Below are 56,885 nucleotides of genomic sequence, written 5' to 3'. Positions count from 1 at the left end.
AGCGGTACGCCTACGTGCGCACCGACCACCCGGCCGAGATCGTGAACTGCCGGCTGACCGCCTTCGGGCCGAGCCCCGTGGTGCGTTTCGCCGCCCCCTCCGGCGGCGAGGCCCAGCCGGAGCGGACCCGGCTGTACGGGCCGGACGGCTGGGTGGACGCCGCCGTGTGGCGGCGCAGCGAGCTGGGGCCGGGCATCCGGGTGACCGGCCCGGCCGTGGTGCGGGAGAACGGCAGCACCACAGTCGTCGGGGCCGGCTGGAGCGGCGCGGCCGACGAGCACGGCAACCTGCTGCTCACCCGGGACTGACAATGGCGCCACTCGCCCTCGACGCCGTGCTGCTCGACGCGGCGGCGCGGCACCCGGACCGGCCGCTGTACGCCTTCGCGGAGCTGGACCGCCCGGTCACGTACGCCGAGTTCGCCGAGCTGGCGGGCCGGGGGGCCGCCGTGCTGGCCGCCCACGGCATCGGCCGCGGTGACCGGATCGCGGTGTGGTCGGAGAACAGCCTCGCCTGGCTGACGCTGCTCGCCGCGGCAGCCTGGCGCGGCGCGGCGCTGGTCACCCTGCACCCCGGTCTGACCGGGGCGGAGTTGGCCGAGGCGGTGGCCCGCGCCCGTCCGCGCCGGCTGTTCGTGGCCGGTCGGATCCGCGACCGGGACGCGGTCGCCGAGGCGAACGCCGCACTGACCGGTGCGCCGTACGCGCCGGACGGCATCCACCTGCTCGGTGACGACGGCGGCCGCCAGGCGCTGGCGGGCCTGCCCGGCTGGGCCGACCCGACGCCGGAACCGGTAGGTGACGCCGACGCGGTGCTGAACATCCAGTTCACCTCGGGCTCCACCGGCCCGGCGAAGATGGTGACGTTGAGCGGCCGCAACCTGGTGCGCAATGCGCAGTGGACGGCTCAGGCGGCCGGGCTGCACGCCGGCGACGTCCTCGCCTCGCCGCTGCCGTTGGCGCACGCCGCCGGGCTGAGCAGCGGCGCGGTGCTCGCACTTGTCACCGGGGCGCTGTGGGTGTCGACCCGCCGGTTCCGTTCCGAGACGGTGCTGGACCTGATCGAGCGGCACCGCTGCACCGTGCTGCAGGCCGTCCCGACGATGGCCACGATGATCGCCGATCGGGTGCAGGCCGAGCCGCGGCGGTGGGACATCTCCTCGCTGCGCGTCGGTTTCCTCGGCGGCGCGCCGTGCCCGCCCGCACTGCGGGAGCGGACCGTACGCGTGCTGGGCCTGGACCGGGCGGCCGTCATCTACGGCCAGACCGAGGCAGGTCCCACGATCAGCGTCGACCCGGGCGACGGCAGCTGTGCCCCGGTCGGGCTGACCGTCGGGCGGATCGTGCCCGACCTCGACGCGGTCGTGGTGCAACCCGGCACCCGGCACCCGGTGCCGTCGGGTGAGGCCGGGGAGCTGCTGGTGCGCGGCGAGTCGGTCACCTCCGGCTACCTGGACGACCCCGCCGCCACCGCCGCCGCCCTGACCGACGACGGTTGGCTGCGCACCGGCGACCTCGGCGCGCTCAGCTCCGAGCGGGTGTTCACGCTCACCGGCCGGGTCAAGGAACTCATCATCCGTGGCGGCGAGAACGTCAGTCCGGCCGAGGTGGAGGCCGTGCTCTGCGAACACGACACCGTCGGTCAGGCCTGCGTGCTCGGTGTGCCGTCGGCGCGCTGGGGTGAGGAGGTCGGTGCGCTGCTGATCGCCGCGCCCGGCGCACGGCTCGACATCGACGACGTGCTCGCCGCGGTGGCCGGGCGACTGGCCCGGCACAAGCTGCCCACCCGGGTACGCGTGGTCGCCGACCTGCCGCTGCTGCCGTCCGGCAAGGTCGACCGACGCGCCGCGCTGACACTGTTCGAGGGGGAGAACTGATGCAGCTGGGGTCGTGCTTTCTCGATTCGCTGACGGTCACCAGCTTCTTCGGCAACGCCGAGATGCGCGGGGTGTTCAACGACCGGCAGCTGATGCAGTCCTGGCTGGACGTGGAGGCCGCGCTGGCCCGTGGGCAGGCGTCGCTGGGGATCATTCCGCAGGCCGCCGCGGATGCCATCTCGGCGACGGCCCGGCTGGAGAAGCTGGACGCGGCGGCCCTGGCCGCCGATGCCGAGGACACCGTGCACCCGCTGGTGCCGCTGGTGCGTGCCCTGACCGCGGCCTGTCCGGGTGACGCGGGGCGTTACGTGCACCTGGGCGCCACCACGCAGGACGTGATGGACACCGGCTTCGTCCTGCGGGCGCGGGCCGGCCTGGACATCGTCGGCCGACAGCTCGACGAGTTGGTACGGCTGTTGCGGCGGTTGGCGCTGCGGCACCGCAGCACCCCGATGCCGGCACGCACGCACGGCCAGCAGGCGTTGCCGACGACGTTCGGGCTGCGGCTGGCGGCGTGGCAGAGCGAGTTGCAGCGTCACCGTGCCCGGCTGCGGGAGATGCGCGCCCGGCTGCTGGTGACGAGCATGGGTGGGGCGGCGGGCACCATGGCCGGGTACGGGCCGCAGGCGTTCGCGCTGGAGCGGGCTGTCGCCGAGGAGTTGGGTCTGGGGGTGGCGGACACCCCCTGGCATGCCACCTCCGACCGGTTCGCCGAGTGTCTGATGGTGCTGGGCCTGGTGGCGTCCAGCGGCGAGAAGCTGGCTCGGGAGGTCTACTTCCTGGGTCGTACCGAGGTCGGCGAGGCGTACGAGCCGCAGCGGGCGACCCAGGTGGGCAGCAGCACCATGCCGCACAAACGCAACCCGATCCGCTGCGAGGCGGTGATCGCGGCGGCCAGCACGCTGCGGGCGCAGGTGCCGTTGGCGCTGCAGACGATGGTCGCGCAGGACGACCGGGACATGGGCGTCGGCATGACGCTGTGGAAGCTGCTGCCGGAGTGTTTCATCCTCATCGGTGGTGTCCTGGAACGCCTGGTGGAGGTCTTCGGTGACCTGGGCGTGAATCCGGACCGGATGCGCGCCAACCTCGACATCACCGGTGGGCTGGTGCTGTCGGAGGCGGTGATGTTGCGGCTGGCCGGCCCGTTGGGTCGTGAGCAGGCGCACCACCTGGTGATGCGGGTGGTGCGCGACAGCCTGGAACAGGGTCGCCCGTTCGCCGAGGTGCTGCGCGGTGACCCGGAGGTCGCCGCCGCCCTGTCCGGCGGGGACATCGCCGAACTGCTCGATCCGCTGTCGTACGTCGGTCACGCGGCCGCCCTGGTGGACCGCGCCCTGCTCACCTCGGAGTCGCCCTGATGAACGAACCGTCCGTGTTGCTGGAGCGGGCCGGTCGGCTGGCCCGGATCACGCTGAACCGCCCGCACCGGCGCAACAGCTTCGACCTGGCGATGCTGGCCCGGTTCGAGGACGTGCTGCACGAGGTGGGCCGCGACTCCGAGGTGGAGGTGCTGGTGCTCACCGGCGCCGGGTCGGCGTTCTGCGCCGGCACCGACCTCGACGAGCTGGCCACCCTGGACGCGACGACGACCATGCACGTGCAGCGCCGTACGGCCGAAGTGGTGGAGCGCTGGTACCGGATGGAGCAGACCACGGTGACCGCGTTCAACGGCCCGGCGATCGGCTCCGGGGCGGTGCTCGGTCTCGCCGCCGACCTGCGGGTGGCCGCCGACAGCTGCTTCTTCACCTTCCCCGAGGTCACCTTCGGTATCCCGCTGACCTGGAGCGGCATGGCGATCCTGGCCGATCTGGTCGGCGCGGACCGGGCGAAGCGCTGGCTGCTGCTGGGCGATCGGATCACCCCGGCCGAGATGCTGCGGCACGACCTGGTCACCGCGGCGGTGCCGGCGGACGAGCTGGGCGCGGCGTGTGACGCGGTCATCGAGCGGCTGCTGGCCGTCTCGCCGGTGGGCCGGTCGATGACGAAGCGTGCCGCCCGGCTGGCCGGGCCGAGGTTCGAGGCCGCCGCCAACGACTCCTATCTGGGGGCGTTGAGCGTCGCGTTGCGGCCGGCGGGCGCCTATCCGAAGGGCGGGAAGTCGTGAAGGTGTACCAGTTGCTGGCGGACACGCTTGTCGCCCAAGGCGTCGACACGGTGTTCGGCCTGCTCGGCGACGCGAACATGTTCCTCGTCAGCGACCTGGTGGCCCGGCACGGGGTGCGGTTCGTGGCGGCCCGCAACGAGAACGCCGCGGTGATGATGGCCGACGGGTACGCCCGCGCGACCGGCCGCTGCCCGGTGGCCACGGTGACGCAGGGTCCGGGGCTGGCCGTGGCCGGTGCCGCGCTGACCATCGCCCGCCAGGCGCGTACGCCGCTGGTGCTGGTGGCGGGTGACACCCCGCCCGGCGACCCGGGGCACGTGCAGAGCTTCCCGCAGCAGCCGTTCGCGTTGGCCACGGCGGGTGAGATGGTGCCGGTGGTGGCTGCGGCGAACGTGGCCCGTGACGTCGCCACGGCGTTCCGGCTGGCCCGCTCGGCTCCTGGGCCGGTGGTGTTGAACGTGCCGATCGACCTGCAGAACGACGACGTCGCGGACGACGTGCCGGCGCCGGTCGCCGTGGCGGCTACCCGCCGGCCGGGGCCGCCGGCGGCGCACCCGGACGACGTGGCGATGCTCGCCGCGCTGCTGCAGCAGGCCGAACGGCCGGTGGTGCTGGCCGGGCGGGGCGCGGAGGCGGCTGCGGCGGCGGTACGGGAGTTGGCGGATCGCAGCGGGGCGGTGCTGGCCACCACGCTGATGGCCGGAGGTCTCTTCGCCGACCATCCGTACTGTCTGGGGGTGGCGGGTGGTCTGGCCCGGCCGCTGGCCCGGCGGGTTTTGGGTGAGGCGGACCTGGTGGTGGCGTTCGGTGCCGGGCTCAACCGGTGGACCGCGGACCACGGCCGGCTGTTCGGCCAGGCCACTGTGGTGTGCGTCGACATCGACCCGGCGGCGTTGGGTGACCGTTGGCCGGTGGACGTGCCGGTGGTGGGCGACGCGGAGACGGTCGCTTCGGCGGTGTCGGCGGTGTCGGCGGTGCTACCGGTGATCCCACGGCCGCAGTGGCGGTCGGCGGAGCTGGCGCGGGAGGTGGCGGCGGCCGACGCGTTCGCCGGGCTGCAACCGTTGCAGGCGGCGGACCGGATCGACCCGAGGGCGTTCATCCGGGTCTGCGCCCGCAGACTGCCGCCACAACGCACCACGGTGGTGGGGGTGGGGCACTTCGGCGGCTGGCCGAACCTGTTGCTGGATTCACCGGCGACGGACCGGGCGCTGATCGCCCCGTGGGAGTTCGGCAGCATCGGCGTGGGGCTGCCGTTCGCGGTGGGTGCCGCGGTGGGCCGCCCGGACCGGCCGGTGGTGGCGTTCGAGGGTGACGGCAGTCTGTTCACCGGGCTCGGTGAGCTGGACACCCTGGCCCGTACGGGCGCGGCGGTGCTGTTGATCGTCCTGGACGACTCGGCGTACGGGGCGGAGGTGCGCAAGCTGCGTCCGCGTGGGGTGGATCCGGCGCTGGCCCGCTTCCCCGACCGTGACCTCGCTGCGGTGGCTCGGGCGCTGGGTGTGCCGGCGTGGACGGTGACGGACGAGGCCAGTGCCGACGCCGCGTTCGACGCGGTGCTGCCGGTCACCGGCCCCGCCCTGCTGCACGTGCGGGTGCACCCGGACGCCGTGCAGGAACACTTCTGAGCCGGTCAGTCCCCCCAGACCGCACCCACGCCATGACCCAGCTGACGCGACAGCTCGTTCGCCGTGCGGACGGCGGCGGCGGCCAGTTCGGCGACGCGGGTCTCGTCGAGGCGGAAGATCGGCCCGGAGATGCTGATCGCGGCGGTGACCTGGCCGAGCCGGTCGCGTACCGGCGCGGCGACGACCCGCAGGCCCTCTTCGCTCTCCTCGTCGTTGAGCGCCCATCCCTGCTCGCGGACCTGGTGCATCCGCTTGGCGAAGGTGTCCAGGTCGGTGATGGTGTTCGGGGTCAGCGGTGTGAACTGGGTGTCGGCGAACATGGCGCGGATCTGCTCGTCGTCGAGGTCGAGCAGCAGCGCCTTGCCGGCTGCGCTGCACCACAGCGGGATGCGCCGGCCGAGGCGGGAGACGAGCTGCACGTTGCGGGTGCCGCGCTCGATGTAGATCGACAGGGCATCCAGCTCGTCGCGGATGGACAGGTTGACCGACTCGCCCTCGTCCTGGGCGAGCTGGTGCAGCAGTGGCCGGGCCAGGGCGTGCATGTCGAGCCCTTCGAGGAAGCAGGCGCCCAACTCGAAGACGGTGACCCCGAGCCGGTACGCGCCGGTCTCCTCGTTGCGTTGCAGGAAGCCGGTGTCGGCGAGCGCCCGGAACAACCGGCTGGCCGTCGACTTGTGCAGTCCCAGCTCGCGACTGACGTCGCTGACCTTGCGTTCGACGCCGCCACTGCGGAAGGCCAGCAGCACGCTGAGCGCGCGGTCGAGCGCCTGGGTGCCCGATTCCCGGGCGGCCGGTCCCTCCGCAGCTGGGGACGGTCCTGCGACCTGCGACATCTTGCTTCCCACCTTCTCGGTTGCTAGTGTTTCACAATATAAACCACGGACCACATTATGGTCCATGCACGGGACCACATGGTCCGTGTGAGGTCAAAGCCAAACCACTCGTCATCACGAGTCGGAACCCATGAGGCGTCGCATGACCAAGACGTTGAACCCGATCGACCTCGAGATCGTGACCGAAGGTCTCATCTCGATCGTGCGCGAGATGCGCCAGACGATCTTCCGCACCGCGCACTCCCCCGTCATCGCCGATGCGCAGGACTTCTCCTGCGCGTTGTTCGACCCGCAGGGTCAGATGGTGGCCCAGGGCCGGGACATGCCAGGGCACGTCATCGCCATGCCGGCTTCCGTCGCCGAGATCTTCGCCGACTTCGCCGACGAGATGCGCCCCGGCGACCTGTACATCGTCAACGATCCGTACCGGGGCGGCAGTCACCTCAACGACGTCACACTGATCACCCCGGTCTTCGTCGACGGCGAGTTGTTCCTCTTCCCCTGCGTGCGCATGCACTGGGCCGACATCGGCGGGATGACTCCCGGCAGCGTCTCCGGGCAGGCCACCGAGATCCTTCAGGAGGGGTTGCGCATCCCGCCGATCAAGCTGATCGAGCAGGGCCGCCCCAACGCCGCCGCGTACGCCATCCTCTTCGCCAACGTGCGGATGGCCGACGAGCGCCGCGGTGACCTGGAGAGCTGCATCGCCGCCTGCTTCACCGCCGAGCGGCGACTGCGCGAACTCGTCGGCCGCTACGGCGCGCCACTGCTGCTCGACAGCGTGGCCGCCAACATGGACCGCACCGAGCAGCGGCTGCGCGACCGCATCCGGCAACTGCCCGACGGTGTCTACCGCTACGAGGACTACCTCGACCTCTACACCGACGGGCGGTACGACCCCGCGCTGGTGCGCTGCGTGCTCACCATCGACGGCGACGAGATCGACGCCGACTTCCGGGGCTCGTCCACGCAGGTCGCCGCCGTGGTCAACTCCTCGCGGGCGATGACCGTCGCCGGCGTCTTCATCGCCGTCAAGAGCGCGCTGGACCCCGGCGGCCTGGTCAACCACGGCGCCTTCCGGCCGCTGCGGGTGCACACCGAGCCGGGCACCGTCGTGCACGTCGCCTACCCCGCGCCCGCCAACGCGCACAGCGAGGTACGCAAGCGGGTCATCTCCGCGGTCATGGCCACGCTGAGTCAGGTCGCGCCCGACCTCATCGCAGCCGACCAATTCGGAACCACCTTCCAGAACCTCATCGGCGGCGTGGACCAACGCACCGGCCGGTCCTACCTGTACTACGACTACCCCGCAGGTGGCAACGGCGGCTTCCTCGAATCCGACGGTCCGAGCGCGATGAACCCCGTCGACCTCGGCGACATCTCCACCATCCAGTCCGTCGAACGGCTGGAGACGGAGATCCCGATCGTCGTCGACGCCTCCGAGCTGCGACTCGGCTCATGCGGCGACGGGGCACGCCGGGGCGGGCTGGGCAGCCGACGCGAAACCCGGCTGCTCGCCAGCAACGGGGCGTACTCGGTGCAGACCGACCGCACCACCGTGCCGCCGTACGGTCTGCACCGTGGTGGCCCCGGTGCCCCCACCGTGACGTTCGTGCGCCGCGCCGACGGCGAACGGGTCGACTTCGACACCCCCGGCAAGGTCGCCGGCTTCGCGATGCGCAGCGGCGACGTGCTCGTCATGGAGTCCGCAGGTGGCGGCGGCTGGGGCGATCCGCTCGAGCGTGAACCCGCCGCCGTCGCCGACGACGTGACGCAGGGCTACCTGGACGCCGACGACGCGCAGCACCGCTACGGCCTGCGGTTCGACGCCGACGGCCGGGTCGACGCCGCCGCGACCGCAGCAGCCCGGCAGGAACTGCGCCGCCGGCGCACCTGGCTGCGGGTCGGCACCACCGACCGGCAGCCGTACACCGGGGAGCGTGGCCGGCGACGGCTCGCCTACGTGGGTCCGGGCACCGGCCTGGCCGACGGCGCCCTCGTGGAGATCCACGGCCCGCACCCCGCGCCCCTGCGGGCCTGGGTCCGGCACGACCCGGACCTGACCGACGACCAACTGGCCCTCGACGACGACGGGCTGCAGATCCTCGGCGCCGAACCCGACGAGCGCACGTTCGTGCGGGTGCTGGCCGACCGGGGCACGACCGGGGAGGGACCGGCATGAGCAGAGTCTTCCGCGTGCCCGTGGCACCCGCCCGTTCGGGCGGTGCCCGCCGCTACGACACCACCGAACGACCTTCGGCGGAGCCGACGCCCGCCCGCGCCGGCATCGTCGCCGGGGTGCTGAGCCCGCACCCGCCGCACCTGATCTACGCGGAGAACCCGCCGCAGAACGAGCCGCGGTCCACCGGCGGCTGGGAGGTGCTGCGCTGGGCGTACGAGCGGCTGCGCAAGCGCATCCGCGAGGTGCACCGCCCCGATGTGCTGATCGTGCACGCTCCGCACTGGATCACGATGGTCGGTCACCACGTCAACTGCGTGCCCAACCCGCGCGGTGTCTCCGTCGAGCCGATCTTCCCGCACCTGTTCCGGTACTCCTACGACTTCCGTACCGATGTGGAGCTGGGCGAGGCCATCGCCGACGAGGCCACCGACCTGGGCCTGGTCACCCGCAAGCTGCACGACCCCCGGGTGCGGGTGGACTACGCCACCATCGGCGCGTTGCACCTGGTCAACCCGGCCTGGGACATCCCGGTGGTGTCGTTGTCGGCAAACAACAACCCGTACTTCTACTCCGAGGCGTCGCTGGAGGAGATGGAGGTGCTGGGCGAGGCGACCCGACGGGCCGTCGAGCGGACCGGCCGCCGGGCCGTGCTGCTGGCCTCCAACTCCCTGTCCCACCTGCACTGGCACGAGGAGCCGGAGCTGCCGGAGGACATGGAACGCGAGCACCCGTACAACAACCACCAGTACCGCTGGGACATGAAGCTGCTGGAGGCGATCCGCCGGGGGCCGACCGCGCCGCTGCGCGAGCTGATCACCGAGCACATCGAGGCGACCGCGTCGGAGACCAAGGCGGGCAGCCTGACCTGGATGTTGGCCGCGATGGGCTGGCCGCAGGTGCCCGGCGACGTCATGGGCTACGGAACGATCATCGGCACCGGCAACGCGGTCGTCGAGTGGACGCCCGAAGGAGGACACCGTGGCTGACACCGGCATCGTCGCCGGGGCGCTGCTGCCCGGCATGCCGCACCTGCTGGCCGAGAAGCCCGCGCAGTGCTGGGCCGACCTGGCTGCCGCCGCCCGGGAGGTGGGCGATCGGTTGCGTCGCCTCAAGCCCGACGTGGTGCTGCTGCTGTCCACCCAGTGGTTCACCGTCCTGGGCCACCAGTTCCAGTGCGACCCGAACCCGCGCGGCGAGCACGTCGACGAGAACTGGTACGCCTACGACTACGGCGAGCTCCGCTACGACCTGCGCTTCGACGTGCCGTTCACCGAGCGGTGGACCGATCACGTGAACAAGGCCGGCATGCAGGCCCGGCGTACCCGCTACGACGGCTTTCCGATCGACACCGGCACCATCGTCACCTCGGCGCTGCTCGACCCGGACCGCGAGCTGCGCTGGGCGCAGGTGTCCTGCAACCTGTACGCCGACGCGCAGACCCTCGCCGACGTCGGTGCGGCCGGTGCCGCCGCGGCCCGCGAGGCCGGCGTCCGTGCCGCCGTCGTCGTGGTCACCGGCATGTCGTCCGGCCTGATCCAGCAGTGGATCGAGCCGCACGACGATCACGTCAGCGACCCCGGGCACGACCGCTGGAACCGGCGGGTGCTGGACCTGCTGACCGCCGGCAAGGTCGACGAGGTGTTGAAGATCCGCGAGGACTTCGCCCGGCAGGCGCAGGCCGACAGCCAGTTCCGCGCGCTGGCGTTCGCCGCCGGCGCCGGAGCGACGGCCGGTCCGGCGCAGCTGCACGCATACGGACCGCTCTGGGGCACCGGCGGTGCCGTCCTGTCCTGGAACCTGCCCTGAACATCGGAAAAGGAGAACCCATGCGGAACATGGCTGCCGGCTTCGTCGAGGCCGAGGGCTACACCGCCATCTTCGACGCGGTCGACGCGATGGTGAAGGCCACCGAGGTCGAGGTGACCCGCGTCGTGCGCCTCGGCGGCGGCATCGTCGCCGTCGCCCTGCGCGGCGACCTGGCCACCGTCGAGGAGGCCGTCGACATCGGCGAGGAAACCGCCAAGGCCAAGAGCCGGAAGGTGCGTTCCATCGTCTTCGCCAGCCCCTGTGACGCGGTGTCGGCGCTCGCCGTCGACCCTCGCCTCGTCGGCAACTGACCCGGTAAGGAGAACAACACATGCCTTCTGACATCGCCATCGGCATCGTCGAGACCCGGGGCGTGGTGGCCCTGTCCGCCGGGATCGAAGCCATGATCAAGACTGCGGACGTACGCTGCATCGCCGTGGAGCGGGTGACCAGCGGTTACCTTGCCGCCGCCGTGCAGGGCACCCTCGCCGCCGTCCGGCAGGCCGTGGCCGCCGGCGAGGCCGCCATCCGGCAGCACGGCGAGCTGCGCAGCTCGCAGGTGTACCCCAAGCCGCATCCCACCACGGCGGCGCTGCTGGAGGACCCGGAGGCCGCCCGCATCCGCGAGGTCATGGCAAGCCTGCGGGGAGACGGCTGATGATTCTCGGTGAGGTCGTCGCCAAGGTCTGGCCGGACAAGATCCTGCCCACGTTGCAGGGCCGCCGGCTGGTGCTGGTCCGGCCCCGCAGCGAGGGGCCCGACCTGGTCGCGATCGACCCGCTCAACGTCGGCGTCGGCACCGTCGTGCTGATCGCCACCGACGAGGCGGCAGCCGCGGCCACGGGCGAGCCGACGGCCGACGCGGCCGTCGTGGCGCTCGTCGCTGACTCCACCACCGAACGATAGGGAACCAAGCCCATGACATCCGGGCGTACCACCCGTTGGCCGAGCGGCCTGATCGACGGGCGCCGCAGCGGCGACCTGCTGCTACCGAACTACGTCGGCGGTGAGTTCGTCACCGGCGGCACCTCGTTCGCCAAGGTGTCGCCGGTGACCGGTGAGACGCTGCTGCACGTCGCCGAGGCCGACCAGGCCACCGTGGACGCCGCGGTGACCGCCGCACGGGCCGCGCTGCGCGGCCCGTGGGGTGCCATGGGCGAGGGCGAGCGGGCCGCGGTGCTGCGCCGGGTCGCCGACGAGTTGGAACGCCGTTTCGACGACCTCGTCGCCGCCGAGGTCGCCGACACCGGCAAGTCGGTGGCCCAGGCCCGCACCCTGGACATCCCACGCGGTGCGGCGAACTTCCGGACGTTCGCCGACATCATCACGGCCACCCCGACGGAGTCGTTCACCACCGTCACCGCGAGCGGTGGGCGGGCGCTGAACTACGCGGTCCGCAAGCCGGTCGGCGTGGTGGCGATCATCGTGCCGTGGAACCTGCCGCTGCTGCTGCTGACCTGGAAGGTGGCACCGGCCCTGGCCTGCGGCAACGCGGTGGTCGTCAAGCCCAGCGAGGAGACGCCGTCGTCGGCGACCGTGCTGGCCGAGGTGATGGCCGCCGCCGGCGTACCCGACGGGGTGTTCAACCTGGTGCACGGCTTCGGTCCCGGCTCGGCGGGTGAGGCGCTCACCCGCCATCCGGGGGTGGACGCGATCACCTTCACCGGCGAGTCCGCCACCGGCTCGGCCATCATGCGTGCCGCGGCCGACGGGGTGAAGGCGGTGTCGTTCGAGCTGGGCGGCAAGAACGCCGGGCTGGTCTTCGCCGACGCCGATCTGGACGCGGCCGTCGAAGGCTCGGTGCGGTCCAGCTTCACCAACGGTGGTCAGGTCTGCCTGTGCACCGAACGGATCTACGTGCAGCGGCCGGTCTTCGAGGAGTTCGCGGCCCGGTTGGCGAAGCGGGCCGAGGAGCTGGCGTTCGGTTGGCCGTCCGAGCCGGCGACGATGACGATGCCGCTGATCTCGGCCAAGCACCGGGAGAAGGTGCTCGGCCACTACGAGCTGGCCCGCGCCGAGGGGGCCACCGTGCTGGCCGGCGGTGGCGTGCCGGTGTTCGGCGACGACCGCGACAGCGGCTCGTACGTGCAGCCCACCGTTCTGACCGGGTTGGGGCGGCACGCCCGCACCATGCGGGAGGAGATCTTCGGTCCGGTCTGCCACATCGCGCCGTTCGACGACGAGGACGAGGCGTTCGCGCTGGCCAACGACAGCGAGTACGGCCTGGCCGCCACGGTGTGGACCCGCGACGTGGGTCGGGCGCACCGGGCCGGGGCACGGCTGGACGCCGGGCTGGTCTGGGTGAACACGTGGTTCCTGCGGGATCTGCGCACCCCGTTCGGTGGGGTGAAGGCGTCCGGCGTGGGACGCGAGGGCGGCACCCATTCGCTGCACTTCTACTCCGAACTCACAAACGTCTGCGTGGACCTCGGATGAGCGCCGACATCAAGGGCGCGGCCGCGGCGCTGCGCCAGGCGTACGCCAGCGGAGTGGCCTGTGAGCCGTTGCGCGACGACCTGCTGCCGGCCGGTGACCTGACCGCCGCGTACGCCGTGCAGCAGGCCCAGGTCAGTGACTGGCTGGCCGAGGGTCGCCGGCTGGTCGGGGCGAAGGTGGGCCTGACCTCGCGGGCGGTGCAGGAGGCGTTCGGGGTCTTCCAACCCGACTTCGGTGTCCTCTTCGCCGACATGGCCGTCCCCGACGGCGCCGAGATCGACCCGCGGACCCTGTTGCAGCCGCGCGTCGAGGCGGAGGTCGCCTTCGTCCTCGGCCGCGACCTGCCCTACGACCAGGTCACCGTCGCCGACGTGGTGCGGGCCACCGATCACCTGCTGCCCGCCATCGAGATCGTCGACTCGCGGATCGCGAACTGGGACATCTCCATCGTGGACACGGTGGCCGACAACGCCTCCAGCGGCAGGTACGTGCTCGGCACCAGTCCGCGCCGGCTGGGCGAGGTCGACCTGCGGCTCTGCGGTGCCGTGCTGGAGCAGGGTGGCGAGCCCGTCTCCGTCGGGGCCGGGGCGGCGTGCCTGGGCAACCCGTTGCACGCCGTCGCCTGGCTGGCCGGGACTCTGGCCGCGAACGGTCGGCCGCTGCGGGCCGGGGACACCGTGTTGTCCGGCGCGCTCGGCCCGATGGTGGCGGTGACTCCGGGCGCGGCGTACGAGGCCCGTATCTCCGGCCTGGGCAGCGTCCGGGCCTGCTTCTCGAAAGGTGGCTCGTGAGCGCGAGGAGTGAGCCGGTCTTGCGAGCCCCGCAGTCGAGAACGAAAGGTGGCTCCGTGAGCGCGAGGAGTGAGCCGGTTTTGCGAGCCCCGCAGTCGAGAACGAAAGGTGGCGCGTCATGAGCACCGGCGTGGCGGTGATCGGTTCCGGCAACATCGGCACCGACCTGATGATCAAGGTGTTGCGGCTGTCGGAGTCGCTGCGGATGGTGGCGATGGTCGGCATCGACCCGGACTCCGACGGTCTGGCCCGGGCCCGTCGGCTCGGTGTGGCCACCACCGCCGCAGGTGTCGACGGGCTCGTCGCGATGCCGGAGTTCGCCGACGTCGGGATCGTCTTCGACGCCACAAGCGCGGGCGCGCACCGGCACAACGACGCGGTGCTGCGCGCCCACGGCCGCCGGGTCGTCGACCTGACCCCGGCCGCCATCGGCCCGTACGTGGTGCCGCCGGTGAACCTCGACGCCCACCTGGGCGAGCGCAACGTCAACATGGTCACCTGCGGCGGGCAGGCGACCGTGCCGATCGTCGCCGCGGTACGCCGGGTCACGCCGGTGGCGTACGGCGAGATCGTCGCCTCGATCTCCTCCCGTTCGGCCGGTCCGGGCACCCGCGCCAACATCGACGAGTTCACCGAGACCACCGCCCGGGCCATCGAGGTGGTCGGCGGGGCGGGCCGCGGCAAGGCGGTGATCGTGCTGAATCCGGCGGAGCCACCGCTGCTGATGCGCGACACGGTCTACTGCCTGTGCCCCGATCCGGACGCCGACCGCGACGCGATCGCGGCGTCGGTGGAGGCGATGGTGGCGGCGGTGCAGCAGTACGTGCCCGGCTACCGGCTCAAGCAGCAGGTGCAGTTCACCGAGGTGGACACGTACGTGCCGGCGCTCGGCGGGCACTTCGTCGGCATTCAGGTCTCCGTGTTCCTGGAGGTCTCCGGTGCCGGCCACTACCTGCCCGCGTACGCGGGCAACCTGGACATCATGACAAGCGCCGCGCTGCGTACGGCCGAACGGATGGTCTCGTCGTGACCGATCTCTACATCCAGGACGTGACGCTGCGCGATGGCATGCACGCCATCGGGCACCGCTACACCGTGGACCAGGTGCGGACCATCGCTGCGGCGTTGGACGCCGCCGGGGTGGCCGCGATCGAGGTGGCGCACGGTGACGGGTTGGCCGGGTCGAGTGTCAACTACGGCCACGGTGCGGCAAGCGACGCCGAGTGGATCGCGGCGGCGGCCGAGGTGATGACGAACGCGAAGCTGACCACCCTGCTGCTGCCCGGTATCGGCACCATCGCCGACCTGAAGGCGGCCAAGGCCCTCGGGGTGACGAGTGTGCGGATCGCCACGCACTGCACCGAGGCGGACATCTCCGCGCAGCACATCTCCTGGGCGCGGGACAACGGCATGGACGTGTCCGGGTTCCTGATGATGTCGCACATGTTCGACCCGGCCGGACTGGCCGCGCAGGCCAAGTTGATGGAGTCGTACGGGGCGCACTGCGTCTACGTCACCGACTCCGGTGGCCGGCTGACCATGGCGGACGTGGCGCAGCGCGCGGACGCGTACCGGCAGGTGCTCGATCCGACGACGGAGATCGGCATCCACGCGCACCACAACCTGTCACTCGGGGTGGCCAACAGCCTCGTCGCGGTCGAGCACGGGGTGCGCCGGGTGGACGCCTCACTGGCCGGGATGGGTGCCGGGGCGGGCAACGCGCCGCTGGAGGTCTTCGTCGCGGTGGCCGAGCTGAACGGCTGGAAGCACGGTTGTGACGTGTTCGCGCTGATGGACGCCGCCGAGGATCTGGTGCGTCCGTTGCAGGACCGGCCGGTGCGGGTGGACCGGGAGACGTTGTCGCTCGGTTTCGCCGGGGTCTACTCGTCGTTCCTGCGGCACGCGGAGAGCGCCGCCGGGCGGTACGGGGTGGACGTGCGCACCATCCTGCTGGAGTTGGGTCGCCGCAAGATGGTCGGCGGCCAGGAGGACATGATCGTCGACGTGGCGCTGGACCTGGTCCGGGACGCCGGGAAGGACCCGCAGTGATCGACACTATCGCCGCCCGGCTGGACGAGGCCGCCGTGACGCGGACCGCGCTCGCCCAGTTCGGTGCCGACGCCGGCCTCGACGTGGCCACCGCGTACCAGGTGCAGGACGCCCTGGTGGCACGCCGGGTGGGCCGTGGTGAGGCGGTGGTCGGGGTGAAGCTGGGCCTGACCAGCCGGGCGAAGATGACCCAGATGGGCGTCGACGAGGTGATCTGGGGTCGGCTCACCGACGCGATGCACATCTGTGACGGCGGCACCGTCGACCTGTCCGGACACATCCATCCGAAGGTCGAGCCGGAGGTGGCGTTCCTCGTCGAGGGTGGCGCGATCGCCGCCGTCGCCCCCGCCGTCGAGCTCATCGACTCCCGGTACCGGGACTTCCGGTTCACCCTGGCCGAGGTGATCGCCGACAACACCTCCGCATCCGGCTTCGTCGTCGGGCCGTGGCAGCCGGTGCCCGACAACGTGGACAACCTCGGCGTGCTGCTGGAGGTCGACGGTCGGGTCGCGCAGGTCGGCTCGACCGCGGCGATCCTCGGCGACCCGCGCCGCGCCCTGCCCGAGGCGGCCCGCCTCGCCGGGGAACTGCGCGACGGTTGGGTGCTGCTGGCCGGCGCGGCGACCGCCGCGGTGCCCCTGACGCCGGGCGCGCACGTGCGGGTCACCGTCGAGCAGCTCGGCACCGTCTCGCTGCGGGCCTCGGCATGAGCGGGGCTCGGGTCGTCGCCGGCAAGGCCGTGCCGCGTGGCCGGTTCCCGCACGTCAAGGTCGCGGGCGGGTTCGCCTTCGTCTCCGGTACGAGCAGCCGCCGTCCCGACAACACGATCGCCGGTGCGACGGTGGACGCGCTGGGTACCACCTCGTTGGACATCGAGGTGCAGACCCGCGCGGTGATCGAGAACATGCGCGACATCCTGCGCGAGGTGGGCGCGGACCTGTCCGATCTGGTGCAGGTGACCACGTACCTGGTCAGCATGAACGACTTCGGCGGCTACAACCGGGTGTACGCCGAACTCTTCGACGAGACCGGGCCGACGCGTACCACCGTGGCGGTGCACCAGTTGCCGCACCCGCACCTGCTGATCGAGATGCAGGGGATCGCGCTGCTGCCGGTCGACTGAGGCCACGTCTGCTGGGAGCGATACCAGGCAGGGTGAGAATTCCGCCCAGTCGATGGCTACACTCACCGCAGCGCCGGAACCGCCCGCAGACTTCACCCGGCGTTGTTCCTCATTGAATGGAGACGCCTGTGACCCGCGACAAGGCGGCACCCCCTGGCATCGACACCAGCATTCCCAGCGTCGCCCGGGTCTACGACTTCTTTCTCGGCGGCAAGGACAACTTCGAGGTCGACCGAAAGGTCGCCGAACACGCCCTGCGGATCACCCCGGACGGGCCGGCAGCCGGCCAGGCGAACCGGGCCTTTCTGCGTCGGGTGATTCGCTTCCTTGTCACCGAGGCCGGCATCGACCAGTTCCTCGACATCGGATCAGGGCTGCCCACCCAGGGCAACGTGCACGAGGTCGCCACCGAGCACAACCCGAAGGCCCGGGTGGTGTATGTGGACAATGACCCGATCGTTCTGGCGCACGGGCGGGCCCTGCTCGCCGAGGAGGGCACGGCGACGGTGATCCAGGCGGATGTCCGGGCACCGCAGGAGATTCTCAACAATCCGGAGGTACGTCGGTTCCTCGATTTCGACCGGCCGATCGGGTTGTTGCTTTTCGCGATCCTGCACCACGTCGGCGACGACGAGCAGCCCCGAGCGTTGGCAGCCGAGTTGATCGACGCGCTGCCGTCCGGCAGCTACGTGGCGATTTCCCACTTCCGGGACCCGGGTGAGCGTGATCCGGAGGGCTCCCGCAAGGCGCGCGAGGTCGAACGGGTCTTCAACGAGTCGCTGGGCACCGGCCGTTGGCGCACCGACGAGGAGATCCTCGCCTTCGCCGATGGGCTGACGGTGCTGGAGCCGGGGCTGGTGCCGCTGGCCGAGTGGCGTCCGGAGTCAGGCACGCCAACTCCACAGCAGACCGACACCTATCACACCTTCGTCGGGCTCCTCGCCCGCAAACCATAGGCTTCGGCCACCCGAGTCCGTCGGCGGGACGTGTGTCCTGCCGACGGACTTCCCGCGCCGGTCACCGGCGGCGCAGAACGGATCCCGCGTGGTGCAGGACGTCCCCGTCGGGTGCCGAAAACCTGTCGCGGCGCGTGCTGGTGTCCACCTAGTCTCGGATTCGCCATGTCGACCACGGTAGGTTCGTCGTCGGTGGGCAGCCTGGTCCTGGTACTCCTAGGAAGGGCTCGGCCTGCGGCTCGTCCGGCGAATCGGATGCCGCCGGTGCTACCGTGGTCACGCAGGATCTGGCCCTGGATGGTCAGCGAATCAGGGAGACGAGACATGCAGGGAGACGACGACATCTCCGGGTGAGACCGGACATGTGATCGGCCGTCCGGCCCGCGCCCGTGAGTGCCGGTGCCGTGGACGGTTGTCGTTTCTTCCAGACCGTGTCCCCCCTGTCGGGCGGCTGAGGTCCGCCTGCCCTCACATCCGAGGTTCTGTCCCGATGTCCGATTCTTTCGTCGTCTGCTCGAACCTGAGCTTTTCCTGGCCGGATGACACCCCGGTCTTCCAGGACCTGTCCTTCACGATCGGTGCCGGCCGTACCGGGTTGGTCGCGCCGAACGGTGCCGGCAAGAGCACCCTGCTGCGGCTGCTCGCCGGCGAGTACCGACCCACCGCCGGGTCCGTCTCGACCCAGGGGGTACTGGGCTATCTCCCGCAGACCCTGCCGCTGGTCGGTGACCGCACCGTGGCCGAGGTGCTGGAGATCGCTCCGCTGATCGGGGCACTGCATGCCATCGAGTCCGGGGACGCCGACGAGGAGCACTTCACCACGATCGGCAACGACTGGGACATCGAGGAGCGGACCCGTGCGCAGTTGGACCGGCTCGGCCTCGGTGACCTGGCCTTCGATCGGCGTCTGGACACGCTCAGCGGCGGGCAGGTCGTCTCCCTCGGTCTGGCCGCGCAGTTGTTGAAGCGGCCCGACGTGCTGCTGTTGGACGAGCCGACGAACAATCTCGACATCGAGGCCCGGCACAAGCTCGCCGAGGTGCTGGAGCAGTGGACCGGCTGTCTGCTGCTGGTCAGCCACGACCGGGCGCTGCTGGACCGGATGGACCGGATCGCCGAACTGGACCGCGGCGATCTTCGGTTCTACGGCGGCAACTTCACCGCGTACGAGGCAGCGGTGCGCGCCGCGCAGGAGGTGGCGGAGAAGAACGTCCGCAACGCCGAGCAGGAACTCAAGCGGGAGAAGCGGGAGTTGCAGGAGGCCCGCGAGCGGGCGGCGCGGCGGGCCGGCAACGCCTCGCGCAACCTCAAGAACGCGGGCCTGCCGAAGATCTTCGCCGGCACGCTGAAACGCAACGCCCAGGAGTCGGCGGGCAGGGCGGACGAGCTGCATTCCGCGCGGGTCAGCGAGGCGAAGGCCCGGCTCGACGAGGCAGGGCAGGCGCTGCGCAACGAGCAGAAGCTCTCCTTGGAACTGCCCGGCACCCAGGTGCCGGCCGGCCGCACGTTGCTGGCCGCTGAACGGATGCAGGTCCGCTACGGTGGGCGGCCGGTCTTCGCCGACGACGGCGTCGACCTGACGATCCGGGGCCCGGAGCGGATCGCGTTGCTCGGTGCCAACGGTGCCGGCAAGTCCACGTTGCTACGCCTGGTCACCGGCACTCTGGAGCCCGAGGGTGGCCAGATCAGACGGGCGGACGGCCGGATCGCGTACCTGTCGCAGCGGCTGGACCTGCTGGATCCGGAGCGTACGGTGGCGGAGAACCTGGCGGTGTTCGCGCCGCAGGCGCCGGAGGCGCGGCGGATGCACCTGCTCGCCCGTTTCCTGTTCCGGGGCGCCCGAGCGCAGCTGCCGGTCGGGGTGCTCTCCGGTGGCGAGCGGCTGCGTGCCACTCTGGCCTGTGTCCTGGGCGCGGAGCCGGCACCGCAGCTCCTGCTGCTCGACGAGCCGACCAACAATCTCGACCTGGTCAGCGTCGGTCAGTTGGAGAGTGCGCTCAACGCCTATCGGGGTGCGCTGTTGGTGGTAAGCCACGACGAGCGGTTCCTCGCGGAGATCAAGGTCAGCCGCTGGCTGCGGCTCGCCGAGGGACGTCTGCTGGAGACCGGTCCCCCACCAGCCGACTGATGTCGTCGTCAGCGTCCTTTCCCCTGCCGGTGTCGGCAGCGCCAGCGCTGCCGTCGGCCACCGCCGTATCGGGACTTCTCCTCGGCCACGGTGACGACGGTGGCGAAGGCGGTCGTGAAGGGCTGTCCCAGGGCCGGTGGCAGGGGGGTCCTGCTGACGCAGCGTCGCAGCCGGGGCAGGGTCTGCCTGCCCCGCGCCGCGTCGAGCAGGGCCGCGTACATCGCCGAGGTGCCGTGGAAGACGGTGACCTCCTCGCGGAGCATGAGCTCCAGTGCCGCCGGGCCGGTGAATCGGCTCAGCAGCACCAGGGTCGCCCCGGCGGCGAAGGTGCCGGTCAGTGCGACGTCCTGGCCGAAGCGGCCACCCAGTGGCAGGCAGCTGAGCACCACGTCGCCGTCGTCCGGGTCGGTCGCGGTCCGGCCGGCCGGGTCGTCGTCGGTGTCCGGGTCCGCAGCGGCGCCGCCGGGTGCGGGGTCGCTGAGGTCTTCCAGCCGGGGTACGCCGGACGGGCCGCGGGTCGGTCCGACGGTGACCAGCGGTACGCCGGCCCGGGCGCTGACCCACTGCCCGGCGGCCAGTTGTGAGGTGTGGCAGACGAGCAGTCGCGCGCCGCGCAGCAGGTGAACCGTCTGCGGGCTGGTCGGCGCGCCGATCGGCACGGCGTGCGCACCGGCGGCGAGGGCGGCGTAGTAGACCCGGGGAAAGTCGACCACGTTCGGTGCGAGCAGGGCCACCGTGTCGCCGGCGCGTACCCCTGCGGCACGTAGCCCGGCGCCGTAGCAGCGGGCCTCCCACCACAGTTCGGCGTACGTGACGCGGACCCGTCCGTCGACGACGGCGACGGTGTCGGCGTGCCGGCGGGCGGAGCCGGCCAGCACGGTCGCCGGGGAGAGCGTGGTCATCGGGGCGGGTCGGTGTACAGCCGGCTCACCGTCTCGGCCACGCAGACCGGCTTGTCACCGCCGTCGTTGTGCACCGTCACCGTGGCGACCAGCTGCGCCCCGCCGTCGAACGGGGTGACCTGGTCGATGGTGGCGACGACCCGTACCGCGCTGCCGACGCGTACCGGTGCGGGAAAGCGGACCCGGTTGAGGCCGTAGTTGATGCCCATCCGCACCCCGTCGACCCGGTACAGCTGGCCGACCAGGGCCGGTATCAGGGAGAGCGTCAGGTAGCCGTGGGCGATGGTGCCGCCGTACGGTCCGGCTGCCGCCCGTTCCTGGTCGAGGTGGATCCACTGGTGGTCGTCGGTGGCGTCGGCGAACAGCTCGACCCGACGTTTGTCGACCGGGAACCACGGGCCGGGGCCGAGCGGCTCGCCGACCGCGCCGGCCAACTCGTCGATGCTGGCGAAGGTCCTCATCCCAGGTGTCCTCCGAGTTTCGTGTAGCCGCGCAGCAGGTCGCGGGAGATGATCAGTCGTTGCATCTCGTCGGTGCCCTCGAAGATCCGGTACAGCCGCACCTGCCGGTACCAGCGTTCGATCGGCAGTTCGCGGGTGTAGCCCATCCCGCCGTGGATCTGCATGACCCGGTCGACCACCCGGTTGACCATGCCGGCGCCGTAGAGCTTCGCCATGGAGGAGGCGTGCCGGGGGTCCATTCCGGCGTCGACCGTCCAGGCGGCCCGCAGGATGAGCCAGCGGGCGGCTTCCAGCTCGGTCTCCGAGTCGGCGATCATCCACTGGATGGCCTGGTTGGTGCCGATCTTGGTGCCGAAGGTCTCCCGGGTGTTGGCGTGATCGATGGCCATCCGCAGTGCCCGTTCGGCGATGCCGACGGCGTGTGAGGGGATGGTGTAGCGGCCCTTGCCGATCCACTGCATGGCCAGCGCGAACCCCTGGCCCTCCTCGCCGAGGATGTTGCGGTGCGGTACGCGTACGTCGTCGAAGAACAGCGACGCCGGGCCGCCCTCGCCCATGGTGGGGATGAACTCCGACCGCCAGCCCATCGACCGGTCCACCAGGAAGGCGGTCGCCCCGCCGTTGCGGGCGCCCCGCTCGGGGTCGGTGACGGCGATGACGATGGCGAAGTCGGCCTCGTTGCCGCCGGTGATGAAGGTCTTCTCGCCGTTGAGGATCCAGTCGTCGCCGTCGCGTCGGGCGCGGAAGCGGATGTTGGCGGCGTCCGAGCCGGCCCCCGGCTCGGTGATGGCGAAGCAGGAGTTGCGGTCACCGGCGATGGTGGGCAGCAGGAACTCCTGCCGCTGCTCCTCGGTGGCGTAGAAGAGGATGTTGTCGGCCTCGCCACCGAAGCGGAACGGCACGAAGGTGCGGCCGATCTCGGTCCAGATCAGCGACTGCATGACGGCGGGCAGGTCCATGCCGCCGTACTCCTGCGGCGTGGCCAGGCCCCAGAAGCCGAACTTCTTGGCCTTGAGCTGCAACTCGCGCAGCTCGGAGGGTTCCAGGCCGGGCTGGTGGGCCCGTTCCCGGCGCAGCAGTTCCTGCTCCAGCGGCATGACCTCGCGGGTGATGAAGTCGCGGGCGGTGTCGCGGATGGCCCGTTCCTCGTCGGACAGCCCGAAGTCCATGTGCTCACGGTTCCTTTCGTCAGAAGGCGTTGACGCCGGTGAGCGCCCGCCCGATGAGTAGCTGCTGGATCTGGCTGGTGCCCTCGTAGAGGGTGGTGACGCGAGCGTCGCGCAGGTATTTGCCGACCGGGTACTCGTCGATGTAGCCGTACCCGCCGAAGACCTGGATGGCGTCGTTGGCGGCACGCACGGCGGCCTCGCTGGCGAACAGCTTGGCCATCGACGCCTCGGTGGCGTACGGCTGGCCCCGGTCGATCAGGTCGGCGACCTGCCAGACCAGCAGCCGCGCCGCGGCGGTGTCGACGGCGATGCGGGCCAGCAGTTGCTGCACGAGTTGGTGTCCGGCGATGGGTTTGCCGAACTGGGTGCGGGCGCCGGCGTAGTCGACGGCGGCGTTCAGGCAGCCCTGGGCGATGCCGACGCATCCGGCGGCGACCGACATGCGTCCCTTGGCGAGGGTGCCCAACGCCAGCCGGAAGCCGGCGCCGCACTCGCCGAGGCGGGCGGTGTCGGGCACCCGTACGCCGTCGAGGACGAGTTCGGCGGTGGCCTGTCCGCGCAGGCCCAGCTTGCCCTTGATCTCGGATCGGGACAGGCCCGGGCTGTCGGTGGGCACCAGGAACGCGGTGATGCCCCGGTGGCCGGGGCCGCCGGTGCGGGCGAAGAGCAACGCGACGTCGGCGGTGGTGCCATTGGTGATGAACGTCTTGCGGCCGGTGAGCAGCCAGTCGTCGCCGTCGCGGACCGCGCGGGTGGTCAGCGCCGCGGCGTCCGAGCCGCTGTCCGGTTCGGTGAGTGCGAAGCAGCCGAGCGCGGTGCCCGAGCAGAGCGCGGGCAGCCACTGTTCGCGTTGCTCTCGCGTGCCGTGGGTGGCGATCGACTTGGCGACCAGGCCGAGGGAGACCGACACGATGCCGCGTACGGCGGAGTCGCCTCGGCCGAGTTCCTCAAGCACCAGGCAGTACGCGAGATGGTCGCCGCCGGAGCCGCCGTACTCCTCGTCGATGGTGAGGCCGAGGAAGCCGACGTCGCCGAGTTTGCCGACGATGCCGGGGTCGACCGCCTCGCGCCGGTCCCAGGTCGCCGCGTGTGGCACCACCTCGCGGTTGACGAAGTCGGCGGCGAGCTCCCGGACCGCGACCTGCTCGGCGGAGAGGTGAAGGTCCATACGATTAAACTAGCGCTGCAAGTTTTATGCTGTCCAGACCCCGGTGTGCGACAGTTCCCCGCGAGCCACCGATGCGAAGGAGGACGCCCATGCCCCGGCCTCGACAGGCACTGCTCAGCCGGGAGCGGATCGTCGAGACCGCCGCCGCGTTGATCGACGCCGACGGACTCGACGCGTTCTCCACCCGGCGGCTCGCCGCCGCGCTCGGCGTACGCGGGCCCTCGCTGTACAACCACTTCGCCACCAAGGACGAGATCCTCGACGCGGTCGCGGACAGCATCACCGGCCAGGTGGACGTGTCGTTCTTCGGCGAGGTCGACTGGCGTGAGGCACTGCGTCGCTGGGGGCACGGGTTCCGGGCCGCCCTGGCGGCGCATCCGAACATCGTGCCGCACCTGGCCCAGGGTCCCGGTCGACGTCCGGCGGCGCTGGCCATGGCCGACGCCGTCTACGGCGGGCTGGTCGCGGCGGGTTGGTCGCCGGCTCGGGCGACGCACATCGGCGCGCTGATGCGCTACTTCGTGACCGGTTCGGCGCTCGGCTCCTTCGCCCGGGGCTTCGTGGAGGATCCGGGGCTCTATGCCGAGCAGTACCCGCACCTGAGCCAGGCCCACCGCCTCGCCGAGCACCAGCAGCGCGTCGACGAGGGCGCGTTCGCCCTCGGCCTGGAGGCGCTCATCGACGGGCTGTCGCACACCTACGAGCGGCTCGTAGGTCCACTTGCCCCCCTCCCGCCGGAGGGCGGGACGCACTAGAGTCCAAACTTGCACCGCTAGTTTTAGTCGAGGTGGAGGCACATGGAATCCGTACGGACCGATTTCTACCTCGACGGAGCCTGGGTTCCCGCCGACGGCCGGCAGTCGCTGGAGGTGCACAACACCAGCACCGAGCAGGTCATCGGCACGGTCCCGGCCGGCACCGCCGACGACGTCGACCGGGCGGTGGCCGCCGCCCGGGCCGCCTTCGAGGGCTGGGCCGCGACCGACCCCGTCGACCGGGCCGCCCACCTCGACCGACTGCACGCCGAGCTGACCGCCCGCGCCGGGGACATCGCCCACACGGTCGCCACCGAACTCGGCACCCCGCTCAAGGTCGCCACCCGCGTCCAGGTCGGACTTCCGCTGACCGTCCTGCGCAGCTACGTCGACCTGGCCGCCCAGCCGCCGGCGCCGCAGACCGTGGGCAACTCCCTTGTGGTACGCGAACCCGTCGGCGTCATCGGGGCGATCACCCCGTGGAACTACCCGCTGCACCAGATCGTCGCCAAACTCGCTCCCGCCCTGGCGGCCGGGTGCACGCTGGTGCTCAAGCCGAGCGAGCTGACCCCGCTTACCGCGTACCTGCTCTTCGACGCCATCGACGCCGCCAGCCTGCCACCGGGCGTGGTCAACCTGGTCACCGGCACCGGGCCGATCGTCGGCGAGGCCCTCGCCGGCCACCCCGACGTGGACCTGGTCTCCTTCACCGGCTCCACCGCCACCGGCCGGCGCATCGCCCACCTGGCCGCCGACCGGATCGCCCGGGTCGCGTTGGAACTCGGCGGCAAGTCGGCGAACGTCATCCTCGACGATGCCGACCTGACCGCCGCGGTCAAGGTCGGCGTCGGCAACGCGATGCTCAACTCGGGGCAGACCTGCACCGCGTGGACCAGGATGCTTGTGCACCGCGACCGCTACGACGAAGCCCTCGACCTGGCCGCCACGGCGGTCGCCGGCTACCGGCTCGGCGACCCGTTCGACCCGGCCACCCGACTCGGCCCCCTGGTCTCCGCTGCGCAACGCGACCGGGTACGCGAGCACATCGCCCGTGGCCTGGCCGACGGCGGCCGACTCGTCGTCGGCGGACCCGACGCCCCCGTGCCGTCGCGCGGCTGGTTCGTCGCCCCGACGATCATCGCCGACGTCGACCCCGACAGCGCCCTGGCCCAGGAAGAGGTCTTCGGGCCGGTCCTGGCGGTCATCCCCGTCGACGACGACGACCACGCCGTACGGGTCGCCAACAACTCCCGCTACGGGCTGGCCGGCGCGGTCTGGTCCACCGACGAAGAACGCGCGGTGCAGGTGGCCCGCCGGCTGCGCACCGGGGCCGTCGATATCAACGGCGCACCCTTCAACCCCCTGGCACCGTTCGGCGGCTACAAGCAGTCCGGCCTCGGCCGCGAACTGGGCACCCACGGGCTGGCGGAGTTCTGCGAACTGAAGGCGATCCAGCGGTGAGGGGCCTCGTCGCCAGGGCCGCTGGCACTCCCCCACGCGTCGAGCAGGTCGACCTGCCCGACATCGACACCGGGCAGGTACGGGTGACGATCCGGGCCGCCGGCGTCTGCCACTCCGACCTGTCCATGGTCGACGGCACCATCGCCGCCCCGTACCCGCTGCTGCTCGGCCACGAAGCCGCCGGTGTGGTCGTCGAGATCGGCGACGGCGTCGACCGGGTCGCGGTCGGCGACCACGTGGTGCTCAACTGGGCGCCACCCTGCCGCGCCTGCTGGTCCTGCACCCACGGCGAACCCTGGCTGTGCGAACACACCGGCACCCCAGCCACAGAGGCCGGGCACACCCTCGACGGCGAGCCGCTGCACGTCACCCTCGGCCTCGGCGCGCTGGCCGAGCAGGTGGTGGTGCCGCAGCAGGCGATGGTCGTCGTACCGACGGACCTGCCCTTCCCCACTGCGGCGCTGCTCGGCTGCGCGGTGCTCACCGGCGTCGGCGCGATCCGGCGTACCGCCGCCGTGCGCCCCGGCGACTCGGTCGCCGTCATCGGCCTCGGCGGCGTCGGCCTGTCCGCGGTCGCCGCCGCCCGCGCCGCCGGTGCCGCCACCGTCATCGCCGTCGACGTCTCCCCCGCCAAAGCCGACCTGGCCCACGCCGCCGGTGCCACCGACTTCCTACTCGCCGACGACACCCTCAGCCGCGCGGTACGAACGTTGACCGGGGGTCGCGGCGTCGACCATGCGGTGGAGTGCGTCGGCCGGGCCGCCACCATCCGCACCGCCTGGCGGGCCACCCGTCGCGGCGGACAGGTCATCGTGGTCGGCATGGGCGGCAAGGACGACATCGTCGGTCTCAGCGCACTGGAGATCTTCCACTCCGCCCGGACCCTGCGCTCCTCGGTGTACGGCTCCTCCGACCCGGACCGGGACCTGCCGGAGCTGGCCCGCTCGGTGCTCGACGGCAGCTTCGACCTCGACTTCCTGGTCAGCGACCGGATCACCCTCGACGAGGCACCTGAGGCTCTGGCCCGGATGGCCCGTGGCGAGGGCGCCCGTACGGTGGTTCAGTTCGACTGACGCGCATCCGGCGGCGAGGGGATCGACGTGGCGTTGACCAGGAAGGGCTCTGGATCGGCGGCCCGCCGGTCCCTGTTCGTCCATCGATGGTCGCGGCAGTCATCCGCACGGCGCGGAGCGAGGGATGGCGGCCCAGCCAGCCGGTGCCGGCCCTTCCGCTCCGTCAGGTCCACACCGCTCGGTGTATCCAGACCACCGTGTCGTACGTTCGTCGCCTACAGTCGCTGCCATGCAGCGCCCAGTCAGCTTCTACCGCCGAACGCGCGACATCCTGAAACAGGTGGGCTGGTCCGCCGGTCGGGCTGTGGACACAGCACAGTGGGAGGCTGACCTAGAGGCAGACGGCTTCCTTCCCCTGCATCCGGTCGCGCGACGGTTCCTCACCGAGTTCGGCGGGCTCACCGTCCACAACAGCGAGCCTGGTGTCACCCGTGCTCGGGAACCCTTCACGCTGGTTCCAACCGAATGCTCCGGCGAAGCTGATCGATTCATTGGATGGGGAGAACGAATCAGCCGTGACATAGCGCCGATCGGTGAACTGGCGGGTGGAACCTGCGGATGCGCGCTGCTCGGCATCGACGAGCAGGAAGAGATATACCTCGTCACCGATGGGCTCGCCACCTTCGGCCGTCTGCCGAGGGCCATGGACCACCTTGCTCTCGGATACATGCCTCGCAAGATCGGCTAGCGCTGCTCCTCTCCCCGACCGAACTATCCGCTCAGAACCGCGCTCGCTGACCGGGCTCACGGTAGGCACGAGGACTCGCTCCTACATTTCCGGCACCTGCCTGGCCCAGCCGATGAACCGGCGATGCAGCGCCCCGGCCGGTGCCCACGGCATGTCCTCGGCGGCCTGCACGAGACAGACACCGAGATAGAGAGCCAGCGACACCGGCGCGCCCGCGTACTCCGCGCGCAACTCCCGCCGCCGCGTCGGACACGGCCAGGGCAGGTCACAGCCACCACAACTCCAGATCGGCATCACCGGGCCATGGGTGGTCACCGCGCACCGCCCAGAAACCGGGCCACGCTCGCGCGAGCCTGCCGGCTCGTCGCCCACTCCACCTGCCAACACGGGTACGGCACCAACCGCGCCCACCACACCCGACAACCCACACACATCCCATCAAGCCCACGAACGTGTACGGCGAGGATCGTCTGTTCCGGCCCGCCGGTCACTGCTCACCCTCCCCAGGCCAGTGACCACGATTGATCGGAATGCGATGTCGAGCACGGCAGGGCAGGTCAGCTCCGCACCGACAGACCCGCCGCCACCGCCGCCAACACCACACCGGCCGATGCCGCCGGGCAAAGGTCAACGCGGTAGCCGACAGGTACTCGTCGTACGAGACTCTCCGGTGGCCTGGGGCGGCATCGCAGGAGAACCTGCCCGCGCTGGGCTCACCGGTGGCTCCGTGTCGCGTCCCCGGTGCGCTGATCACGCGTCGTCGGCGCGTACGGCGTGGTCTGGATCGGTTCGCGGTGCCAGTGCGTGTCCCGTGACCTCTTCGCCTGGTCCAGCAGCCTCCGCTGCGCTGCGGCCTGCTCGGCGGCCTGGTGGCGTTGGCCCGTTCCGGGCGGCGGGGGTAAGTCTGCGCGTCGCAGCAGCCACCGCAGAATGTCGCGCAGCTCGGACCGGATTGCCACAGGTTCCGCCTCCCTTGTCATGGGTCGGCGGGTGGCGACGGCAGCGCGGCTGTCAGGTGTCGCGCTCGGGTTGGCGTCGCCACCCGGCGGACAGAGTCGGCGTAGCGGGTGCTTCCTGCCGTCGTGTCCTGATCGGAACGTTATGGACGGCACGGTGGGTGATGGAACACCTACGCACCACTACTGGGCGGAGACCCCCATGCGCTCGCACAGGCCCCGCAGTTCCGTAGAGACCAGCCCTCGACGCAGCAGCCCACGTGCGACTTCTCGCGCCGCCGTCGATGACCGGGTGTGCTGCGGGCCGACCCGTTCGGCCGCCAGCAGCATCCGCACCGCGTCTCGCTCCCGTTCAGCCGCCACCATCGCGCGGCTCATGTCCAGCCAGTAGTACACCTGCCGCACCGCCGGCAGTTCCCCGACCACCACCCCGGCAGCCGCCTGCAACGCCTCCTGCGGACGTCCGGTGTCGAGCAGGTAGGCCATCCGCCACAACGCCACGTTGCTCGGCCCCCACAACAGGTCCCAGCTCGTCGTCTCCCCGGTGTGCGCGGCGATCCGCGCCGCCTCATCGAGGTGCTCCTCGGCCGTGGTCTGATCCTTCATTCCGGCGAGGTGATGCGCGCGAGCCAGGTGCAGGAACCCGAGCACATCCAGCGCGGTGTCCGCACCGCTGCCCTCCAGGTCCGCTCCGGCCCGATCGCAGTACGCCCGCGCCGGGCCGTACGCGCCGGTGTACGCCGACACCCGAGCCCGATTCGCCGCCGCCACCCCCACCGCAACCGGGTCATCAAGCAGGTGCGCAGCCTCCGCACAACGCTCCGCCGCCAACCAGGCATGGGCCGAGTAACCCACGTTCAGCAACGAACCCATCGCCACCCCGTACACCGGCACCATCAACCGGTACGCCGCCCGCTGATCAGTCACACCATGCAGTGCCGGAAGGAGGTCCACCAGCCGGCGCAGGGCTCCGGCGTAGTCGCACCGGCCGTACAGATCGCGCACCAGCGACGACTCCCGATCCACCTGCTCCACAGTGGCTGCCCCGACGACCGGTGGCCCATCGAACGGATGCGCCATCATCGCCCGCCACACCCGCTCGGCGTCGATACGCGCACCATCAAGCTGCCGATCAGCCGGCGTATACGGCTGCCCCGTAAGGTCGAACACCGAACACTCCAGGGCCGCGGCCAGATCCACCACCATGTACCGATCCGTACGCTGAACACCGCGCTCGATCCGTGACCACGTGGTATGCGAGATACCCGCGCGACTCGCGGCATGCCGGATACTCCAGCCACGCAACTCGCGCCGGGCCCGGATGCGCTCACCCACCGAAGGGTCAGCAGGTATAGGTCGGCGAGGCACAGTGATCCTCTCGAACAACGATCAGATACGGCACGCAGCCAGCACGACAACCGGCAACCACGCTGCCACCGACGGTACTCCTGACAGACAGTGCTTCGCAGGGGCGGCCGCCTGACCCTCATCGCGCTTCGACCGGCACGTCGTCACGCCCCTCAAACTCACCTGATCTGCTGGACTGAGATCGCACGCACCGCTGAGTCTTCGCCCTGCTGGGGTCACGCGCGATCATCCACCGATGGGCTCACTTCGATCTGACCGGGGACTGAGGGTGTCCATCGCAAGCCCGCCCTGCGCAATCAAGTCAGCCGCCAGGGTATCCGTCTTTCGCAAATCAGCAACGGTGGTTAAGAAAATCAAGCCGTGGAGCGACCTGCTCCTGGCTGCCAAGTAGTCGTCCAGTAGGCGAGAAATCAATCTCCGGACTGACAGCACGGTCGCCTCGGAGGGATTTTGATTGAACACAAATAGCACAACAGGCTTAACATCGGCATGCAGTTCAGCGACAGCCTCGCCCTTCACTTGAGAGATCCAGCGAATGCTTTCCTGCAGCCTGCGACGAAAGTAATAAAGCCAATTAGGGTGAACCAATACGATCCGAATGTCAAGAATCAAGTTCGGCATATTCGACGACTGTGACACCACTAGCGCATCGGCACGCACGCCATTGATTCGGACATCCCGGACTATATCGAGATGCCCTCGGTAAAAAGATCGGATATTTCTAAGAACTAACTCCTCCGCCTCCACTTGAAGCGTCAAGGCGTCGAGATGCTTCTTACTGCTAGTCCCCTCGTCGGCACGCTGCTCTGGAACCGAGGAGTTCGAAGGACTGGCTGGACCTCCATCGTTGGCGGCAGTACGCACGGAGGAGAGATCTTCAAAATTTTCTTCTCCTGCCGACTCGGCCGCCTTTTCCTCTAGACTGACATCAGCCTGACTTGGCGACTCTTGGTGCTGGCGGGCAAGGGCCAAAGTCTCTTGGTGGAACTTTTCTCGCTCTGCCTTCAAGCGATCAATCTCCGCATCATCCCTCTCGTTAAGGCGATCCTGCCGACGCTTCCACATGATGGCGCCTTTCACGACAAGCGAGACACCCAGAATTACCAGAACCAGCGATACCATCGGCCAGTGCCGAATGAGCCACGCCAACTGATCCTGCTGCGATCGAACCGCCTTTGCGGCCGACGGCGCCAGAAGCAAGATGTCCCTTTCGGGCACAAGCAAGGCTTTTTGGGATCGCAATAGGACTAGAGGTAACGCAATCCCGCTCGCAAGGGACAGCCCGCCGACGCTTACAAGGAACTTGTGAAAGTCGGTGAATTGCAGGCCTGGCAGCACAGGTTGAGTGTATCGACAAGGCCCACCTTGGCTGTTGCCATACCAGTACTCCTATGGCGATCAAGCGGTCAAGGCGGCGAAGTCGGTGTGTAGGGCGGCGTAGACGTCCCGGACGACGTAGTGCCCCCTTCGCCTCAAACTTCCGACAACCGGCGACCGAAAGTGTTGAAGCGGAACCAAGGTCCGCTGCCGTGCCGGCGACCAACACCCTCCCCATCAAGCATGCCGACATTCCTCGTCAAGATTCACTGCCGCTCACCATGGTGAACCGGAAGTGTGCCCACGCCAGGGGATCATCCCCTTTGCGGGGAACAGGAGGAACAGTCTGACTGCTGGCGTCTCTGAGGAGCCACCCGGCGCGCACTCGTCGGGGCTGGCTGCCGGCCGTTGATCCGTGCGCAGTACTTCCTCGACTCCAGTCATCGGCGCCGATGATCGCAGCATCCTGCCGAACGGGTACGGCTTGACCAGATGCAACGGTGCTGCGGTCGCTGTCTCAGCCCAAGGCGCGGGCCAGTTCGGTGCGGGAGCGGATGCCGAGCCGGTGGTAGATGTTGCGCAGGTGGTGGTCGATGGTCCGGGTGGACAGGAACATCTGTGTGGCGACCTCGCGGTTGGTGGCGCCGGCGGCGACCAGTTGGGCGATGCGCAACTGCTGACCGGTGAGCAGCCGTACCGCCTGCCGGTCCGGCGTGCCGACGGACTCCCCCGCCGCGCGTAGCTCCACGGTGGTCTGCCGCGCCCACACGTCGGCACCGAGCAGGACGAAGGTCTGCCGGGCCCGGTGCAGGTGGTCACGGGCGTCGCGGGGCCGCCGGTTGCGACGTAGTTCCCGACCGTAGAGCAGTTCGGTGCGGGCCCGTTCGAAGGTGGCGGCGTCGGCCGGGTGCAGGCACAACGCCCGGTCGAAGTGTTCCTCGGCTTCGGTGCTGCCGCGTGGGGCCAGCAGCGCGTGGCAGCGGGCCGACAGCGCCCGGCGCAGCGGGCTGGCGGTGCTGCCCGCCCAGTGGTCGAAGACGGCGAGCGCGGCTCGGGCCCGGGCGGTCCTGCCGTCGTGGGCGGCGGCTTCCACCAGGTGGGGTGTGGCCATCACCTGGACGAGCACCTGGCCGCGTCCGGTGCCGGGTCGGGCCAGCGTGGCCAGTCGGTCCGCGGCGTCGGCGTACCGGCCGTCGACCAGGTCCAGCACGCCGAGGGCCCACTGGGCGAGGGCGTACGGGCGGCTGCCGGGTGCGGCGGTGTCGCCCAGTTCGGCGACGTGGCCGAGGCAGGCGTCGTGGTCGGCCCGCACGGCCGACAGTACGGCGAGCAGACCGAGGTGTACGCCGGCGGTGGCGTGCTGTCCGGCGGCCCGGGCCACCCGCAGTCCTTCCTGGCAGCTTTTCGCTGCGGCGTCGTGCCGGCCCAGCCAGTATTCGCTCATCGCGCGTAGTTCCAGCGCCCTGGGCAGCAGTGACACCTCGCCTCGGTCGGTGGCCAGGTCGACGGCGTCCTCGGCGAGCCGGTACGCCGCGGCGTCGACCGCGACGAGCAGGCCGGCGGCGGCCGCGCCCGGTCAACGCGGTCGGGGTGACTGCGGCACCGCGCAGCCGGCCGCCGAGGGCCACCGCCCGGCGCAGCAGCGGGCCGCCGTGGGCGTGCTCGCCCCGCAGGGTGGCGGCGACCCCGGCGACCAGGGTGGTCAGCAGGTCCGCCCACGGCGGTTCCTCGTCGCGGCGGAGTGCCTGCACCCGGCGGGCCACCTCGGCGTAGCGGTAGTGGTCGCCGGAGAAGCAGACGGCCTCACCGGCGCGGACCAGGGCGACCAGTGCCGACTCGCGGTCGACGTCGGCCAGTGTGGTGGCGGCGGCCAGCAGGGTGGGCAGTGCGGTCGAGGCGCGACCGCAGCGCAGGTGCATCTCACCGCGCAGCAGTTCGGCCAGGCCAGCCGTGGCAGCGGTCACCGGCGGGCCGGCGACGCTGCGGCCGGTCGGCGAGGGTGAGGCCAGCGGCACGCCAGCGGCGCTGGGGCCGGTCGGCGCGGGTGGGGTCACCGGCAGGCCGGCGGCGCTGCGGCCGGTCGGCGTGGGTGGGGCCTGGTGTGGCAGTGCGCCGGTCGCGTCGGCGACGTGGTGCAGAAGCGCGTGGGCCCGCTCGGGTTGTCCCGCCTGCCAGGCGTAGCGGGCCGCGGTGACCTGCCGGGCGGTGGCGAGCGCCGGGTCGTCGCTGAGTTCGGCGGCTCGGGCCAGCGCGGTCGCGGCCACCGACCGGTCCTGGTGGGCCTGTGCTGCGTCCTCCAGCTCGGCGGCCAGCGCCGGATCATCTCCGTCGGTTGCCGCGGCCCGGTGCAGGGCCCGACGTAGCCGCGATCCGGTGCCGTCGAGGGCGGCGGCGAGCAGCAGGTGGGCGTCGCGGCGGGCGGCGACGGAGGCGGTCGCCTCGATCATGCTGCGGGCCAGCGGTCGGGGAAAGTCGGCGCCACCGGGTGTGGTGATGCGGATCAGGCCGGCGGCCTCGGCGGGTACGAGTGCCTCGACGCCGCTGCCGGCTGCGCGCAGTGCGCGGCCCAGGGTGACCGGGTCCACGGCGGCGGCCCGGCCGGGCGGGGTCGGGTGGGCGAGGTCGGCTGCGGCGATCGCGGCCAGCAGCAGCGCGCCCTGGGTGTCGCGGGGCAGGCGGGTCAGCAGGGCGCGGTAGGTCCGGCCGAGGGCGCCGTCGGTCGGCGGTGCGGCCGGCAGGGGTTCGGTGCCGCACCATTGGCCGGGGGTCAGCGTGCCGGCGAGGTCGACGAGTGCCTGTGGGTTTCCGGCGGCGAGGGTGGTCAGGGCGGCCAGCACCGGCTCGGCTGGTGGTGGGCCGGGGCGTCGGGCGGTCAGCAGGGCGTGGCTGTCGGAGGGGTCCAGGGGCAGTAGTCGGCGGCCGGGTATCGCCGGCGCTGCGGTGTCGTTGCCGGCGGTGAGCAGGAGCACGACCGGCAGTTGGGGCAGTCGTCGGGCCACGAAGGTCAGTACCCGTGCCGTCGGGGTGTCGCCTGCGTCGAGGTCGTCCATGGTGCACAGCAGCGGGCCGTCGTGGGCGGCTTCGGCGAGCAGTCCGAGGACGGCGTGGGAGAGGATGAGCTGGTCGCGGTCGGGGCAGCCCTCGCCGGTCAGGGCGTCGCGTAGCACCTGCCGCTGCCGTTCGGGTAGCGCGTGTGCGCGGTCGAGCACGGGGTCGAGCAGCCGCTGTAGTCCGGCGTAGGGCAGCATCGCCTCGTCGGCCAGGCCGGCGGCGGCGAGCAGGCGGCGACCTGCGCGGTGGCGGTGGGCGTACGCCAGCAGGGCGGTGCGCCCCGCGCCGGGCTCGCCGTGCAGCAGGAGCGCTCCGCCGGCCGGTGCGGCGAGCAGCGAGCGGATCTCCCGGCACTCCCCCTGCCGGCCCCGTAGCACTTCTATTTGCACTGCTGATGCACTAACCATGCATCGAGTCTCACCTATCGGACAGCGCTTGAGAAGAGGCAGAAGCGGAATTCTGCGGCAACCGCCCCAGGTCACCCGCCGTCGCGGTGCCGGCTGCGACCCGTCAGCGCTCGTCCAGCTGAGCCAGCAGCGCGCCGACGGTACGGGCCATCACCGCCCGGGCGGCGTCCACGCCCAGCCCGAGGCCGTCGCGCAGGGTGGACCAGGCCGGCCAGGTGCTGGCCGCCACCACCGCGTTGACCACCTGGTCGCGTGCCGGCCCGGCGCGGTCGAGTTCGTCGGCGAACAACTGCTCGATCTCGTCGCGTACCCGGGCGATGTGCTTGAGCCGGTTGCGGCGCAGCTGTGCGGAGAACGGCTCGCGCATCTGCGCGGCCCGCGCCGACGGTGCGATCAGTTGCAGCAGCTTGGCCCGCTGCCGGCAGAAGGCGTCGACCCGCTTGGCGAGCGGCAGGGTGGGCGAGATCGGCCGCCAGGCGGCGTCCTGCTGGCGCAGCAGCTCCGCGCCGCTGGCCTCGAACAGGGTTTCCATGTCCTTGAAGTTGGTCCAGAGCGTACGCAGGGAGATGCCGGCCCGCTCGGCGATGCGCTCACCGGTCGGACGCAGGTCGCCCTCGGAGATGAGCGCGAGATGCGCCTCGACGATGGCTGCCCGGGTGCGTTCCGCCCGCGCAGTGCGCCCGTCGACCCGACCGGCGGTCTCGGCACCGACCATCCGCGTCCGTCTCCTCACCCTTGCTGCTCCCTCGTGCCAGCCGAGTCTAGACGCGTGCCGGTACGGCATCCGCGTCCCGATGCCGGCGCAGCTCCCGGCGGGCCAGCGACTGGCGGTGCACCTCGTCGGGGCCGTCGGCGATGCGTACCGCGCGGGCGCGGGCCCAGAGCCGGGCCAGCGGGGTGTCCTGGCTGACGCCGGCCGCGCCGTGGGCCTGCACCGCCCGGTCGATGATCCATTCGACGGTCTCCGGCACCGCGATCTTGATGGCCTGGATCTCGGTGTGCGCCGCCCGGTTGCCGACGGTGTCCATCAGCCAGGCGGTCTTGAGCACCAGCAGTCGGGCCTGCTCCAGGCGTACCCGGGCCTGCGCGATCCAGTCCCGCACCACGCCCTGCTCGGACAGGGGCGCACCGAAGGCGTGCCGCTGGCTGACCCGCCGGCACATCAGCTCGACGGCCCGTTCCGCCATGCCCAGCAGCCGCATGCAGTGGTGCACCCGGCCCGGACCGAGTCGGGCCTGTGAGATGGCGAAGCCGGAGCCCGCGGTGCCGATCAGGTTCGTCACCGGCACCCGTACGTCGACGAAGTCGATCTCGGCGTGGCCGCCGTGGTCGCCGTCGTCGTACCCGAAGGCCGTCATGCCTCGACGGACGGTGACGCCCGGGGTGTCGCGCGGGACGAGGATCTGGCTGTGCTGCTGGTGCCGGGGCGCGGACGGGTCGGTCCGGCCCATCACGATGAAGATCGCGCAGCGTGGGTCCATCGCGCCGGTGACGAACCATTTGCGGCCGTTGACGACGTACGCGTCGCCGTCGCGTTCGATGCGGGTGGCGATGTTCGTGGCGTCGGAGGAGGCGACGGCCGGTTCGGTCATCGCGAAGGCGGACCGGATCCGGGCGTCGAGCAGCGGCGTGAGCCACTGTTCGCGTTGCTGGGTCGAGCCGAACTGGGCGAGCAGTTCCATGTTGCCGGTGTCCGGTGCGGCGCAGTTGAGCGCCACCGGGGCCAGCCACGGGCAGTGGCCGGTGATCTCCGCCAGGGGCGCGTACTGGAGGTTGGTCAGGCCCGCGCCGTGTTCGCCGGGCAGGAAGAGATTCCACAACCCGCGCCGACGCGCCTCGGCCTGGAGTTCGGCCACCACCGGCGGTGCCGTCCACGGTTCGTCGGCCCTCCGGGTCTGGGCCTCGAAGATCGGCTCGGCCGGATGGACGCACTCGGTCATGAACTCGTGCAGGCGCTCGCGCAGCCGTTCGGTGGTGTCGTCGTAGCGGAAGTCCACGTCATCGTCTCCCTAGGGTGCTCAGGCCCTCGGCGATCAGCGGCGGCACCCGCGCGCCGATCTGGTCGAATCCGTCGCCGACGGTCTGGCCCTGCACGTAGCGGTAGTGCACGCCCTCCAGGATCACCGCGAGTTTGAAGGCGGCGAAGGCGAGATACCAGGGCAGTGCGTCGACCGACCGTCCGGTGCGTCGGGCGTACCTGTCGGCCAGTTCGTCGGTGTCGGGCTGTCCGGGTGCGGTCACCCGGCGGGCGTAGACCAGCGACAGGGCCAGGTCGGCCAGCGGGTCGCCGAGGGTGGACATCTCCCAGTCCAGTACGGCGCGTACGGTGCGGTCCTCGCCGAGCAGGACGTTGTCGAGCCGGAAGTCGCCGTGCAGCACGGCCGCCGACCGGGTCTCGGGTACGGCGGCGGCCAGCCGGTCGTGCAGGTCGCCGATGCCGGGCAGGTCCCGGCTGCGGGACGCGTCGAGTTGACGTTTCCAGCGGCGGACCTGCCGGGCGTTGAACCCGTCGGGGCGACCGAAGTCGGCCAGGCCGACCGAGGCCGGTTCGACCGTGTGCAGCACGGCGAGCAGGTCGATCAACCGGAACGCCAGGTCGCGCACCTGCGACGGGGACCAGCCGACAAGCTCCTCCGGTTCCCGGTGCACCCGGCCGGGCACCTGCCCCATCAGGTAGAACGGCACTCCGAGCACCGTCGGGTCGGCGCAGTGGTGGACCATCGGCGGCACCGGGACGGCGGTCGGCGCGAGGGCGTGCATCACCCGGTACTCCCGGCCCATGTCGTGGGCGGTGGCCAGGACGTGGCCCAGCGGCGGGCGGCGCAGCACCCACCGGGTCTGCCCGTCGGTCACCGCGTAGGTGAGGTTGGACCGCCCGCCGGTCAGCAGCGCACCGTGCAGCGGCCCGGCGAGCAGCCCGGGCACCTGGCGGTGCAGGTAGGTCGCCAGCCGGTCCAGGTCGAGTCCGGGCAGCGGCCCGCCGTCGTCCGAAGCGGCGTCGTCCGGGGTGGCGTCGTCCGAAGTGGCGTGGTCTGCCGGGTCAGGCATCGCGGTGCTCCGTCTGCTGCTGGAGGCGGTTCATGCCGCGCAGCCAGCGGTCCGGGTCGGCGGCCCGCTGGGCGTACCAGTCGGCCACCTGCGGGTGTGGCAGCACCAGGAACCGGTCGTCGTCCAGCGCCTCCAGCACGCAGTCGGCCACCTGGTCGGTGGTGACGGCGGTGGCGTCCAGCAGGGCGCTGCTCATCGCGTCGCCGGCGGCCAGCATCGGGGTACGCACACCCTGCGGGCAGAGCGCCTGCACGACGATGCCCCGGTGCGCGTACGTGGCCCGCAGCCATTCGGCGAAGCTGAGCGCGGCGTGTTTGGTCACCGCGTACGGCGCGTTGCCGAGCATGGTCAGCAGGCCGGCGGCCGACGCGGTGACCAGCAGCCGCCCCCGCCCGGCGGCGAGCCAGTGCGGCAGCAGTTCGCGGGCGGCGTGGACGTGGGACATCACGTTGACCCGCCAGGCCGTCTCCCACGCCCTGTCGTCGGCGTCGCCTGCGGGTGCCACGCCGGCGTTGGCGCAGTACAGGTCGACCCCGCCGAGGCGTCGGCGGGCGAAGTCCACAAGGTCGGCGACACCGGCCGGGTCGGCGGCGTCACCGGGGCAGGCGTGGCCGCCGATCCGAGCGGCCACGGCCTGTGCCGCCTCGGCGTCGAGGTCGTTGACGATCACGCGGGCCCCGACGGCGGCGAGCCGCTCGGCGAGGGCCGCGCCGATGCCGGAGCCGGCACCGGTCACCACGACCGCCGCCCCCGGCAACCACCGTGCTCCTTGCCTCCTGCCGGCGGTCGCGCCGTCGGTGGCCGGGTCGGCTGTCGACATCGGACTCCCGTCTGCGGTCGGGCGTGGTCCGCACCCGTGCGCAGGTGCGGACCACGCGGACGTGGTGCTCAGGCGGTGGGCACGCCGTTGACCGGTGGCGACACCGGCGGTGCGGTGTACTCGTTGACCGGTCCGTCGGCCTCGTCGGTCTCGTACGTCGGGCCGAAGTAGCTCTGCTTGCCCCCGCTGACCCGGCTCAGCCGGCCCCCGCCGTAACCGGAGTGGTCGGTGGCGGAGAAGCGCAGCGGCGCCACGCCGGGCCCCTGGTAGCCGCCCTTGCGGACGGCCTCGACCAGCGACTCGCGGGTGAGGTCCTTGCCGGCGGCCAACAGCACCTGCACGAACAGGTAGCCCACGGCCATCCCGTAGACGGTGTTGCCGTCGAACTCCGCCCCACCGTTGTGTTCGGTGTTGACCTTGGTGAACAGCTGGATCCACGGGTTGTCGGTGTCGCCCTGCATCGGCAGGTAGTTCAGCCCGACCATGCCCTCCAGCAGTCCGGCGGCGTCGCCGAGTTGCCGGGCCAGCGTCGGGTGGTCGGCGCCCACGTTCGACACCACCCACTGGGGACGGAAGCCCAGCCGGGCGGCGGTGCCGACGGACAGGGCGGTGAAGCCGGGCACGGTGGCGAGGATGACGACCTCACAGCCGGCGGCCTTGAACGCGCCGATCTGGGGGGCGACGTTGGTGTTGCTTGTCACGTACGTCTCGCGGGCCACCACCCCGTCGGTGCCGAGCACCTTCTCCACGCCGGCCAGGGCGTCCTGCCCGAAGTCGTCGTCCTGGCCGAGGAAGCAGACCTTCCGGCCGGGCAGGGTGGTCTTCACGTGGTTGGCCAGGATCTTGCCTTCGACCGTGTAGTCCGGGTTGAAGCCGAAGGTGTTCGGGTAGCGGTCGGGCTGGTCCCAGTTGCGGCTGCCGGAGGCGACGAAGAGGTCGGGCACCCGGTTGGTGTGCAGGAAGTCCAGCACGCCGGTGTGGGTGGGGGTGCCGAGGCCGTTGAGGACGGCGAAGACCTTGTCCTGCAGGACGAGTTGGCGCACGACCTGCTGGGTGGTGGCCGGGTTGTAGCCGTCGTCCATGACCTTGTAGGTGATTTTGCGGCCGTGTACGCCGCCGTTGGCGTTGACGTAGTCGAAGTAGGCCTTCGTGGCCGGGGCGATCTTCGAGTAGCCGGCGGATGCCGGTCCGGTCAGCGGCATGTGGGTGCCGACGACGATCTCCGTGTCGGTGACCCCGGGAACCGGTTCCCCGGCGCCGGGGCCGTCGTCGGAGCCACACGCGGTGAGAGTGAGCAGCAAGGTGAGGGTGGTGGCGATCGCGAGACCGCGCCGTTCCGTGGTTCGCATGGGACACCGACCTTTCATCGGTCCGGTTGTGCGAGGTGGGTGGTGGGGGTGGGGCGGTTACGAGCGCCCGGCCGGCCGGCGGGCGCGCAGCGCCCGGGTCAGTCGGGACAACTGACCCTGCACACCGCCGGGGGCGGCGATCATGACCACGATCAACGTGGCCCCGAAGATCGCCAGCGGGAGGTTGCCCTCCAGCCGCTGCGCCGTCGCCGGTGAGAGGGTGAACAGGTTCGTCAGGGAGTGCGTCAGGTCGGGCAGGACGACCAGCAGGAAGGCGCCCCACACGGCGCCGGCGAGCCGGCCGAGACCGCCGATGACGACGGCCATGAGCAGGAACAGCGAAAGGTTCAGACCGAACGCGCCGGGTGACACGCTCTGCGCGAGCACCGCCAGCAGGGCGCCGCCGAGGCCGGCGCCGGCCGCGCTGACCACGAAGGCGATGACCTGGGTACGGGCGACGTGGATGCCGGCGAGCCGGGCGGCGACCTCGTCGTCGCGTACCGCCCGGAACAACCGGCCGTAGCGGCTGCGGACCAGGTTGGCCAGCACCACCAGGCAGAGCAGGGTCGCCCCGGCGGCCATCCACAGTTGCCACCGCTCGTGCGGGAAGTACAGACCCAGCCCTGCCGGTGCGGGTGCCACCGGCACCGGCAGGCCCTGCTCGCCGTTGAAGAGGCCGTCGAAGGTGACTGTCAACGCCGGCACCACCACCGCCACCGCCAGGGTGAGCCCGGCCAGGTAGGGGCCGCGCAGCCGGGCGGCGGCGACGCCGACGACCAGACCCACCGTCACGGTGACCGCCACAGCGGCGACCAGCGACAGCAGCAGCACCGCGCCGGAGGTGACGCCCCGGTCGAAGAAGGCGCTCTGGCACAGCGCGACCGTGTACGCGCCGGTGGCCATCAACGCCCCGTGTCCCAGGGAGAGTTGCCCGCAGAGCCCGGTGAGGATGGTCAGTCCGGCGGTGGCGCAGAGGTAGGCGGCCACCGTGGCGAGTTGGAAGTTGCGGTACGAGTCGAGTTGGTAGCTGACCAGCAGCACCACCAGCGCGGCGGCGACGGCGACGGCGAGGTGGCGGAGCAGGGTCGGCACGGACCGGCCGGTACGGACGAGATCGACGGCGCGCTGTCGGTGGGGCGGCGCGGGCGCCCGGGTGGCGCTCACACCCGCCTCGCGGTGACCGTGGCGAACAGTCCGCCGGGGCGCAGCAGCAGCACCGTCAGCAGCAGGGCGAGTACCGCGAGCGGGATGAGGTCGCCGCCGGCGTACCCGCTGACGTAGGACAGCAGCAGGCCGACGCCGAGGCCGCCGACGACCGCGCCGGGTGGGCTGTCCAGCCCGCCGAGCACCGCGGCGGTGAACGCGGAGACGAAGACCAGGTCCATCGCGTGGGGATGCAGGCCCAGTTCGGTGGGGATGACAAGCATCGCGGCCAGTGCGCCGACGCCCGAGGCCAGCGCCCAGCCGAGGGTGAGCATGCCGCCGACGTTCACGCCGAGCAGTCGGGACACCTCGGGTGCGAAGGCCGCCGCCCGCATCCGGAGCCCGATCGCGGTCCGGGTGAAGATCCAGACCAGGGCCGCGCCGACCGCGCCGACGGTGGCGAAGACGAACAGGTCGTACGGGGACAGCACGGCGGTGTCGCCCACCGTCAGCGCGGTACGGCTCAGCGGGGCCTGTGCGGGCAGGTACTCGTTGCCGTACACCATGCCGAGGATCGCCTGGATCAGCAGGACCAGCCCGAGCGCGACGATCACCGGGTTCAGCGGTGAGCGGTGGTCCACCAGTCGCATCACCGCGATGTCGACGATCGCGCCGAGCAGCAGTCCGGCGAGCAGTGCCGCGGCGAAGCCGAGCCAGTACGACCCGGTCGCGGCGGTGACGCTGTAGGCGACGTACGCGGCGGCGACCGCCATCGCGCCCTGGGCGAAGTTGACGATCCGACCGGCTCGCCAGATGAGCACCAGGGCGAGGGCGAACGCGGCGTAGACCGCGCCCCTCGACAGCCCGTCGAGGGTGAGGAAGAGGAAGCGGTCCACGGTCCTCCTAGCGTTTGTCAGAATCCGAGGTAGGCGTGGCGCAGGTCGGCGTCGTCGCGCAGTCGCTCGGCCGGGGCGGCCAGGACGACCCGGCCGAGTGACATCACGATGCCCTGGTCGGCGACGGCCAGGGCGCTGCGTACGTTCTGCTCGACCAGCAGCACGGTCAGCCCGGTGTCGTCGCGCAGCCGGCGCAGCAGCGCCATGGTCTGGGCCACCACGCGGGGTGCCAGGCCGAGCGACGGTTCGTCCAGCAGCAGCAGGCGGGGTCGGGCGACCAGGGCCCGGCCGAGGGCCAGCATCTGCCGTTCGCCACCGGAGAGCTGGTGGCCGAGGTGCCGTCGTCGCCGCGCGAGCGGTTCGAACAGCTGGTAGACCTCGTCGAGGGCGCGTGCGGCGTCGCGGCGGTCGCGGCGCCACAGCGCGCCGAGGCGCAGGTTCTCCGCCACGGTGAGTTCGCCGATCACGCCGCGGCCTTCCGGTACGTGTGCCACGCCGCGCCGGACGAGTTGCTCGACCGGGGTGCCCCGCAGGTCCTGTCCGTCGAACAGGATCCGGCCGGCGCTCGGGCGCAGCATGCCCGACAGGGTGCGCAGCAGGGTGGTCTTGCCAGCGCCGTTGGCACCGATGACGGCGGTGATGGTGCCGGTGGGCACCCGCAGGTCGACGCCGTGCAGCACCGGCACCGGCCCGTAGCCGCAGGCCAGGGCTTCGGCGGTGAGCAGGTCGGCGGTCATCAGGCGGCCTCGTCGACGGTCGCGCCGAGGTAGGCGTCCACCACGGCCGGGTCCTCGCGGACCGCCTCGGGTGGCCCAGCGGCGACGACCCGTCCGAAGTCGAGCACCACGATCCGGTCGCAGACGGCCATGACCAGGTCCATGTGGTGTTCCACGAGCAGCACGGCGCAGGGGTCGGTGGATCGGTGCGGCAGCGTCCGGATCAGCTCGGCGAGGTTGTCCACGTCGTCGGCGCCGAGTCCGCCGGCCGGTTCGTCGAGCAGCAGCAGTCGAGGTCGGGCGGCCAGCGCGCGGGCGAGGGCAACCCGTTGGCGTACGGCGAACGGGAGGGTGTCCGGCGCGGCGTCGGCGTGCTGTGCGATGCCCAGTTCGTCGAGGACGGTGCGGGCGTGTTCGCGCATCCGGCGCTCGTCGCGGTCGCTGCGGGGCAGTCCGAGCAGCGCCGGAAGTAGGCCGGCGCGGGCGGTGTGGGTGGCCCCGGTCATCACGTTCTCCAGCACGGTGAGCCCGGCGAACAGGCCGGTGCCCTGCAGGGTGCGGGCGATGCCCAGTCGGGTGAGCCGGTGCGGTCGGGGCCGCAGCGGCCGGCCGTCGAGGGTAAGCGTGCCGGTGTGCGCGGTGACGAAGCCGCACACGACGTTGAACAGGGTGGTCTTGCCGGCGCCGTTGGGGCCGATCACCCCGACCACCTCGCCCGGACCGACCTGAAGCGAGACGTCGTCGAGGGCGGTGAGGCCGCCGAAGCGGACGCCGACCTGGTGCAGTGCGAGACCGTCCGTCATCAACCCTGCCCCTCGCCGCGCGGCCCAAACTTATTACACTGGGAGTGTACGTTTCTCGCGTGTTTCGTCAACACCTTCGATGCCGCGTCCGTCAGCGGCCGGCATCGCCGAAGGCGGTGGCCGTGACCGGTGGCGGCAGGTCGACCAGCCGGGCCAGGGCGGCCCGGTGCCGGTCCGCGGTGCCGAAGGCGATCGCGGCGCTCTTGGCGCGCTTGAGGTACAGATGCGCCGGGTGCTCCCAGGTGAAGCCGATCCCGCCGTGCAACTGGACGCAGACCTCCGCCGCCCGCACCGCCACCGGCCCGCAGTACGCCTGGGCCAACGCGGCCGCCAGCGCCGCCTCGGGACCGGCCGCGCCGAGCCGGTCGGCGGCGTACCGGGCCACCGCCCGGGCCTCGGTCAGTTCCACCCACACGTCGGCCAACCGGTGCTTGACCGCCTGGAACGAGCCGACCGGACGGCCGAACTGGTGGCGCTGGCGCACGTAGGCCACCGTCGTGTCCAGACACCACTGGGCCAGGCCGACCTGTTCGGAGGCGAGCAGCGCCGCGCCGGCGGTCAGCGCCGCCGTCACCGCGTCGGCAGCGGCGGTGCCGGTGGCGATCGGACGGGCCGCCGCAGCGGTGAACTCGATGTCGACGAGCGGTCTGGTCGCGTCCAGCGACACCACGGCGGACATCCGCACCGCCGGTTCGGCGGCGTCGACGACGTAGAGCGCGTCGCCGGCCGGGACCAGCAGCAGGCCGTGCGGCACGGCGTCGGCCACACCGGTCACCCGACCGGTGAGCGTCGGTCCGGGACCGACCGTGACCGGGTCCGGGCGGCCCTCTGGCCCGGTGGCGAGGTCGGGTGCGGTGGCGAAGCCGACCGCCACCGTCACGTCGCATTCACCGGCGGCCAGCCGACGCAGCAGGGTGTGCTCGGCACAGGCCAGCAACGCCCGGGTCGCCACGGCAGCACCCAGGAAGGGCACCGGCGCGACCGCCCGACCCAGCTCCTCCAGCACCACCGCGACCTCGCGGAAGCCCGCTGCGGCGCCACCGTGCTCGGCGGGCACGGCCAGCCCGGTCACGCCGAGCTGGTCGACAAGTCGACGCCACAGTGTCGCGTCGTACGGATCGCCGCCGTCGACGGCGGCGAGCGTACGTTGCCACGGGGCGTGCGCGGCCAGCAGCGCGCGTACGGTGTCGCGCAGGGCCTCTTCGTCGGCGTCGTAGAGCAGGTCGCTCATCGGTCCACCCGGGGTTCGGTGGGCAGCCCGAGCACCCGCTCGGCGATGATGCTGCGCAGGATCTCCGAGGTCCCGCCCTCGATGGAGTTGCCCCGGGCGCGCAGGTAGCGGTAGGTGGCGGTGCGGCCGAGCAGGTCGGGTTCGGTCGGGCGACGCATCGTCCAGTCGTCGTGGCGCAGCCCTTCGGCGCCGCGCAGTTCCACCTCCAGTCCGCTGATCCGCTGGCTCAGCTCGGCGAAGGAGAGCTTCACCGCCGAGCCTTCGGGGCCGGGCTCGCCGGCGGCGATCAGCTGTCGCAGCCGCAGCGCGGCCAGCCGGGCGGCTTCGGCGCCCACCCAGGCGCGCAGGACCTCGTCGTGCAGCCCGGCGGTGCGCAGCTCGGGGCGTTCCCGCCACAGCCGCGCCAGCACGCCCACCATGCCGCCCTCGCGGGGCAGCGGTCGGCCGCCGATGGCGACGCGTTCGTTCATCAACGTCGTACGGGCGATCTGCCAGCCCTGCCCGACCGCGCCGACGCGGTGGGCGTCGGGCACCCGGACACCGGTGAGGAAGACCTCGTTGAACTCCGCTTCGCCGGTGGCCTGCCGCAGTGGACGCACCTGCACTCCCGGCGCGGTCATGTCGCAGACGAAGTAGGTGATGCCGTGGTGCTTGGGCGCGGCCGGATCGGTACGGGCCAGCAGGATCGCCCAGCGCGCCTCGTGGGCCAGCGACGTCCACACCTTCTGACCGTCGATGATCCAGTCGTCGTCGTCGGGCACCGCCCGGGTACGCAGGCTCGCCAGGTCGGAACCGGCGTCGGGTTCGCTGAACAGCTGGCACCACACCTCTTCACCGGTCCACAGCGGCCGCAGCCAGCGTCGGCACTGGGCGTCGCTGGCGTGCCGCAGCAGGGTGGGCGCGGCCATGCCGAGCCCGATGCTGTTGCGCCGGGGCCGGTTGTCCGGCGCGCCGGCTGCGGCGAAGGCGTCGTCGACGACCGCCTGCAGTTGCGGCGGGGCGCCCAGGCCACCGCGCCCGGGTGGGTGCTGCACCCAGGCCAGCCCGGCGTCGAAGCGGGCGCGCAGGAAACCGAGGCGGTCACCGTCCGGGTCGTGCGTGTCGAGGAACGCGGCGACCAGCGCGCGCAGCCCGTGGGCCGTGTGGTCGGACACCCACCACCTCCAGAATTTTTGCACTGTCAATGCAATATACGGCCGCCGGTCCTCGGGACGGAAGACCGGCGGCCGAACGATCCGGGGCAGCCGCGTCGCGGCCGCCCCGGCAGGACCGTCAGTGCGGGCAGGTGTTGCGGTACTCCTCCACGGCCAGGCCACTCGGGCCCGGGCAGAGGAACTGGTCGTAGCGGGTGTCGTCGTCGACGAACCGCTTCAGCCAGGCCACCATCTGCTTCGCGGTGGGGGTGTTGACCGTGTTCGGGAAGAAGTGGCCCTCGTTGTTGAGTTCCAGGTACGCCTTCTCCGCCGAGGCCGGGATGCTGTTGTAGAACGGCTCGGAGTGCGTGGCGACCGAGGCGACGGAGTCGCTCTCACCGCCGATGATCAGCGTGGGCACCCGCAGGTTCGACCAGTTCTTGGTCAGGTTCCACGGCGCCAGTGGCACGGCGGCCTGCAACGACGGCCGGCTCGCGGCGGCCTCCAGGCTGCCGCCGCCGCCCATCGAGTGACCGGCCACGGCGAGCCGGCTGGAGTCGATACGGCTGCGCACCGAACTGCGCTCGGTCAGGTAGTCCAGCGCGGCCAGCAGTTGCCGACCCCGGCTGCTCGGCTGGTCGAGGCGGGTGATGGTGTCGATGCCGATGACCACGAAGCCGTGCGAGGCGATCCGCGGCCCCAGCCAGTCCAGACTCGACCAGGAGGCGGTGTAGCCGGGCGAGATGGCCACTGCGCCGAAGGTGCCCGCGGTGGTGGTCGTCGGGTAGTAGATGACGCCGCCGCCGAAGCCGCTGACCAGCGAGGAGACCGTCGTCGACGAGGTCGCGAAGGGGCCGCGGCTGGCCTCCAGGATCGCGTTGGTCGGCGCCGGTCCCCGCTCGTACGGGTTGGCGGCCTGGGCGGCGGACGAGGTGGCGACGACGCCACCGGCGGCCAGGACGGCGGTCATCGCCAGCCGGGCCAGCAGGGTGAGGGAACGGGGACGGGTGGTGGTGGTTGATCGCACGTCGGATACTCCCTTGGGTTGGAGCTGTATCGACTGCAATCAGTGTTTGGGGCTGTCCGCCGACCCCGCATCGGCAGAATCACCAGTCACCCGCTCCCCCGGCCTAGGAGCGACCCGCCGCCCGGTAGGCCGCGCCCGCCTCGGTGGCGGTGCCGTCCTCGCGGTACAGACCGTGTGCCGCATGCTCGCCGCTGGCCGGCAGGGCGAACCAGGCGTACCGCTCGACGTACGGCGTGGCCTGCAACGCGGCGGTCGCCTTGTCGATGAACGTGACAAGCTGCTGCGGCGTCGGGTGGCGCGGCGCGCCCTGGCTGAAATCGATCAGGCCGAACTCGGTGATCCAGATCGGCAGGCGGTAACGTTCGTGGACCGCGTGCACGTACTGCATCAGGTGGTTCGCCGCCTCGTCGCCGAAGTCCGAGCCGTACCAGTGCAGGGCGATGAAGTCGACCCGCAGCCCTCGCTCACGGACACCGGCGAGGAACCGGTCCAGCCAGCCGCCGGGGGTGTCGGCGCCGAAGGCGACGGCCGGGCTACCCAGCCGCATGCCGGTGTGCTGCAGCCGGGGCCACAGGTCCAGCGCGTGCTCGACCGACATGTTCGCCTGTCCCGGCAGGTCCGGCTCGTTGAAGCCGAGCAACGTGCGGCCGGACCGCTGGGCGGTGGCCAGGTCGGCGTCGGTGACGAAGGTGGCACCCCAGATCATCGGTACGAACTCCGCCGCCGCCGGCACGTCGCTGCCCGAGGTGGACCAGTCGTAGTACCAGGTCGCCCCCACGTCCCGGATGCCGTCACCGCCGGGCGGGAACGCCCAGGTGGCCACGCCCTTCTTCGCCTCGGGTCCGGCCACCTGCGGGCTGCCGCTCGCCGCCCAGGTCTGGGTGACCACGCCGGAGCAGCCGCGGATCTGCAACGCCGTCCCGGTCTGGGCCCCACCGAACGCGTCCAGGCACTTGCCGGACCCGGTGTTGATCAGCTGTCCGTTCTCCAGCAGCCAGTCCTGCGCGCCGGTGCCGTTGCAGTCCCACAACTGCACCCGTGCGCCGTCATCGTGCGAGCCGCCGTCCACGTCCAGGCACTTGCCGAACGCGCGCAGCGTCCCCTGGCGCCCGATTCCGGCCCAGTTCTGCGCGTTGGTGCCGTTGCAGTCCCACAACTGCACGATGGTGCCGTTCTGCGTACCGGACCACTGGACGTCGACACACTTGCCGGCCACCCCGACGATCGGTGCGCTGCGGTCGGCCTTCGCCGACGGCACGGCGACCAGGCCGGCCGCGCCCGCCAAGCAGGTGAGGGTCGCCAGAGCCCAGACGAGCCGCCTGCGGCTCACAGTGCGTGAGGTCATCAACGGTGCTCCTCGATATCCACGGTTGTTGCGGGTACCACGGCGCGCACCCCGCCGCGGTTCACCGGCGCGCAACAAACGTCGTAGCCGCTGCCACCACGGCCCGGGGCATGGGCAGCGCGACCACGGGTACGAGCGAACATGGCCGTGATCAGTGATTACGCCCTTCTCGGCGACTGCCAGGGCGCGGCGTTGGTCTCCTCGGACGGGGTCGTGGACTGGTGGTGCCCGCCCCGATTCGACGCGCCGAGCGTCTTCGCCCGGCTGCTCGGCGCCACCGGCGGCTTCTGGTCGATCCGGCCGCTCGGGCGGTACACGACCTCCCGGCACTACATCGACGGAACGATGGTGCTCCGCACCGAGTTCCGCACCCCGACCGGTGTGCTGCGGTTGACCGACGCCCTCAGTCTCGGCGCCGGAGAACGCGGTCACCGCATCGGCTTCACCTCTCCGCACGTGCTGATCCGGCAGGTCGAGGCCACCGGCACGGTCGACGTGGCGGTCGAGGTCGCGGTCCGGCCGGAGTACGGGCTGGTCAGTCCCACGATCACCGAAACGCCGGCGGGGATGGACATCGCCGGCGCCGGCGACCGGTTGACCCTGGCCGCCGACCGTGCCCTTGCCGTCGACGGTGCACTGGTGACCGCGCGATTCACCCTCGCCGAGGGCGACAGCGCGGTGTTCGCCCTGCACCACCGCCGCTCCGCCGACCCGCCGACCGCCCCGCTGGACGGGCGGGCGGCGCTGCGGGACACCATCGCCGCCTGGCAGTCCTGGGACCGCCTGCACCAGGACTACCAGGGCCCGTACCGCGAACACGTCCGGCGCAGCGCACTGGTCCTTCAGGCGCTGACCTACCAGCCCACCGGGGCGGTGGTCGCGGCGGCCACCACCTCGCTGCCCGAGCAGGTCGGCGGGGCGGCGAACTGGGACTACCGGTTCGGTTGGCTCCGCGACGGCAGCGTCACCCTCAGGGCGCTGTGGGTCGGTGCCTGTCCGCACGAGGCGAACCGCTTCTTCGACTGGATGGCCGCCTCCATCGGATCGGCGGGCGCCACGGACCACATACCGATCATGTTCGGCGTGGGTGGCGAGCGGGACCTGACCGAACACACCCTGGAACACCTTGAGGGCTACCAGAACAGCCGGCCGGTACGCGTCGGCAACAACGCCTGGCAGCAGAAGCAACTCGACGTCCTCGGCGAGCCGCTGGAGTGCGCCCTGGTCCTGCGCGACGAACTCGGGGACCTGTCACCGGCCGCCACGGACCTGCTGCGCACCTTGGCGGACCGGGCCGCCGACACCTGGCAGGAGCCGGACGCCAGCACCTGGGAGGGACGCGAGGGCGAGCGGAACTACCTGACGTCGAAGTTGCTGTGCTGGGTGGCGCTGGACCGGGCCATCAAACTGGCGTCGACCCTGGACGCTGAGGCACGGGTGCCCCGGTGGTCGCAGGCCAGGGACCAGATCCGCGCGGCGATCCTGACCCAGGGCTGGAACGACTCGCGTCAGGCGTTCACCGGCGCGTTCGGCTCCGACCACCTCGACGCCGGGCTGCTCGTCATGCCGATCACCGGGTTTCTTCCCGGCGACGACGACCGGGTCGTGGCCACCGTGGACGCGATCAGACGTGAGCTGGGGCGCGACGACCTCCTGCAACGCTGGACCGGAGCCGGTGAGGAAGGCGCCTTCATCATCTGCTCGTACTGGCTGGCGGAGGCCCTGGCGCGGGCCGGCAGACTCGACGAAGCCAAGCAGGTGTACGAGAACGTCACCGGCCACGCGAACGACCTCGGGTTGCTGTCGGAGGAGATCGACCGACGCGACCGCAGCCTGATCGGGAACTTCCCCCAGGCGCTGTCCCACATCGGGGTCATCAACGCCGCCTGGATCATCGGCGAGGTCGAATCCGGCAACCGGCCGTGAGCCCATGGGGTGCCTCGGGCTCGGTTACGTCTGCGGCGAGCGGGTACGCGCCGGTAGAACGGGGAACAGCCACGAAGGGGGAGCGTGCTGATGACCGGACGGCTGGCAGGCAGGACCGCCATGATCACCGGATCCGACTCGGGCATCGGGCAGGCCACGGCGATCGAGTTCGGCCGGGAGGGCGCCGACGTGGTGGTGCACTACCTGCACGACCACGCGGGTGCCAACCACACCAAGACCGAGATCGAGAGAACCGGCCAGCGGGCTGTCGTGGTGCAGGGCGACATCAGCGTCGAGCATCAGGTCGAGGCGATGTTCGACGAGGCCCTCGGGGAGTTCGACCGCCTGGACATCCTCATGAACGACGCGGGCGTGGACGCCTCCGGCATCCCGGTGGCCGATCTGGACACCGCGACCTGGGACCGGGCCATCCGCACCAACCTGTACGGGATGTTCTTCTGCTGTCGGCGGTTCATCCAGCACCGCCGCGACCAGGGCGGACACGGCAAGATCATCAACATCACCTCCGTCCACCAGGAGGTGGCCCGCGCCGGCGGCTCCGACTACGACGCCAGCAAGGGCGGCATGCTGGAGTTGGCCAAAAGCATCGCCCTGGAGGTCGCCCCGATGCACATGAACGTCAACAACATCGGGCCCGGCATGGTGCTCACCCCGTTCAACCAGCAGGCGATCGACGACCCGAAGTACCTGGAGGAGCAGGTGCAGTCCATCCCCTGGAAGCGGGCCGCGCAGCCGGAGGAGATCGCCAAGCTCGCCGTCTTCCTGGCCAGCGACGACGCCGACTACGTCACCGGGTCGACGTACTTCATGGACGGCGGACTGATGCAGAACCAGGGCCAGGGCGCGTAGCCGCCCTGTCGGTGAGACGTCCGACGCTGGGCGCCACCGTCGGCTGCGGGCCGGGCGAACGGGCCGGCGCGCCGCGACGGAGTTCGGGCCGCATGCATCAGCGATTCTCTCGGTCGGACCAGGAACGTGCTGGCCGGCACGTGGCGTCAGCGGCCGTACGCCTCGAGCAGCCGCAGCCACACCTCGCTGACGGTCGGGTACGCCGGAACCGCGTGCCACAACCGGTCCAACGGAACCTCACCGACGATGGCGACGGTCGCGGCGTGGATCAGCTCCGCCACGTCCGGGCCGACGAAGGTGACGCCGACGATCACCTTGCGGTCCTCGTCGACGACCATCCGGGCCTGCCCCTGGTAGTCATCGGCGTGCAGGGTGGCACCGGCGACCGCACCCAGGTTGTAGTCGACGACCCGGGTCCGCAGCCCTGCCGCCTCGGCGGCGGCCGCCGTCAGACCTACGGCGGCGATCTCCGGGTCGGTGAACACCACCTGCGGCACCGCACGTTCGTCGGCCGTCGCGACGTGCCGGCCCCACCGGCCGTCGTCGACCTTCTCGCCCTTCGCGCGGGCCACGATGACGTCGCCGACCGCGCGCGCCTGGTACTTGCCCTGGTGGGTGAGCAGCGCCCGCCGGTTGATGTCACCGGCGGCGTAGAGCCAGTCGCCGCCGTCGACGACCCGCATCGTGTCGTCGACGGTCAGCCAGTCACCGGGTGTCAGGCCGACGGTGTCGAGTCCGATGTCCTGGGTGTTCGGCGTACGGCCGATCGCGACGAGGACCTCGTCGGCTTCGACCCGCTCGCCCTGGCTGGTGTCGACGTGGACGGTGCCGGCGTCGTCGCGGTGCACGGACACAGCCTCCGCGTCGACGTGCAGGGACACACCGGCCTCGCGCAACGACTGCGTGACCTGCTCGGCGGCGAACCGTTCCACCGACGGCAACACGCCGTCGCGGGCCAGCACCGTCACCGAGGACCCGAGTGCCGCGTACGCGGTGGCCATCTCGGTCGCCACCACGCCGCCGCCGATGATGGCGAGGCGACGGGGAATGGACGTCGCCGCCGCGGCTTCGCGGCTGGACCACGGCGCTGCGGCGCGCAGGCCCGGGATGTCCGGCATCCGAGAGCCGCTGCCGGTGGCCACGACCACCGCGTGCCGCGCGGTCAACGTCGTCGTGGCGCCGTCGGCGTCGGTCACCTCGACGACCTTGGCGGCACTGAGCCGTCCGTGGCCTCGGTGCAGTGCGATCCCGGCCGATTCCAGCCAGGACACCTGCCCGTCGTCACGCCAGTTCGCGACGATGGAGTCGCGCCGCGCCAGCACCGCCGCCGCGTCCAGGTCTCCCGTCACCGCCTCACGCGCCCCGGGCACCTGACGGGCCGCGCGCAACGCGGACCCGCTGCGCAGCAACGCCTTGGTCGGCATGCAGGCCCAGTACGAGCACTCCCCGCCGACCAGTTCCCGTTCGACGATGGCGGCGGTCAGGCCACCCTGCACGACCCGGTCGGCGACGTTCTCCCCGACCGGTCCCGCGCCGATCACGACGACGTCGTACGCCAGTTCGGTCATGTCAGCTCCCCTTCGCAGCACGGCCGAGGCGGATCGCCGCGACGAGGAAGAAGATAGCGCCCGGTATGCGTAGCCAGCCGTATTGATCAACGGCGGATGGCCCGCGGTAGCCGTCGGCGATGAAGGATCCCCCGGCCAGGGTGGCAGGAACGAACCTGAACAGGTGGCAGAGGAAACGCCGAACGGCGGCCTGCTGAACCAGTCAGGCCGCCGTTTGACGAAGCGTGAATCAGAGCGAGCGGATGTCCGACGCCTGGGGGCCCTTCGGGCCCTGGGTGATCTCGAACTGGACGCGCTGGTTCTCATCGAGGCTACGGAAGCCGCTCGCCGAGATCGCCGAGAAATGGGCGAAAACGTCGGCGCCGCCGTCGTCCTGGCTGATGAAACCGAAGCCCTTGTCACCGTTGAACCACTTCACGGTACCAGTAGCCATGTCTGCTCCTTCGCAGGCTGTGTGAGACCGCACTGTGCGGTCTCGCGTGCCGCTGCGTTGATGACCCGCGTCGGGAACGACACGAAAAACGAAAAAAGCACCTGGACGGGTTTTGGTTAACCCATCAGGCGCCGAGACGTCAACGGAAATCAAAACTGCAACGAGGCAACCGTAGCACAGAATTTGACGACGTGCGGACCACCGGCCGTTGGAGCCAGTGGGGTGGGGACGGCTGACGTGACAGTGGTACCGCGTGGTGCGCGTACAGTGGAGCGGTGGGTCACCGTTTGTGTCCGCGCCGACCGGCACTTCGGACGTGCCGACGGATAACGGCACGTTGCGGACGGTGGCCAGCGTTGTCGTGAGGCAACCCATCGGAGGTCTGGCTGACCTCCAGTTTCGGGTGCTGCCATTTCGGGCGGCCCTCCGGCACAGGAGCAGGACATGACTTTCGCACTGGCCCCATCCGCGGTCCCCTCACCAGAGCCGCGAAGGCCCATCAAGAATCTACGCGAAAAAGGGGCGGAAAGCTTTCACTCTGTGCTCGCCAAGGTTCTGACCACCGCCCTGGAAAATGCTCTGGAAGCGGGCGACCACCCGAGAGCAGTCAGCATCATCAATCGCGGTTTCGCGGAAGGAAACCCGCAACTGGGCTGCGATCTCCTCTGCCGGGCGATCGCCGTCGTCGGAACCGCCCGGACCTGGACCGTGCAGCTCGCACCCCTACGTTCACCGTAAGCTCCCGGGTCAGAGCCTCGACCTGGCGGCGAGGGATCTTCGGTCGGCGCACCATCGACCCGACCGGCCGGAGCCGACAACGGGAAAGGCTTGACGCAGGAACAGTGATCGAGCATCGTCGATTTGAATCGACCTCAGGGATACTCGACACGGGGAGATCCGATGAAGACCTTCGTCACTCTCGCCTCTGCTGCCCTGCTCCTGCTGACCACGGCCAGCGCACCCCACCGCCCGCCGACAGCCGATGCGCCCTGCCGGGGACAGATCCACCCCAACCCGGGCTTCGAGCGCGGCACCACCGGTTGGACCGCCGGCCCCCGCATCGTCGTACTCGGCGACACGGCCCGGCCCGCCCACACCGGCCGCGCGTACGCCACCTTCGCCGGGTTGGACGTCACCCGGTACGACCTGCTGAACACCCACGTGACGGTGCCGGCGAACTGCGACCTGACTGTCCGTTTCTGGGTCCGTACCCTCACGACTGAAACCAGCCGCAGCGATTACCTGAACGTCGGGCTGGCGGTCACCGGAATCCCCCCGAAGACGAGGTTCTCGCTGGCCTTCGACGGCGGGTCGCAGTGGCGGGAGTACAGCATGTCCTCCGGGACGGCGACGACCGAGCGCACCGCGACGGTCACCTTCAACGCCAGCGAATCGGCCGGCAACGGTGTCACCGCCTTCGACGTCGACGACGTGACCTTCACATTGAGCTGACCAGGAACCGGCGGGCAGGAACGCCACCGATCATCGATGCCGGTCGCCGGCTGTCAGCGCGCCCCGCGACTGCCGGGCGCGCCTACGGCAGGCGTCGATGACGTCGGGGCGCAGCAGGTGGCCGAAACCGGCCCGATCGAGACGCTGGACCAACCCGTCGCGGTCGGTACGCAGGGCGGTGGCGGTGCTGTCGAGGTTCCAGTCGTGGGCGGCGAGCTGGGACAGCAGATGCCCCCGGCGGGTCTGCGCGGCCGACAGCCGGAACGTCTTGAGGTAGGCCAACCGGCCGGTCTCGTCGGTGATGACCTCGCCGATGTGGTTGTCGGCATCGGGGTCGAAGGCGGGCAGGAACCGGGCCAGGGTGAAGCGGCCCATCCGGTGCGCCGGGGTGACGGTGAGCCGTCCGGCGGCGAGCAGCCCACCGGCCAGCAGAGCGTGGAAGTCCTGCCATTCCGCGTCCATCCGGGCGAGCTGGGCGCGCAGGTCGGCGACGCTGGTGATGGCCGTGTCGTCGAGCCGGACGGTGAAATCCGGTGCGGCCGGATACAGGTGGGCGTAGTGGAACAGCAGGTCGCCGTAGAAGTCCTGCAGCAGCGTGGGATGCAGGGCGCGGTAGTCGTCCGGGTGCGGGACGACGAACGCGGCGGTGAGCGCGTCGGCGACGTAGAGCACCATGCCGCACTGGTCGGGGTGGATCTCGAAGACGCGCAGCGCGTCGTCGAGGCCGGCGATGGCGGCACCGGTGTAGCCGGCCTCCACCCGCGGGGACAGGCCACGGGTGACGGCCTGGCGGGTCCATTCCTGCCAGGCGATGGGCGGGCCGCCGAACTGCAACGCCAGGTAACCCTCCATGGCCAGGTGCAGCGGCAGGAAACGCAGCCGCTGCCGGTCCTCCCGGCGCGCCATGCGGCGGCGGAACACCAGCCGGATCCCCTCCGGCACATCGGTGTCGGCGCTGTCGCGCAGCTGGGTGCCGTAGGCGGCGGCCGGGGTGCTGTCGGTGGTCCAGGTGGCGACGAACGCGTGCGGGATGAACGAGATGTACGCCGTACGCGGTGCGGTCTGGACGATCGACAGTGCGTCGGGGTCGTGGAGCCGGGCGTGCAGGCGCAGGTCGGTGACGGGGTCGCGGCGCAGGAGCGGGACGAGGCGGATCGCGCCCCACGTCTGGGCGGGGCCGGGGGTCAGCCCGGTCAGGTCGATGCCCTCGATGACGGTGGTCACGACACTGCCTCCTGGTCGTCGAGGAACCGCTCGACCCGGTCGGCGAGGTGGCGGCGCAGCTCGTCGAAGCCGGCGCGGCCGGTGGCGAAGCGGGCCAGTTCGACGAGCGCGGCGGCGTCCTCGGCGTCGCGGACCCCGACGGTGGCCACCCCGTCGGCCAGGCGGCGTACGTCGAAGGTGTCGGCGTCGTAGACCGGGTTGAGGTGCACGATGCTGGTGTGCTGGTCGGGGTCGAGGCGGGTGCGCCAGATCCGCAGCACCTCGGCGGCCTGCCCGGGTGGGTCGTTGTCCCAGCCGTCGGAGACGATGACGAGCCGGTCGGGGCGACGTTCGAGCGCGTCGAGGATGCGCACCCCAAGCCCGGTGGCCCCGACGGGGTGGACCAGCAGCGGGTCGCCGCGGTGGTGCAGCCACAGCCCGGTGAAGTCGGCGGCGAGGGCCTCCAGCAGGTAGTGGGTGGCCAGGGCGACGGCGAGTGGTCGGCGACGTTTGGTCCCGGAGCCGGCGGCGGAGTAGCTGTCGTCGAGGACCGCCACCACCCGGCCCCAGGTGCCCGCCTGCCGGCGGGCGGCGCGACGCGCGGCGGCCCGAAGCGCACCGGTCAGCTCGTCGCGACGCCGGAGGCGTTCCGGACGCGGCAGTGACAGCGCGTAGCTCGCCAGCCGGGTCAGGGGTGCCGTGGCGAGGTCCATCGCGACGCCGTCGACCTTGTGCCGTACGGCGCTGCCCTGCAACCGCAGCCGTTCACCGGCGGTGAGCCGGGGTGCGATGCCGGACAGGAACCGGGCCCGGTCGATGCCGTGCTGGGCAGCCAGTCCTTCGGCGACGGTGTACGGCAGCTCGTACAGGGCCCGCTGGTCGTAGTGGGCGCGCCGCCACGCCTCCAGGATCGGTGTCTCGTAACGCCTGGGTCGACGCCAGGCGAACAGCGCCGTGCCGACCTCGCCGGGAAGTGGCAGGTGGGCGTGCCGGGCGGCGACGGACAACGAGCGGCGGTACTTGACCGCGTCGAAGGCCGGGTCGGGCCGGGCCGCCACCCAGTCACGGACGATGGCGCGGGTACGCCGGTTGTTGATCCCCAGCCGGCGCAGGTCGCGGAAGACGCCGTACACCCGTTGTGGTGGCAGGGTCCGCAGCCGTGCCGCGATCAGTCGCCCCTCCCGCGCGCGCTGCTCGCGGCTGGCCTCCCGGGCGGTGCGCAGCAGGTTCGTCA

Annotated in this window: 54 protein-coding genes and 1 pseudogene (2 of these 55 running past the window's edge); 27 read left to right on the top strand and 28 right to left on the bottom strand. The window is 71.3% G+C overall.

Annotated features, from left to right (window positions below; genetic code table 11):
- The 5 genes in view from VAB18032_RS13125 to VAB18032_RS13105 are tightly spaced (at most 2 nt apart) and all read left to right on the top strand, a layout consistent with a single transcriptional unit that may run on beyond the window.
- On the top strand, positions 1-308 hold the final stretch of the coding sequence (locus VAB18032_RS13125; RefSeq protein ID WP_013733329.1) for a hydantoinase/oxoprolinase family protein. Its footprint begins 1,702 nt before the window's first position; 308 of the gene's 2,010 nt are visible here — the last part of the coding sequence; its start codon lies beyond the left edge, outside the window; its stop codon occupies positions 306-308.
- 2 nt (positions 309-310) lie between these two features.
- Entirely contained in the window at positions 311-1,876 is a 1,566-nt protein-coding gene (locus VAB18032_RS13120; RefSeq protein WP_013733328.1) for a class I adenylate-forming enzyme family protein, read from the top strand.
- Positions 1,876-3,234, top strand: coding sequence for an adenylosuccinate lyase (purB, locus tag VAB18032_RS13115; protein WP_013733327.1), 1,359 nt, complete (start codon positions 1,876-1,878; stop codon positions 3,232-3,234). The genes VAB18032_RS13120 and purB overlap by 1 nt, the downstream gene beginning before the upstream one ends.
- A complete protein-coding gene (locus VAB18032_RS13110; RefSeq protein WP_013733326.1) occupies positions 3,234-3,980 on the top strand; it encodes an enoyl-CoA hydratase/isomerase family protein in 747 nt (248 codons plus the stop codon). The genes purB and VAB18032_RS13110 overlap by 1 nt, the downstream gene beginning before the upstream one ends.
- The gene (locus VAB18032_RS13105; RefSeq protein WP_013733325.1) at positions 3,977-5,608 is read left to right on the top strand and encodes a thiamine pyrophosphate-binding protein; all 1,632 of its coding nucleotides are present in this window, start codon (positions 3,977-3,979) and stop codon (positions 5,606-5,608) included. The genes VAB18032_RS13110 and VAB18032_RS13105 overlap by 4 nt, the downstream gene beginning before the upstream one ends.
- Before the next feature lie 5 nt (positions 5,609-5,613).
- Here VAB18032_RS13105 and VAB18032_RS13100 read toward each other — a convergent pair whose 3' ends face one another.
- On the bottom strand, positions 5,614-6,441 hold the full coding sequence (locus VAB18032_RS13100; protein WP_013733324.1) for an IclR family transcriptional regulator: 828 nt from the start codon (positions 6,439-6,441) through the stop codon (positions 5,614-5,616).
- Positions 6,442-6,583: 142 nt separating this feature from the next.
- Here VAB18032_RS13100 and VAB18032_RS13095 point away from each other — a divergent pair, with 142 nt between their 5' ends.
- The 14 genes from VAB18032_RS13095 to abc-f all read left to right on the top strand — a co-directional run bounded on the left by VAB18032_RS13095 (position 6,584) and on the right by abc-f (position 19,912).
- Positions 6,584-8,623, top strand: a complete 2,040-nt coding sequence (locus VAB18032_RS13095) for a hydantoinase B/oxoprolinase family protein (protein WP_013733323.1) — start codon at positions 6,584-6,586, stop codon at positions 8,621-8,623.
- Complete coding sequence (locus VAB18032_RS13090; protein ID WP_013733322.1) at positions 8,620-9,609, top strand: DODA-type extradiol aromatic ring-opening family dioxygenase; 990 nt, start codon at positions 8,620-8,622, stop codon at positions 9,607-9,609. The genes VAB18032_RS13095 and VAB18032_RS13090 overlap by 4 nt, the downstream gene beginning before the upstream one ends.
- Positions 9,602-10,429, top strand: a complete 828-nt coding sequence (locus tag VAB18032_RS13085) for a DODA-type extradiol aromatic ring-opening family dioxygenase (protein WP_013733321.1) — start codon at positions 9,602-9,604, stop codon at positions 10,427-10,429. Before VAB18032_RS13090 ends, VAB18032_RS13085 begins: the two co-directional genes overlap by 8 nt.
- 20 nt (positions 10,430-10,449) lie before the next feature.
- Positions 10,450-10,740 carry a BMC domain-containing protein gene (locus VAB18032_RS13080; RefSeq protein WP_013733320.1) on the top strand — a complete coding sequence of 97 codons (291 nt, stop codon included), beginning with the start codon at positions 10,450-10,452 and terminating at the stop codon, positions 10,738-10,740.
- Positions 10,741-10,760: 20 nt separating this feature from the next.
- Complete coding sequence (locus tag VAB18032_RS13075; RefSeq protein WP_013733319.1) at positions 10,761-11,087, top strand: BMC domain-containing protein; 327 nt, start codon at positions 10,761-10,763, stop codon at positions 11,085-11,087.
- Positions 11,087-11,335: a EutN/CcmL family microcompartment protein gene (locus VAB18032_RS13070; protein ID WP_013733318.1), complete on the top strand. Its 249-nt coding sequence runs from the start codon at positions 11,087-11,089 to the stop codon at positions 11,333-11,335. The genes VAB18032_RS13075 and VAB18032_RS13070 overlap by 1 nt, the downstream gene beginning before the upstream one ends.
- 12 nt (positions 11,336-11,347) lie before the next feature.
- Positions 11,348-12,865: a 2-hydroxymuconic semialdehyde dehydrogenase gene (locus tag VAB18032_RS13065; protein WP_013733317.1), complete on the top strand. Its 1,518-nt coding sequence runs from the start codon at positions 11,348-11,350 to the stop codon at positions 12,863-12,865.
- The gene (locus VAB18032_RS13060; protein ID WP_013733316.1) at positions 12,862-13,656 is read left to right on the top strand and encodes a 2-keto-4-pentenoate hydratase; all 795 of its coding nucleotides are present in this window, start codon (positions 12,862-12,864) and stop codon (positions 13,654-13,656) included. The genes VAB18032_RS13065 and VAB18032_RS13060 overlap by 4 nt, the downstream gene beginning before the upstream one ends.
- Positions 13,657-13,774: 118 nt before the next feature.
- Positions 13,775-14,686, top strand: coding sequence for an acetaldehyde dehydrogenase (acetylating) (locus VAB18032_RS13055; protein ID WP_013733315.1), 912 nt, complete (start codon positions 13,775-13,777; stop codon positions 14,684-14,686).
- Complete coding sequence (gene dmpG, locus VAB18032_RS13050) at positions 14,683-15,705, top strand: 4-hydroxy-2-oxovalerate aldolase (RefSeq protein WP_013733314.1); 1,023 nt, start codon at positions 14,683-14,685, stop codon at positions 15,703-15,705. Before VAB18032_RS13055 ends, dmpG begins: the two co-directional genes overlap by 4 nt.
- Complete coding sequence (locus VAB18032_RS13045; protein WP_013733313.1) at positions 15,702-16,415, top strand: 2-keto-4-pentenoate hydratase; 714 nt, start codon at positions 15,702-15,704, stop codon at positions 16,413-16,415. The genes dmpG and VAB18032_RS13045 overlap by 4 nt, the downstream gene beginning before the upstream one ends.
- Positions 16,412-16,828: a RidA family protein gene (locus VAB18032_RS13040; protein WP_013733312.1), complete on the top strand. Its 417-nt coding sequence runs from the start codon at positions 16,412-16,414 to the stop codon at positions 16,826-16,828. Before VAB18032_RS13045 ends, VAB18032_RS13040 begins: the two co-directional genes overlap by 4 nt.
- A 128-nt stretch (positions 16,829-16,956) precedes the next feature.
- Positions 16,957-17,784 (top strand): SAM-dependent methyltransferase, encoded by an 828-nt coding sequence (locus VAB18032_RS13035; protein ID WP_013733311.1) that lies wholly within the window; start codon positions 16,957-16,959, stop codon positions 17,782-17,784.
- 490 nt (positions 17,785-18,274) lie between these two features.
- The gene (gene abc-f / locus VAB18032_RS13030; RefSeq protein WP_013733310.1) at positions 18,275-19,912 is read left to right on the top strand and encodes a ribosomal protection-like ABC-F family protein; all 1,638 of its coding nucleotides are present in this window, start codon (positions 18,275-18,277) and stop codon (positions 19,910-19,912) included.
- 8 nt (positions 19,913-19,920) lie between these two features.
- Here the strand turns inward: abc-f and VAB18032_RS13025 are convergent, their stop codons facing one another.
- From VAB18032_RS13025 to VAB18032_RS13010, 4 genes are read right to left on the bottom strand one after another with little or no spacing between them, the layout of a single operon-like run.
- Entirely contained in the window at positions 19,921-20,814 is an 894-nt protein-coding gene (locus VAB18032_RS13025; protein WP_013733309.1) for an AMP-binding protein, read from the bottom strand.
- A complete protein-coding gene (locus VAB18032_RS13020) occupies positions 20,811-21,275 on the bottom strand; it encodes a MaoC family dehydratase (RefSeq protein ID WP_013733308.1) in 465 nt (154 codons plus the stop codon). The genes VAB18032_RS13025 and VAB18032_RS13020 overlap by 4 nt, the downstream gene beginning before the upstream one ends.
- Positions 21,272-22,444 carry an acyl-CoA dehydrogenase family protein gene (locus VAB18032_RS13015; RefSeq protein WP_013733307.1) on the bottom strand — a complete coding sequence of 391 codons (1,173 nt, stop codon included), beginning with the start codon at positions 22,442-22,444 and terminating at the stop codon, positions 21,272-21,274. Before VAB18032_RS13015 ends, VAB18032_RS13020 begins: the two co-directional genes overlap by 4 nt.
- A gap of 19 nt (positions 22,445-22,463) precedes the next feature.
- Complete coding sequence (locus tag VAB18032_RS13010) at positions 22,464-23,612, bottom strand: acyl-CoA dehydrogenase family protein (protein ID WP_013733306.1); 1,149 nt, start codon at positions 23,610-23,612, stop codon at positions 22,464-22,466.
- An 89-nt stretch (positions 23,613-23,701) separates the two neighbouring features.
- Between VAB18032_RS13010 and VAB18032_RS13005 the strand changes: the two genes are divergently transcribed.
- From VAB18032_RS13005 to VAB18032_RS12990, 4 genes are all read left to right on the top strand, one after another.
- Positions 23,702-24,367, top strand: a complete 666-nt coding sequence (locus VAB18032_RS13005) for a TetR/AcrR family transcriptional regulator (RefSeq protein WP_013733305.1) — start codon at positions 23,702-23,704, stop codon at positions 24,365-24,367.
- 42 nt (positions 24,368-24,409) lie between these two features.
- Entirely contained in the window at positions 24,410-25,828 is a 1,419-nt protein-coding gene (locus VAB18032_RS13000) for an aldehyde dehydrogenase family protein (RefSeq protein WP_013733304.1), read from the top strand.
- Positions 25,825-26,901, top strand: coding sequence for a zinc-binding dehydrogenase (locus VAB18032_RS12995; RefSeq protein ID WP_013733303.1), 1,077 nt, complete (start codon positions 25,825-25,827; stop codon positions 26,899-26,901). The genes VAB18032_RS13000 and VAB18032_RS12995 overlap by 4 nt, the downstream gene beginning before the upstream one ends.
- A 229-nt stretch (positions 26,902-27,130) precedes the next feature.
- Positions 27,131-27,589, top strand: coding sequence for an SUKH-3 domain-containing protein (locus tag VAB18032_RS12990; RefSeq protein WP_013733302.1), 459 nt, complete (start codon positions 27,131-27,133; stop codon positions 27,587-27,589).
- A gap of 81 nt (positions 27,590-27,670) precedes the next feature.
- Here the strand turns inward: VAB18032_RS12990 and VAB18032_RS12985 are convergent, their stop codons facing one another.
- The 19 genes and pseudogenes from VAB18032_RS12985 to VAB18032_RS30070 all read right to left on the bottom strand — a co-directional run bounded on the left by VAB18032_RS12985 (position 27,671) and on the right by VAB18032_RS30070 (position 48,199).
- The gene (locus tag VAB18032_RS12985) at positions 27,671-27,904 is read right to left on the bottom strand and encodes a hypothetical protein (protein WP_013733301.1); all 234 of its coding nucleotides are present in this window, start codon (positions 27,902-27,904) and stop codon (positions 27,671-27,673) included.
- Positions 27,901-28,281, bottom strand: a pseudogene (locus tag VAB18032_RS33355) (hypothetical protein). The gene VAB18032_RS12985 and the pseudogene VAB18032_RS33355 overlap by 4 nt, the downstream one beginning before the upstream one ends.
- A gap of 447 nt (positions 28,282-28,728) precedes the next feature.
- Complete coding sequence (locus VAB18032_RS12975) at positions 28,729-29,880, bottom strand: helix-turn-helix domain-containing protein (RefSeq protein WP_081476097.1); 1,152 nt, start codon at positions 29,878-29,880, stop codon at positions 28,729-28,731.
- A gap of 258 nt (positions 29,881-30,138) precedes the next feature.
- Complete coding sequence (locus VAB18032_RS31745) at positions 30,139-31,251, bottom strand: hypothetical protein (protein WP_148272265.1); 1,113 nt, start codon at positions 31,249-31,251, stop codon at positions 30,139-30,141.
- A 496-nt stretch (positions 31,252-31,747) separates the two neighbouring features.
- Positions 31,748-32,149, bottom strand: a complete 402-nt coding sequence (locus VAB18032_RS32100; protein WP_158309499.1) for a helix-turn-helix transcriptional regulator — start codon at positions 32,147-32,149, stop codon at positions 31,748-31,750.
- Positions 32,046-34,670, bottom strand: a complete 2,625-nt coding sequence (locus VAB18032_RS32095) for an AAA family ATPase (RefSeq protein ID WP_158309498.1) — start codon at positions 34,668-34,670, stop codon at positions 32,046-32,048. Before VAB18032_RS32095 ends, VAB18032_RS32100 begins: the two co-directional genes overlap by 104 nt.
- A gap of 121 nt (positions 34,671-34,791) precedes the next feature.
- Positions 34,792-35,403 carry a TetR/AcrR family transcriptional regulator gene (locus VAB18032_RS12965; protein WP_013733293.1) on the bottom strand — a complete coding sequence of 204 codons (612 nt, stop codon included), beginning with the start codon at positions 35,401-35,403 and terminating at the stop codon, positions 34,792-34,794.
- Positions 35,404-35,449: 46 nt separating this feature from the next.
- A complete protein-coding gene (locus tag VAB18032_RS12960; RefSeq protein ID WP_013733292.1) occupies positions 35,450-36,685 on the bottom strand; it encodes an acyl-CoA dehydrogenase family protein in 1,236 nt (411 codons plus the stop codon).
- Between the two features lies 1 nt (position 36,686).
- Positions 36,687-37,736, bottom strand: coding sequence for a phosphotransferase family protein (locus VAB18032_RS12955; RefSeq protein WP_013733291.1), 1,050 nt, complete (start codon positions 37,734-37,736; stop codon positions 36,687-36,689).
- Positions 37,729-38,556, bottom strand: a complete 828-nt coding sequence (locus tag VAB18032_RS12950; RefSeq protein WP_081476094.1) for an SDR family NAD(P)-dependent oxidoreductase — start codon at positions 38,554-38,556, stop codon at positions 37,729-37,731. Before VAB18032_RS12950 ends, VAB18032_RS12955 begins: the two co-directional genes overlap by 8 nt.
- A 68-nt stretch (positions 38,557-38,624) precedes the next feature.
- Entirely contained in the window at positions 38,625-39,905 is a 1,281-nt protein-coding gene (locus VAB18032_RS12945; protein WP_013733289.1) for an ABC transporter substrate-binding protein, read from the bottom strand.
- 57 nt (positions 39,906-39,962) lie between these two features.
- Positions 39,963-41,069: a branched-chain amino acid ABC transporter permease gene (locus VAB18032_RS12940; RefSeq protein WP_013733288.1), complete on the bottom strand. Its 1,107-nt coding sequence runs from the start codon at positions 41,067-41,069 to the stop codon at positions 39,963-39,965.
- Positions 41,066-41,944 carry a branched-chain amino acid ABC transporter permease gene (locus VAB18032_RS12935; RefSeq protein ID WP_013733287.1) on the bottom strand — a complete coding sequence of 293 codons (879 nt, stop codon included), beginning with the start codon at positions 41,942-41,944 and terminating at the stop codon, positions 41,066-41,068. The genes VAB18032_RS12940 and VAB18032_RS12935 overlap by 4 nt, the downstream gene beginning before the upstream one ends.
- 17 nt (positions 41,945-41,961) lie before the next feature.
- Positions 41,962-42,681, bottom strand: a complete 720-nt coding sequence (locus VAB18032_RS12930) for an ABC transporter ATP-binding protein (protein ID WP_013733286.1) — start codon at positions 42,679-42,681, stop codon at positions 41,962-41,964.
- Positions 42,681-43,463 (bottom strand): ABC transporter ATP-binding protein, encoded by a 783-nt coding sequence (locus VAB18032_RS12925; protein ID WP_013733285.1) that lies wholly within the window; start codon positions 43,461-43,463, stop codon positions 42,681-42,683. The genes VAB18032_RS12930 and VAB18032_RS12925 overlap by 1 nt, the downstream gene beginning before the upstream one ends.
- Before the next feature lie 91 nt (positions 43,464-43,554).
- Positions 43,555-44,694 carry an acyl-CoA dehydrogenase family protein gene (locus VAB18032_RS12920; RefSeq protein ID WP_013733284.1) on the bottom strand — a complete coding sequence of 380 codons (1,140 nt, stop codon included), beginning with the start codon at positions 44,692-44,694 and terminating at the stop codon, positions 43,555-43,557.
- A complete protein-coding gene (locus VAB18032_RS12915; protein ID WP_013733283.1) occupies positions 44,691-45,848 on the bottom strand; it encodes an acyl-CoA dehydrogenase family protein in 1,158 nt (385 codons plus the stop codon). Before VAB18032_RS12915 ends, VAB18032_RS12920 begins: the two co-directional genes overlap by 4 nt.
- 118 nt (positions 45,849-45,966) lie before the next feature.
- Positions 45,967-46,797, bottom strand: a complete 831-nt coding sequence (locus tag VAB18032_RS12910; protein WP_050814728.1) for an alpha/beta hydrolase family protein — start codon at positions 46,795-46,797, stop codon at positions 45,967-45,969.
- A 160-nt stretch (positions 46,798-46,957) separates the two neighbouring features.
- Positions 46,958-48,199: a glycoside hydrolase family protein gene (locus tag VAB18032_RS30070; RefSeq protein ID WP_013733281.1), complete on the bottom strand. Its 1,242-nt coding sequence runs from the start codon at positions 48,197-48,199 to the stop codon at positions 46,958-46,960.
- 141 nt (positions 48,200-48,340) lie between these two features.
- Between VAB18032_RS30070 and VAB18032_RS12900 the strand changes: the two genes are divergently transcribed.
- On the top strand, positions 48,341-50,125 hold the full coding sequence (locus VAB18032_RS12900; protein ID WP_013733280.1) for a glycoside hydrolase family 15 protein: 1,785 nt from the start codon (positions 48,341-48,343) through the stop codon (positions 50,123-50,125).
- A gap of 90 nt (positions 50,126-50,215) precedes the next feature.
- The gene (locus VAB18032_RS12895) at positions 50,216-50,995 is read left to right on the top strand and encodes an SDR family oxidoreductase (RefSeq protein ID WP_043724039.1); all 780 of its coding nucleotides are present in this window, start codon (positions 50,216-50,218) and stop codon (positions 50,993-50,995) included.
- Positions 50,996-51,141: 146 nt separating this feature from the next.
- On the opposite strand, the gene VAB18032_RS12890 is transcribed toward VAB18032_RS12895, so the two are convergent.
- The gene (locus VAB18032_RS12890) at positions 51,142-52,563 is read right to left on the bottom strand and encodes a dihydrolipoyl dehydrogenase family protein (RefSeq protein WP_013733278.1); all 1,422 of its coding nucleotides are present in this window, start codon (positions 52,561-52,563) and stop codon (positions 51,142-51,144) included.
- 229 nt (positions 52,564-52,792) lie between these two features.
- A complete protein-coding gene (locus tag VAB18032_RS12885; RefSeq protein ID WP_013733277.1) occupies positions 52,793-52,996 on the bottom strand; it encodes a cold-shock protein in 204 nt (67 codons plus the stop codon).
- A 444-nt stretch (positions 52,997-53,440) separates the two neighbouring features.
- On the opposite strand from VAB18032_RS12885, the gene VAB18032_RS31740 reads away from it, so the two are divergent.
- Complete coding sequence (locus VAB18032_RS31740) at positions 53,441-53,734, top strand: hypothetical protein (protein WP_126713280.1); 294 nt, start codon at positions 53,441-53,443, stop codon at positions 53,732-53,734.
- Positions 53,735-53,896: 162 nt separating this feature from the next.
- Positions 53,897-54,448 carry a hypothetical protein gene (locus tag VAB18032_RS12880; protein ID WP_043720595.1) on the top strand — a complete coding sequence of 184 codons (552 nt, stop codon included), beginning with the start codon at positions 53,897-53,899 and terminating at the stop codon, positions 54,446-54,448.
- A gap of 30 nt (positions 54,449-54,478) precedes the next feature.
- On the opposite strand, the gene VAB18032_RS12875 is transcribed toward VAB18032_RS12880, so the two are convergent.
- Both VAB18032_RS12875 and VAB18032_RS12870 read right to left on the bottom strand, forming a co-directional pair.
- Entirely contained in the window at positions 54,479-55,672 is a 1,194-nt protein-coding gene (locus tag VAB18032_RS12875; RefSeq protein ID WP_013733275.1) for an ARPP-2 domain-containing protein, read from the bottom strand.
- Positions 55,669-56,885 carry the 3' portion of a hypothetical protein gene (locus VAB18032_RS12870; protein ID WP_013733274.1) on the bottom strand. It continues 211 nt past the right edge of the window, so only the last 1,217 of its 1,428 coding nucleotides appear in the window; the start codon falls outside the window, past its right edge — the gene reads right to left on this strand; its stop codon occupies positions 55,669-55,671. The genes VAB18032_RS12875 and VAB18032_RS12870 overlap by 4 nt, the downstream gene beginning before the upstream one ends.

The sequence above is a fragment of the Micromonospora maris AB-18-032 genome, assembly GCF_000204155.1.
Lineage (GTDB): Bacteria > Actinomycetota > Actinomycetes > Mycobacteriales > Micromonosporaceae > Micromonospora > Micromonospora gifhornensis.
This window is presented reverse-complemented; position numbering and strand designations above follow the sequence as displayed.

Coding starts and splice junctions, on each gene's coding strand:
- VAB18032_RS13120 (WP_013733328.1), top strand. CDS start 311: ATGGCGCCACTCGCCCTCGACGCCGTGCTGCTCGACGCGGCGGCGCGG.
- purB (WP_013733327.1), top strand. CDS start 1,876: ATGCAGCTGGGGTCGTGCTTTCTCGATTCGCTGACGGTCACCAGCTTC.
- VAB18032_RS13110 (WP_013733326.1), top strand. CDS start 3,234: ATGAACGAACCGTCCGTGTTGCTGGAGCGGGCCGGTCGGCTGGCCCGG.
- VAB18032_RS13100 (WP_013733324.1), bottom strand. CDS start 6,441: ATGTCGCAGGTCGCAGGACCGTCCCCAGCTGCGGAGGGACCGGCCGCC.
- VAB18032_RS13095 (WP_013733323.1), top strand. CDS start 6,584: ATGACCAAGACGTTGAACCCGATCGACCTCGAGATCGTGACCGAAGGT.
- VAB18032_RS13090 (WP_013733322.1), top strand. CDS start 8,620: ATGAGCAGAGTCTTCCGCGTGCCCGTGGCACCCGCCCGTTCGGGCGGT.
- VAB18032_RS13080 (WP_013733320.1), top strand. CDS start 10,450: ATGCGGAACATGGCTGCCGGCTTCGTCGAGGCCGAGGGCTACACCGCC.
- VAB18032_RS13075 (WP_013733319.1), top strand. CDS start 10,761: ATGCCTTCTGACATCGCCATCGGCATCGTCGAGACCCGGGGCGTGGTG.
- VAB18032_RS13070 (WP_013733318.1), top strand. CDS start 11,087: ATGATTCTCGGTGAGGTCGTCGCCAAGGTCTGGCCGGACAAGATCCTG.
- VAB18032_RS13065 (WP_013733317.1), top strand. CDS start 11,348: ATGACATCCGGGCGTACCACCCGTTGGCCGAGCGGCCTGATCGACGGG.
- VAB18032_RS13060 (WP_013733316.1), top strand. CDS start 12,862: ATGAGCGCCGACATCAAGGGCGCGGCCGCGGCGCTGCGCCAGGCGTAC.
- VAB18032_RS13055 (WP_013733315.1), top strand. CDS start 13,775: ATGAGCACCGGCGTGGCGGTGATCGGTTCCGGCAACATCGGCACCGAC.
- VAB18032_RS13040 (WP_013733312.1), top strand. CDS start 16,412: ATGAGCGGGGCTCGGGTCGTCGCCGGCAAGGCCGTGCCGCGTGGCCGG.
- abc-f (WP_013733310.1), top strand. CDS start 18,275: ATGTCCGATTCTTTCGTCGTCTGCTCGAACCTGAGCTTTTCCTGGCCG.
- VAB18032_RS13025 (WP_013733309.1), bottom strand. CDS start 20,814: ATGACCACGCTCTCCCCGGCGACCGTGCTGGCCGGCTCCGCCCGCCGG.
- VAB18032_RS13020 (WP_013733308.1), bottom strand. CDS start 21,275: ATGAGGACCTTCGCCAGCATCGACGAGTTGGCCGGCGCGGTCGGCGAG.
- VAB18032_RS13015 (WP_013733307.1), bottom strand. CDS start 22,444: ATGGACTTCGGGCTGTCCGACGAGGAACGGGCCATCCGCGACACCGCC.
- VAB18032_RS13010 (WP_013733306.1), bottom strand. CDS start 23,612: ATGGACCTTCACCTCTCCGCCGAGCAGGTCGCGGTCCGGGAGCTCGCC.
- VAB18032_RS13005 (WP_013733305.1), top strand. CDS start 23,702: ATGCCCCGGCCTCGACAGGCACTGCTCAGCCGGGAGCGGATCGTCGAG.
- VAB18032_RS13000 (WP_013733304.1), top strand. CDS start 24,410: ATGGAATCCGTACGGACCGATTTCTACCTCGACGGAGCCTGGGTTCCC.
- VAB18032_RS12990 (WP_013733302.1), top strand. CDS start 27,131: ATGCAGCGCCCAGTCAGCTTCTACCGCCGAACGCGCGACATCCTGAAA.
- VAB18032_RS12965 (WP_013733293.1), bottom strand. CDS start 35,403: ATGGTCGGTGCCGAGACCGCCGGTCGGGTCGACGGGCGCACTGCGCGG.
- VAB18032_RS12955 (WP_013733291.1), bottom strand. CDS start 37,736: ATGCCTGACCCGGCAGACCACGCCACTTCGGACGACGCCACCCCGGAC.
- VAB18032_RS12950 (WP_081476094.1), bottom strand. CDS start 38,556: ATGTCGACAGCCGACCCGGCCACCGACGGCGCGACCGCCGGCAGGAGG.
- VAB18032_RS12945 (WP_013733289.1), bottom strand. CDS start 39,905: ATGCGAACCACGGAACGGCGCGGTCTCGCGATCGCCACCACCCTCACC.
- VAB18032_RS12930 (WP_013733286.1), bottom strand. CDS start 42,681: ATGACCGCCGACCTGCTCACCGCCGAAGCCCTGGCCTGCGGCTACGGG.
- VAB18032_RS12925 (WP_013733285.1), bottom strand. CDS start 43,463: ATGACGGACGGTCTCGCACTGCACCAGGTCGGCGTCCGCTTCGGCGGC.
- VAB18032_RS12920 (WP_013733284.1), bottom strand. CDS start 44,694: ATGAGCGACCTGCTCTACGACGCCGACGAAGAGGCCCTGCGCGACACC.
- VAB18032_RS12910 (WP_050814728.1), bottom strand. CDS start 46,797: ATGACCGCCGTCCTGGCCGCCGGTGGCGTCGTCGCCACCTCGTCCGCC.
- VAB18032_RS30070 (WP_013733281.1), bottom strand. CDS start 48,199: ATGACCTCACGCACTGTGAGCCGCAGGCGGCTCGTCTGGGCTCTGGCG.
- VAB18032_RS12900 (WP_013733280.1), top strand. CDS start 48,341: ATGGCCGTGATCAGTGATTACGCCCTTCTCGGCGACTGCCAGGGCGCG.
- VAB18032_RS12895 (WP_043724039.1), top strand. CDS start 50,216: ATGACCGGACGGCTGGCAGGCAGGACCGCCATGATCACCGGATCCGAC.
- VAB18032_RS12890 (WP_013733278.1), bottom strand. CDS start 52,563: ATGACCGAACTGGCGTACGACGTCGTCGTGATCGGCGCGGGACCGGTC.
- VAB18032_RS12885 (WP_013733277.1), bottom strand. CDS start 52,996: ATGGCTACTGGTACCGTGAAGTGGTTCAACGGTGACAAGGGCTTCGGT.
- VAB18032_RS31740 (WP_126713280.1), top strand. CDS start 53,441: ATGACTTTCGCACTGGCCCCATCCGCGGTCCCCTCACCAGAGCCGCGA.
- VAB18032_RS12880 (WP_043720595.1), top strand. CDS start 53,897: ATGAAGACCTTCGTCACTCTCGCCTCTGCTGCCCTGCTCCTGCTGACC.